Raw genomic sequence first — 42,992 nt, 5'->3', positions numbered from 1 at the left:
CCGGGCAGGAGGACGGCACCGGGGAGTGAGCCCCCGGGGCCCCGGCCTCGCGGGCCCCGGCTCCCCGGGGCCCCGGCGTTCAGGGCCCCGGGACGCGGGGCCCCGTCTCCGCCGGCCTCAGACGGGCTCGGAGGCGGCCGAGCCGACCCGCACCCAGACCTGCTTGCCGTCCTCGGTCAGGGCGTAGCCGAGGTCGTCGGCCATCTCCCGCAGCAGCCACAGGCCCCTGCCCTCCTCGGCGGTCCAGTCCGGCAGGGTGATCTTCGGCAGCGCGGAGGACCGGTCGTGCACCGTGACCAGCACGGCCTCGCCGAGATGGCACAACTCCAGCGTGCAGCGCGGGTCCGCCACGTGCCGCGCCACGTTGGACAGCAGCTCGGTGACGCCGTGCAGCACCACCTCGGTGACGTGCGGCGGCTGACGCCACTCGCGCATGCTGAGCGAGGCCAGGCGCCGGAAATGCGCCAGATCCTCCCGCCTGGCCGTCAGCAGCCAGCTGCGGCAGAGGCGTTGCGTCCCGGCGTCCGGGCTGGTGAGCGTCATGGTCCCTCCGGTGTCTCCACGGCGTGTCATGGAGTGGGTGCACTGGGTTACTTCACGCACCCTGCCCCTAACTCCCGGCAGTCCGCAAGGAATTCAGCTGCACGTGTGGAGTTCATATCACCCGGAGGAGTGGCCGAGTTGACATCGGCTCACCTTCGTCACCCGAAGCGCGCAGGCCGCGCCCGCCCGGGTCGGCGTTCCTGGCCGAAAGTGCGCGCGAACCCGCCCCGCGCCGGGCCCCGCACGGGCCGCGGGCCGCCCGCGGGCCGCGGCGCCCGCCGGGCCGACCAGCGGATTTCCGGCCATCCTGATCATCGCCGCGCGCCCGGGCCGCCCGGACGCGCGCCCCCGGCTCCCCGCCCCCCCCAGTCGGCCGGGGCGGGGCCGCGCCGACTCGGTGCGGGGCAACCGCCCGTCGCGGCGTGCTTTGTCGGCCCCTCCTGCCAGAATGCACAGCGCGGCGCAGAGCGCGCCGGGAAAGCGGAGCAGTGACAGTGACACAGTCCGTCGCGGGGCGGTCCATCGAGGGCGTGATCGCCGAGGAGCTCGGGGTAAGGGAAGGGCAGATCCAGGCGGCCGTGAGTCTGCTCGACGGCGGTTCCACGGTGCCCTTCATCGCCCGCTATCGCAAAGAGGCCACCGGCATGCTCGACGACGCGCAGTTGCGCGCCGTCGAGGAGCGGCTGCGCTACCTGCGGGAGCTGGCCGAGAGGCGCGAGGCGATCCTGGAGTCGATCCGCGCCCAGGGGAAGCTGACCGACGAGCTGACGGCCGCCATCCTCGCCGCCGACACCAAGGCGCGCCTGGAGGACATCTACCTGCCCTACAAGCCCAAGCGGCGCACCAAGGCGCAGATCGCCCGCGAGGCCGGCCTCGAGCCGCTGGCCGACGGGCTGCTCGCCGACCCGGAGGTGGCGCCGCAGGCCGCCGCCGCGGCCTTCGTCGACGAGGCCAGGGGCGTGCCCGACGCGGAGGCCGCCCTCCAGGGCGCCCGCGCCATCCTCACCGAGCGCTTCGGCGAGGACGCCGACCTGCTGGGCGAGTTGCGCGAGCGGATGTGGACCAGGGGGCGGCTGAGCGCCAGGGTGCGGGAGGGCAAGGAGACCGAGGGCGCCAAGTTCGCGGACTACTTCGACTTCGCCGAGCCCTTCACCGAGCTGCCCTCGCACCGGGTGCTCGCCATGTTCCGCGGCGAGAAGGAGGAGGTCCTCGACCTCCAGCTGGAGCCGGAGGACCCGGCGGAGGCCGAGGGGCGGCAGGCCGCGGGCGAGCCCTCCCCCTACGAGCGGGCCATCGCCCACCGCTTCGGCATCGCCGACCGCGGGCGCCCCGCCGACCCCTGGCTGGCGGAGACCGTCCGCTGGGCCTGGCGCACCCGCATCCTGGTGCACCTGGGCATCGACCTGCGCGCCAGGCTGCGCACCCGGGCCGAGGACGAGGCGGTCGCCGTCTTCGCCGCCAACCTGCGCGACCTCCTGCTCGCCGCCCCGGCCGGCACCCGCCCCACCATGGGCCTCGACCCCGGCCTGCGCACCGGGGTCAAGGTGGCCGTCGTGGACGCCACGGGCAAGGTGGCCGCCACCGACACGATCTACCCGCACGCCCCGCACCGGCGCTGGGACGAGGCCCTGAAGCGGCTCGCCTCGCTGGCCGTCGAGCACGGCGTCGAGCTGATCGCCATCGGCAACGGCACGGCCTCCAGGGAGACCGACAAGCTGGCGGGCGAGCTGGTCGCCCTGCTGCCGGAGCAGCGGCTGACCAGGATGGTGGTCTCCGAGGCCGGCGCCTCCGTCTACTCGGCCTCCGCCTACGCCGCCAGGGAGCTGCCCGGCATGGACGTGTCGCTGCGCGGCGCCGTGTCCATCGCCCGCCGCCTGCAGGACCCGCTCGCCGAATTGGTCAAGATCGACCCCAGGTCCATCGGCGTGGGCCAGTACCAGCACGACCTGTCCGAGGTGAAGCTCTCCCGCTCGCTCGACGCGGTCGTCGAGGACTGCGTGAACGGCGTGGGCGTCGACGTGAACACCGCCTCCGTGCCCCTGCTCGCCAGGGTCTCGGGCATCGGCACCACCCTCGCGGAGAACATCGTCTCCCACCGCGACGCCAACGGCCCCTTCCGCAGCCGCGGTTCCCTCAAGGACGTGGCCAGGCTCGGGCCCAAGGCCTTCGAGCAGTGCGCGGGCTTCCTGCGCATCCGCGAGGGCGACGACCCCCTCGACGCCTCCGCCGTGCACCCCGAGGCGTACCCGGTGGTGCGGCGCATGGCCGGCGCCACCGGCGGCGACGTGCGCGCCCTGATCGGCAACGGCCAGGCGCTGCGCGCGCTGCGGCCGGCCGACTTCGTGGACGAGACCTTCGGCCTGCCCACGGTCACCGACATCCTGCGCGAGCTGGAGAAGCCGGGCCGCGACCCGCGCCCGGCCTTCAGGACCGCCCGCTTCAAGGAGGGCGTGGAGAAGATCGGCGACCTGAGCCCGGGCATGGTGCTTGAGGGCGTGGTCTCCAACGTGGCGGCATTCGGGGCGTTCGTGGACGTCGGCGTGCACCAGGACGGCCTGGTCCACGTCTCCGCGATGTCGCGCCGGTTCGTCTCCGACCCCAGGGAGGTCGTCAAGCCCGGCGACATCGTCACGGTGAAGGTGCTCGACGTGGACGTGCCGCGCAAGCGCATCTCGCTCACCCTGCGCCTCGACGAGGAGCCGGGCGCCGGCCGCGGGCGCGAGGACCGGCCCCGGGGCGAGCGCGGGGACCGGGGCGAGCGGCGGGACCGCCGGGAGCGCGGCGGCGCCGCGAGCGGCGGGAACGGCGGCTCCCCGCGCCAGCGCGACCGGCGGGGCGGCGCCCGGCGAGAGGCGCCGGCGCCGGCGAACAGCGCGATGGCGGACGCCCTGCGCCGCGCGGGGCTGCTCGGCCCGGAGCGGGGCCGCTGAGCGCGGCCGGCCGGGGAAGTCCACCCGGCAGCGCGTGAAAAACGTCATAACGGCGGGCGTTTGAGGGCCCGGGCCACCAGGTGTGGCCCGGGCCCGAGCCGTGTCCTGGGGCCGGTTCTCGTCCACCGCCTTGCCAGACCGGGGGGTAACAACTTACGGTGCCGTAACCTACGGTCTCGTAGGTACTTCCTCTCACCGTCCGATCGTCTCGTCTTCTCTTCCGCCGTCTCTCCCGTCGTCTTCCCGTCGTTCTCCGTCGTTCTCCGTCGTTCGTCCCTCGCTTCCCGTCCGTCGTCCGCCCCGCCCGCCCCGTGCGTCCGCGGCGCCGACCCCGCGCCGCCCACCGGGCAGGCGGACGAATTGTCAGCGCCCCCAGGAGTGTTCGTGACCGCTAGCCCCGCCCGTCTCACCTCGTCTCGCGAGTGGACGGACACCCGTCTGCTCTTCGCCCTGGAGGAGGTGGTCGAACGCGAGCTGAACCGGCACCTGAAGGTGGCCAAGGACTGGATGCCCCACGAGTACGTGCCCTGGAGCCTGGGGCGGGACTTCGACGGTCCGCTCGGCGGCGAGGCATGGGCCCCCGACCAGTCGAAGGTGACCGACGTCGGGCGCACCGCCCTGGTGGTCAACCTCCTCACCGAGGACAACCTGCCGAGCTACCACCACGAGATCGCCACGATCTTCGGCCGCGACGGGGCCTGGGGCACCTGGGTGCACCGCTGGACGGCCGAGGAGGGCCGCCACGGCATCGTGATGCGGGACTACCTGCTCACCTCGCGGGCCGTCGACCCCGTGCAGCTGGAGAACTTCCGGATGGCGCACATGTCGGAGGGCTTCGAATCGGACAACAGCCACTCCCTGCTGCACTCGGTGGCCTACGTCGCCTTCCAGGAACTGGCCACCCGCATCTCGCACCGCAACACCGGCCGCGAGTCGGGGGACCCGGTGTGCGACCGGATGCTGGCCCGGATAGCCACCGACGAGAACCTGCACATGGTCTTCTACCGCAACCTGCTGGCCGCCGCCTTCGAGCTGGCCCCCGACCAGACGATGCAGGCCGTGCGGGACGTCGTCGTCGGCTTCCGGATGCCGGGCCACGGCATCCCCGGATTCGAGCGCGCCGCCGCGAAGATGGCCATCGGCGGCATATACAACCTGCGCATCCACCACGACGAGGTGCTGCTGCCCGTCCTGCGCTTCCTGAAGACCATGAACCTCAGCGGCCTCGGCCCCGAGGGCCGCAAGGCCCAGGAGGAACTCGGCCTCTTCCTCGGCGGCCTCGACGACGAGGCCAGGAGCTTCGACGAACGCCTCGCCGCGCGCCGCGCCCGCGCCGAGGCCCGCGCCGGGGCCCGCGCCGCCGGGAACGCCTGAGGCCCGGCCGGCGCACCGCCGCCGGCCGGCCGCCGCGGCGCGGCCCCCGCCGCCGGGCGGGGCCCGGCGCCCCCGCGAGGCGGGGCTCCCGGCCAGGGGGCCCCCTTGCGCTTGCCCGCGCCCGCGCCCGCCGCCTAAAGTCGTGACGGCCCTGTTGCCGTCGAGAGGAGAGGCCGTGGCCGGCTGAGGTCGAAGACACCGCGTGCCCGCAGGCCGCGCGTGCCCGAGAGCACGCGTGCCGGCCGCGCCGCGCGATCGGCCTCTGACGTGAAGCCACCCCGGCCTCCGCCTTCCCACGATCACCCAGTGCCCCGGTCTGCCCCGGGCCCGGTGTCCTTCCCGCAATCCCGCCACGGCGGGCCGGTCACGGCCGGCCCGAGCCGGCCCGTGCCCGGCCGCCGCCGTGGAACCGCAGGAATCCACCACCCCGAGCAGACCGGAGGCCACCGTGCCCGTATCCGCCACCCAGATCGCCTGCACCCGGCTGTCCTTCGCCTGGCCCGACGGCAGCGTGGTCTTCGACGGCCTCGACCTCGCCCTCGGCCCCGGGCGCACCGGCCTGATCGGGCTCAACGGCTCCGGGAAGTCGACCCTGCTGAGGCTGCTGGCAGGCGAGTTGCGCCCCACCGCAGGCTCGGTGCGGGTGGCGGGCGAGGTCGGCTACCTGCCGCAGAACCTCACCCTCGACACCACCCAGCGGGTCGACCGCATGCTCGGCATCGACGCCGTGCGCGCCGCGCTGCACGCCATCGAGGCCGGCGATCCGGCCGAGGAGCACTTCGCCACGGTCGGCGAGGACTGGGACGTGGAGGAGCGCACCCACGCCCTCCTCGACCAGCTCGGCCTCGGGCACATCGACCTCGACCGGACCGTCGGCCGGCTCTCCGGCGGCGAGACCGTGCTGCTCAGCCTGGCGGCCCTGCTGCTGCGGCGGCCCGGGGTGCTGCTGCTGGACGAGCCGACGAACAACCTCGACCTGCGGGCCCGCGAACGGCTCCACGCCGCCGTCGCCGCCTTCGGGGGCGTCCTCCTCGTGGTCAGCCACGACCGCGAACTGCTCGAACGCGTCGACCACATCGCCGACCTGAGGGACGGCCGGGTCACCTGGTACGGCGGCACCCTCTCCCGGTACGAGGAGGCGCTCGCGGTCGAACAGGAGGCCGCGGAGCGCCTGGTGCGGGCCGCGGAGGCGGAGGTGCGGCGGCAGAAGCGGGAGTTGATCGAGGCTCACGACAAGCTCGCGGGCCGCAGCCGCAACGCGCGGAAGGCGTTCGAGAACAAGCGCGACTCGCGGGCCGCGATGCGGATGAAGAAGCGGACCTCGCAGGAGTCCGCGGGCAAGCTCCTCGGCCTGCACCAGGAGCGCCTCGCCGAGGCCAGGGAGCGGCTGGAGACGGCGGAGAGCGCGGTCCGCGACGACGACGAGATCCGGGTGGACCTGCCGCACACCGCCGTGCCCGCGCGCCGCCGGGTGCTCAGCCTGGACGGGGTGCGGATGAGGCAGGGCTCCAGGGCCACCCTGGAGGTGCTCGGCCCCGAGCGGATCGCCCTGGTCGGCCGCAACGGGGCGGGAAAGTCCACGCTGCTCGACACCATCGCCGGCGAACTGGCCCCGGCGGCGGGCACGGTGGCGGTCCACGTGCCGCTGCGCTACCTCCCCCAGCGGCTGGACCTGCTGGACGCGGAGCTGAGCGTCGCGGAGAACGTCAGGCGGCTGGCGCCCGGCGCCGACCCCCAGCACATCCGCGCCCAGCTCGCGCGCTTCCTGTTCCGCAAGAACCGGCCGGACCAGCGGGTCGGCACCCTCTCCGGCGGCGAGCGCTTCCGCGCCTCGCTGGCCGCCCTGCTGCTGGCCGAGCCTGCCCCGCAGCTGCTGATGCTGGACGAGCCGACCAACAACCTGGACCTCGCCAGCGTCCGCCGGCTGACCTCCGCGCTCGGCGCCTACCGCGGGGCGCTGCTCGTCGCCAGCCACGACCTGCCCTTCCTGCACGGCATCGGCGTGACCCGCTGGCTGCACCTGGCGGAGGAGCTGACCGAGATCGACCCGCTGTGAGCCGCGGCCGGGCGCGGCCGGGCGCGGCCGGCGGGAGCGGGCCGCCGCGGGCCCTCGCCGCGCGGCGGGGGAGCGGGGGCGGGGAGCGGGGCCCGGGGGCCGGGCGTCCGGCCCCCGTGGCCGCTCAGGTCACCTGGGTCGACTGCAGCCTGGCGTACGCCCCGCCGCGGCTGAGGAGTTCGGCGTGGCTGCCGATCTCCGAGATCCGGCCCTGATCGAGGACCACGATGCGGTCGGCGTTGCGGACCGTGGAGAGCCGGTGGGCGACCACGAAGACCGTGCGGCCGCACATCAGCCGGTCCATCGCCTCCTGCACCAGGGCCTCCGACCTGGTGTCAAGCGCGGAGGTGGCCTCGTCGAGCACCAGGATGCGCGGGTCGCGGATCAGCGCCCGCGCGATGGCGATGCGCTGCCGCTGCCCGCCGGAGAGCCGCGCGCCGCGCTCGCCGACCACCGTGTCCAGGCCGCCGGGCAGCCGGTCGACGAACTCCAGCGCGTTGGCGTCCCGCAGGGCGGCGCGCACGGTCTGCTCGTCCACGTCGGGCAGGCCGTAGCCGACGTTCTCCCTGATGCTGCCCTCGAAGAGCACCGAGTCCTGCGGCACCACGGACAGGAAGCGCCGGTAGCTGCGCAGGTCGAGGGTGGCCATGTCGGCGCCGTCCAGCAGGATCCGCCCGGAGACCGGGCGGATGAAGCCGATGAGCAGGTTCAGGATGGTGGACTTGCCCGCCCCCGAGGCGCCGACCAGCGCCACCGTCTCGCCCGGCCGTACCGAGAGGCTGAAGTCGGTGACCGCGGCGGCCCCCTCGGCGTCGTAGCGGTAGGTGACCGACTCGAAGTCGATCCGGCCCATGACGGCCGGGACCTCCGCCTTCCCCGCGTTGACCTCCAGGTCGGGGGCCTGGAGCACCTCGCCGGCGGAGCGGACCGACTCCAGGCCCTTGGCCACGATGGGCGCCAGGCCCATGAGCATCGTCATGGAGCCGGTGAGGGTGGTGAAGAACGTGCTGAGCATGACGACGTCGCCCGGGCTGATCGGCAGCCAGGCGTAGTACGAGATCAGGGCCGCGCCCGCGAGGAAGGCCGTGCCGATGGTCTGGAGGAGAATCCAGGCGATCGCGCCGAAGTGGCCGTTGAGCAGGTCAAGACGTATGCCGGCGCTGAGCACCTGCCGCAGGGTGCCGTCCACCCGGCCGAGGGCGGCGCGCTCCAGGCCGTGGGCGCGGGTCACCGGCATGAGACTGGTCATCTCGCCGATGCGCGAGGACAGTTGCTCCACCTGTCTGCGGAAGTGCTCGTTGTGGCTGCGCAGTCTCTCGCGCAGCCGCCGGACGAGCAGGCTGGCGGCCGGCACGACCAGCACGAAGGCGGGCAGCGCGGCGGGGACCCGCAGGCCGATCACCACCAGGCCGCCGATGAGCGAGATGACGGCGGCAAGGCCGGTGTCGGCGCTCTGCTGTACCGACTGCTCGATGTTTTCCACATCCCTGATCACCTTGGTCTGCAGGGCGCTCGCACTCGTTCGCGAGTGATAACCGATGGAGAGTTCCTGCATCCGGTGGCACAGCGCCGAGCGAAGTCCGGTTCCGGTGCGGCGGACGCTGCAGTGCATGCAGCGCACATAGAGCATGTGGGTGGGGTAGTTGAGCAGCAGGACCACGACGAGCACGAGCGTGTTGCCGCCGAGTTCGGAGATGGGCCGCTTCTCCACGACGATGTCGATGATGTTCGCCGTGACGAGCGGAAGCAGCCAGACCGGGCTGTGTTTCACGACGAATGCCAGCACCGCGACGAGCAGCCGCAGCCGGTCTTTCCTGAAGAGGTAGGCGAGGGTCCGCACCGGGTGTTCCCCCTGGTAGCGGTGCTCCAGAGGACCTTGCGGAAGAGCCATGACAGCTGTGCTCCAACGTGCGGGGATCGAGTTGGGATGACCTTGCCCCTGATGCGCGTCGAACACTCTCCGAAATGATGAGGGCGAATGCCCTCTGCCCTTTTCCTTATGGTTAGGGGTAATTCATATACATGGTGATAGTAGCCATGTATGGTGCTGCGTCGCGTGAAACGGACGTGGTCCCGACACGCGCCGATCGGGCGGCGATCCGATTTCGCCACGTGTGCGGAATCGCGAGGGCGGCCCGGGGATGCGCCCGGGCGCCAGGAGGCCGTGCATTCACAACGGTGCGCCCCGCCAGGACGTGCGCGGGCCCCGCGTGCGCCCTCCCGGCGGGGTTTAAAAAAGCGGTCGCCGAATTGTCTTAAGCGGAAATCGGCGACCAAAAAACGAGCGATATCTGACGAGTTCCGGTCTGTTGGTCATGTTGCCCTGGCACATGCCAAGACTCGGACCATGGACAGGAGAACCGGCGCCCTGCCGCGTCCCAGGGGGACGAGCAGCCACGCGCCCACCGGCACCTGGCGGTTCACCGTTGCCCCGAGGGACGGCTCCGTGCCGCAGGTCCGCCACGCGGTCCGCGACCTCCTTTGCCGCCAGTACCCGCCGCTGCGGGCCGACCTGCTGCACGGTGCGCTGCTGATCCTCTCCGAGCTGGTCACCAACGCCGTACGGCACGCGGCCCTGCTCACCCCCGAGATCGGCGTCGAGGTGACCCTCCAGGCCGGCCTGCTCCGGCTTGCGGTCGAGGACGGCCACCCCTACCGGCCCAGGGCGCTGCAGCTCTCCCCCGAGCGGCAGCTCACCAGCGGGCGGGGGCTGCTGCTGGTGAAGGCCACCGCCGCGGAGGCGGGCGGCGCCTGCGGGGTGGAGCCGACCGCCGCGGGAGGCAAGGTGGTCTGGGCCGCGCTGCCGCTGCACGGCGGCTGACCGGCGCCGCCGCGCCCGGGGCGGCTCGCCTCTCGAAACCGCGGACCGCGCGCCGGGGCCGGGCGTGCGGCCCCGGGCGCGGGCCCTCACCAGCCCGCGGCGGCGCCCGTCAGCTCGCGGATCGCGGGCCGCGCGGCGTCGAGCACCGTGCGGAACCACACCGAGAAGGGCCGCCCGGCGTGCAGCCGGCGCAGCTCCTCCGGGGTGACGAAGGCGGTCTCCGTCACCTCGGCCGGATCGGGCCGCGGGTCCTGGTCGACCACGCCCGCGAACAGGTGGTTGAACTCGCGCTCCACCAGGCCGGATTCCGGGTCGCGGTGGTGGTAGCTGACGGTGCCGGCCTCGCGCAGCAGCGCCGGCGCCGTGCCCAGCTCCTCCGCGGTGCGGCGGGTGGCGGCCAGGAACGGCGGCTCCCCCGGGTAGGGATGCCCGCAGCAGGTGTTGGACCACACGCCGGGGGAGTGGTACTTCCCGTGGGCGCGCCGCTGGAGCAGCAGGCGGCCCGAGCGGTCGAAGAGGAAGACGGAGAAGGCCCGGTGCAGCCGCCCCGGGGACTGGTGCGCGGAGAGCTTCTCCGCGGTGCCGATCGTCCGGCCCGCCTCGTCGACGAGTTCGAGCATGACGGGTTCCGAGACGACGGCCGGGGCGGTGGCTGTGCTGTGGGGCATGTCTACCTTTTCTGTGCTGCTGCTGTTCCGGGACCGGCCGCCGCCGCGCGCGCCGCGCGACGGCCCGTGCGCCGCACTGACCGGCAGGTCCTGCCCGCCTGCCCGGCAGGTCCTGGCCTCCTGCCCGGCCTCCTGCTTCCTCGCGGACCTCGCGCGGTGGCCCCGTGCCCAGTCTGCCCCACCGGTCAGTGGCACAGGCCGGGCTCGTGCTCGGCGTGCCCCGAAGGCTCCAGCTGGAAGGTGCAGTGCGCCACCTCGAAATGCTCGCCGAGGCAGCCCTGGAGGTCGTGCAGCATCCGCTCCTGGCCCACCGCGTCCAGGGCCTCCTGGTCCACCACGACGTGCGCCGACAGCACCGGCATCCCCGAGGTGATCGTCCACACGTGCAGGTCGTGCAGGTCCCGGACGCCGGGCAGCCCGAGGATGTGCTCCCTGACCCGGGCCACCTCCACCTCCGGCGGCGCGGTCTCCAGCAGGACGTCCAGCGCCTCGCGCGCCAGCCGCACCGTCCTGGGCACGATCAGCACGGCGATGGCCAGCGAGGCGATCGGGTCCGCGCGCTGCCAGCCGGTGGCGAGGATCACCAGCGCGGCGGCCACCACGGCGAGCGAGCCCAGCGCGTCGGCGGCCACCTCGAGAAACGCGCCGCGCACGTTCAGGCTCTCCCGGCTGCCGCGCAGCAGCACGGCGAGGGAGGCGCAGTTCAGCGCCAGGCCGAGGGCGCCGAAGGCCACGGTGGGGCCGCCGGGCACCTCGGCGGGCGCGCCCAGCCTGGCCACCGACTCGACCAGCAGGTAGCCGCCGACGCCGAGCAGCAGCAGGCAGTTGAGCAGGGCCGCCAGGATCTCCATCCTGGCGAAGCCGAAGGTGCGCCGCTCGCTGGCCGGCCTGGCGGCCACGTGGACGGCGAAGAGCGCCATGGCCAGGCCGACCGCGTCGGTGGCCACGTGCCCGGCGTCGGCGAGCAGCGCCAGCGAGCCGGTGACCGCCGCCCCGGCGAGCTCGGCCACCAGCAGCGCGCACGCGAGGGCCAGCGCGATCCGCAGCCGCCCGCGGTGGGCGGCGCCCGCCGTGTGCGGGCCGCTCCGCGGCGCGCCGCCGTGGTGATGTCCTGCGCCCATGCGCCCCTGACACCTCCCTCTGCCGTCCTGCTGCCGTCCTGCTGCCGTCCTGCGCCCCGCCGCCCGGGCCCGCACCGTCCTGCCCGGCCCGCACCGTCCCCGGCCCGGCGTGCGCCGTCCGCGCCGGGCCGGGCCGGCCGGCGTTCCGGGAGGGGCCGAGCCGCCCCTCGCCCCCAGTGAACTATCCGGGCAGGGCCGGGGGCAACGCGGCACTGAACACCGTTGTCATCGGCCCGGCCGACCCGGCCGGCCCGATCCTGAGGCTTTCCCGGCGCCGGCGGCGAGCGCGGCCGAGGGGGCGGTGTCGCCCGCCGCCTGCCTGCCCGCCCAGGCCGAGGCGACCATGTCGGTCAGGTCCCGGCGCGCCGTGAAGCCGAGGCGCTCGCGGGCCAGGTCGGCGGAGGCGACCACCCGGGCGGGGTCGCCCGGGCGCCGCGGGGCGACCTCGGGGGCCGGCTCGCGCAGCCCGGTGACCTCCGCCACCAGGGTGGCCAGCTCCCGCACCGAGGCGCCGCGGCCCGTGCCCACGTTCACCGTCAGGTCGCCGGGCTCGGCCGTCGCCTCGGGGCGCTCCAGCAGGCGGGCGGCGGCCAGGTGCGCCTCGGCCAGGTCCGCGACGTGCACGTAGTCGCGCACGCAGGTGCCGTCGGGGGTGGGGTAGTCGTCGCCGAAGATCTGCGGGGGCAGGCCCTCGGCGAGCCGGTCGAAGAACATCGGGATGACGTTCGCGGCCCCGGCGTCCGCCAGCTCGGGGCGCGAGGCCCCCGCCACGTTGAAGTAGCGCAGGCACACGGTCGCGATGCCGTGCGCGCGCCCGGCCGCCCGCACCAGCCACTCGCCGGCCAGCTTGGTCTCGCCGTAGGGGTTCACCGGCGCGCAGGGCGTCTGTTCCGTGACCAGGCCGGAGGCGGGGGCCTGGCCGTAGACCGCGGCCGAGGAGGAGAAGACGAAGCGCCGCACCCCCGCCGCCGCGACGGCCTCGAGCAGCACGGTCAGCCCGTGCACGTTCTCCCGGTAGTAGCGCAGCGGCTCGGCCACCGACTCGGCGACCTGCTTGCGGGCCGCCAGGTGCACCACGCCGGTGATCCGGTTCTCCTCGCGCCCCTCGTGCCCGGCCAGCGTGCGGTCGAGGAGCGCCCGGTCCGCGACCGAGCCGCGGACGACGGGCAGCCCCGCGGGAAGGCGGCCGGGCAGGCCGGTGGAGAAGTCGTCCAGCACCACCACCCGCTCGCCCGCGGCTCGCATGACGTCGACTACGTGCGCTCCGATGTAACCGGCACCGCCGGTGATCAGCCAGGTCATGACGGCAGCCTACGGCGACCGCGCCCCGTGTCCGTGCGATCACGTAAGGTCGCATCTGCCCGCTCGGCGGCGAACGACGTGAACTCCGGGTTTCCTGATCCCAACGCCGTTATTGCCGCAGGGTGGTCATCAGATAATCTCTGCCGACGTGCAGGCCGCAGAGGGCGGTTCTGCCTCAAGGAGTGAGTTCAGCTGTCGACCGCGATCCTCACCGGTCCGCCCGTCTCGGGGGCGCCACTCGAAGACGACCTGCGGGCGCTCGGGTTCACCGTGCGGGCGGCGGAGAACGCCGCCGAGCTGAGCGGCGCGCTCGCCTCCGTGCCGGCGGGCGAGCGGGTGGCGGTGGTCGACCCGCGGTTCGTCGGGCACCGGCACAGCCTCAGGCTCGGCCTCACCGACCCGCGCTTCGCCGCCGCCGCCATCCCGGGGGCCGTCACCGTCACCGCCCCCGAGCGCGGCGCGCTCGCCGCCGCGCTGACGCAGGACGCCCGTGCGCACGGCGCCCAGGCCGCCGCCGAGGAGCCCGGGGCCTCCCGCTCCGTCGCCGCCCCGCCCGCCGCCTGCCTGGCGGACCGCCTCGCCGGCCGGATGGCCGCCGCAGGCGTCCGTGTGCACCGGCCCGAGCTCGGCACGCTGGTGGCCGGCGTGCCCACCAGCGAGGGCGCCCGCGCGCAGGCGGTGCGGGCCGTGGCCGCCGTGGACGAGGAAGCGGTCCGGCTGCGCAGCGCCGTGAAGTCCCGCGACGGCTTCTTCACCACCCACTTCGTCAGCCCCTACTCGCGCTACCTGGCCCGCTGGTGCGCCCGCCGCGGCCTCACCCCCAACCAGGTCACCACCGCCTCGCTGCTCACCGCGCTGATCGCCGCGGGCTGCGCGGCCACCGGCACCCGCGGCGGCTTCGTCGCGGCCGGGGTGCTGCTGCTGTGCTCCTTCGTCCTCGACTGCACCGACGGGCAGCTCGCCCGGTACTCCCTGCAGTACTCGACCCTCGGCGCCTGGCTCGACGCCACCTTCGACCGGGCCAAGGAGTACGCCTACTACGCCGGGCTCGCCCTCGGCGCCGCCCGCGCCGAGGACGACGTGTGGGCGCTCGCGCTCGGCGCGATGGTCCTGCAGACCGTCCGGCACATCGTGGACTTCTCCTTCAACGAGGCGCACCGGCCCGTCCTCACGGCCGCCGCCTCGGGCGGCGCCGACCCGGGCGCCGCCGCCCCCGCGGTCTCCCTCTCCGGGCGGCTGGACGCGATCGGCTGGACGGTGTGGGCCCGCCGGATAATCGTGCTCCCCATCGGGGAGCGCTGGGCCCTCATCGCCGTGCTCACCGCGCTCACCACCCCGCGCGTGACGTTCACCGTGCTGCTGATCGCCTCCGCGCTCGCCGCCTGCTACACGACCGCGGGCCGGCTGCTGCGCTCCCGCCGGCTCCCGGCCACCACCCCCGAGGCGGCGGGCGCCCTCACCGCGCTCGCCGACAGCGGGCCGCTCGCCGGCCTGCTGGGCCGGGTGCCCGCCCGCGCCGCCAGCGGCGGCGCGCTCACCAGCACCCTGTGGGCGCTCGCGGGCACGGTCCTGCTGGGGGGCGTGGTGCTCCTGCCGGAGGCGGCGGGCAGCTGGTACGCCGTGCTCGCCGCGCTCGGCTACGCCTTCTGCGCCGGCCAGGCCCTGGTCGCCCCGCTGCGCAAGCCCTTCGACTGGCTGCTGCCGCCGCTGTTCCGGATCGGGGAGTACGTCACGATCCTGGTCCTCGCCGCACGCCTTCAATCCGAAGGTCAGGTAAATGGAGCCTTGCCAGGGGCTTTCGGACTGGTGGCCGCTTGCGCCTACCATCACTACGACACGGTGTACCGCCTCCGCGGCGGCGCCGGGGCGCCTCCCCGCTGGCTGGTCCTGGCCTCCGGCGGACACGAGGGGCGCGCCCTCGTGGTCACCGCGGCCGCCGCCCTCTGGGCGACCGGCCGGGGATTCACCGTCGCGCTCGCGCTCCTCGGCGGTGCGCTCGCGCTCCTGGTGCTCGGGGAGAGCATCCGCTTCTGGATCTCCTCCCAGGCACCCGCCGTACACGACGAAACAGGAGAACCCGCATGATCGGCCTCGTGCTGGCCGCAGGCGCAGGACGGCGCCTCCGCCCCTACACGGACACCCTGCCCAAGGCCCTCGTGCCGGTCGTCGAGTCCCCCGTGGAGGAGGAGCGCAGGACGGTCCTCGACCTGGCCCTGGCGAACTTCGCCGAGGTCGGCATCGAGGAGGCGGCCATCGTCGTCGGCTACCGCAAGGAGGCCGTGTACGCGCGCAAGGACGCGCTGGAGCGCCGCCACGGGGTCCGGCTCACCCTGGTGGAGAACGACAAGGCCGAGGAGTGGAACAACGCCTACTCCCTGTGGTGCGCCCGCGACGTCCTCAAGGAGGGCGTCATCCTCGCCAACGGCGACACCGTGCATCCCGCCTCCGTCGAACGCACCCTCCTGGCCGCCCGGGAGCGGCAGCCGGGCGCAGGCGGCCGGATCATCCTCGCCCTGGACACCGTCAAGAAGCTCGCCGACGAGGAGATGAAGGTCGTCGCCGACCCGGAGAAGGGCGTGCGCCGCATCACCAAGCTGATGGACCCGGCCGAGGCCACCGGCGAGTACATCGGCGTCACGCTGATCGAGCCGGAGGCGGCGGCCGAGCTGGCCGACGCCCTGCAGGCCACGTTCGAGCGCGACCCGCAGCTCTACTACGAGGACGGGTACCAGGAGCTCGTCCACCGCGGATTCCGGGTCGACACCGAGCCGATCGGCGAGGTCAGCTGGGTCGAGATCGACAACCACGAGGATCTCGCCAGGGGACGGGAGATCGCGTGCCGGTACTGACCCGCCTCATCCCGTCCCCCGTCTCGGTCGACATCGCCGCCGGGGCCCTGGACAACCTGGCGGGGCTCCTGGCCGACCAGCGGATCTCCTCCTCGGGGCGGCTGGCCGTCGCCATCAGCAACGGCTCGGGCGCCGCCCTGCGCGAGCGGCTGGCCCCCGCCCTGCCCGGCGCCGACTGGTACGAGGTGTGCGACGGCACCATCGACGACGCCGTCCAGCTGGCCGACCGCATGCGCTCCGAGCACTACGACGCCCTGGTCGGGCTGGGCGGCGGCAAGATCATCGACGTCGCCAAGTACGCCTCGGCCCGGGTCGGCCTGCCGATGGTGGCCGTGGCCACCAACCTCGCCCACGACGGGATCTGCTCCCCGGTGTCCACCCTGGACAACGACGCGGGCCGCGGCTCCTACGGCGTGCCGGCCCCCATCGCCCTGGTCGTGGACCTGGACGTGATCAGGAAGGCGCCGGTCCGCTACGTGCGCTCGGGCATCGGCGACGCCGTCTCCAACATCTCGGCCATCGCCGACTGGGAGCTGTCCCACCGGGAGACCGGCGAGCAGATCGACGGGCTGGCCGCCGCCCTCGCCAGGCAGGCGGGCGAGGCGGTGCTGCGCCACCCGGGCGACTGCGCGGACGACTCGTTCCTCACCGTGCTCGCGGACGCCCTGGTGCTCACCGGGATCGCCATGTCGATCGCCGGCAACAGCCTGCCCTCCTCCGGCGCCTGCCACGAGATCAGCCACGCCCTGGACATCCTGTACCCCCGGCGTTCCGCCCCGCACGGCGAGCAGGTCGGCCTCGGCGCCGCCTTCGCGATGCACCTGCGCGGGGCGCGGGACCAGTGCCTGCTGATCAGCGAGACCCTGCGCCGGCACGGGCTTCCGGTACGGCCGGACGACATCGGCTTCACCCTCGACGAATTCGTGACCGCGGTCGCCTTCGCACCACAGACCCGACCCGGCCGTTACACGATTCTCGAGCACCTCGACCTCACCAACGACGAGATCAGGGACGCGTACGCGGACTATGTCAAAACCATCGGTAGCTGAGCTCCGCCCGGTCGTGCACCCGCCGGGGGTCAAGGACCGGCGCAGCGGGGAGCACTGGGCGGGACGCCTGTACATGCGGGAGATCTCGCTGCGCTGGACCAGGCACCTGGTCGGCGCCCGCGTCACGCCCAACCAGCTGACGTACCTGATGGTCCTCGCCGGCCTCGCGGCCGGGGCCTCGCTGCTGATCCCCGGCCTGGCGGGCGGCGTGCTCGGCGCCCTGCTCATCCAGGTCTACCTGCTGCTGGACTGCGTGGACGGCGAGGTGGCCCGCTGGCGCGCCCAGACCTCCATCACCGGCGTCTACCTGGACCGCGTGGGCCACTACCTGGCCGAGGCCGGGCTGCTCACCGGCTTCGGCCTGCGGGCGGCCGACGTCTTCGCCCGGGAGGGGCAGGCGCCGAACTGGCTGTGGGCCTTCCTCGGCACCGTGGCCGCGCTGGGCGCCATCCTGATCAAGGCGGAGACCGACCTGGTCGACGTCGCCCGCATCCGCGGCGGCCTGCCCGCGGTGCGTGACGAGGCCGCGGCGCCGCGTTCCTCCGGGCTCGCCCTGGCCAGGCGCGCCGCCTCGGCCCTCAAGTTCCACCGGCTGGTCGGCGGGGTGGAGGCCTCGCTGCTGATCCTGCTCCTCGCGGTGCTCGACGCGATACGGGGCGACCTGTTCTTCACCCGCCTCGGCGTGGTGCTGCTGGCCGCGATCGCCCTGGTGCAGACCCTGCTGCACCTGGTGTCCATCCTCGCGTCGAGCAGGCTGCGGTGAATGCGGTGGGGACGGCACAGCTGAAGCTCGGCGCGGTCATCCTCACCATGGGCGACCGCCCCGGCGAGCTCAGGGCGCTGCTGGACTCGGTGGCCGCCCAGGACGGCGCGCCCATCGACGTCGTGGTCGTCGGCAACGGCTCCTCGCTCGGGGACCTCCCCGAGGGGGTGCGCAGCCTGGAGCTTCCGGAGAACCTGGGCATCCCCGGTGGCCGGAATGCGGGCATCGAGACCTTCGGCCCGGGCGGCGGAGACGTCGATGTCCTGCTGTTTTTGGACGACGACGGACTGCTTCCGGACAAAGGTACGGCCGAGCTGGTCCGGGCCGCCTTCGAGGCCGACCCCCGCCTCGGGATCATCAGCTTCCGCATCGCCGACCCGCTGACCGGCACCACCCAGCGCCGCCACGTGCCGCGGCTGCGGGCCTCCGACCCCCTGCGCTCCTCCAGGGTGACCACCTTCCTCGGCGGCGCCAACGCCGTGCGCACCCAGGTCTTCCAGCAGGTCGGCGGGCTGCCCGACCACTTCTTCTACGCGCACGAGGAGACCGACCTGGCCTGGCGGGCGCTGGACGCAGGCTGGAGCATCGACTACCGCGCCGACATGGTGCTGCACCACCCCGCGACCGCCCCCTCCCGGCACGCGGTGTATCACCGTATGGTGGCCAGAAACCGCGTGTGGCTGGCCCGCCGCAACCTTCCACTGCCGCTCGTTCCCGTGTACCTCCTGGTGTGGCTGCTGCTGACGCTGCTGCGCAGGCCCTCCCGCGCCGCCCTCAAGGCGTGGTTCGGGGGCTTCGCGGAGGGCTGGCGGACCCCCTGTGGTCCCCGCAAGCCGATGCGTTGGCGTACGGTATGGCGCCTGACGCGTCTCGGCCGACCTCCTGTCATCTGACGGGGCCGGATCTGAGACGATCCAGAAGCCGCCGCTGCGCGGCGCCCATCCGCCTGCTGCCCTGCGAGGACGAGAGTTTTCAAGGTGAGTGAGACCACGCGCGCGAGTGCGCCACCACGCGATGTGTCTTTGGCCGAGCTAGCGGCCCGACATGGTCTTTCCGTCAGTGGGGCCAGGCCCTCGCTGGGGGAGTACGCGCGGCAGCTGTGGAGCCGCCGCCACTTCATCCTCGCCTTCTCCCAGGCGAAGCTGATGGCCCAGTACGGCCAGGCCAGGCTCGGCCAGCTGTGGCAGGTCGTCACCCCGCTGCTCAACGCCTGCGTCTACTTCTTCATCTTCGGCCTGGTGCTCAAGGGGCGCGGCGGGATGGGGAACAGCGAGTACATCCCCTTCCTGGTCACCGGCGTCTTCGTCTTCACCTTCACGCAGAACTCGGTGATGTCGGGCGTCAAGGCGATCTCCGGCAACCTCGGCCTGGTGCGGGCCCTGCACTTCCCCCGGGCCTCGCTCCCCATCTCCTTCTCCCTGCAGCAGCTCCAGCAGCTGCTCTTCTCGATGTCCGTCCTGGTCATCGTCATGCTCGGCTTCCAGCACTGGCCGACGTGGACCTGGTTCGCGGTCGTCCCCGCCCTGCTCCTCCAGCTCCTCTTCAACACCGGGCTCGCCCTGGTCATGGCGCGCCTCGGCAGCAACACCCCGGACCTGGCCCAGCTGATGCCCTTCATCCTGCGCACCTGGATGTACGCCTCAGGGGTCATGTTCCCGCTGCGTGAGAAGCTGGACGGCTCGGACGTCCCCGGCTGGGTGGGCGACATCATGCAGGCCAATCCCGCCGCCGTCTACATGGACCTGATGCGCTACGCGCTGATGCACGGCAGCTATCACGATACTGTCCCCACCAGCACCTGGCTGTGGGCCCTCGGCTGGGCCGTGGTCTTCGGAACCGGTGGGTTCGTGTACTTCTGGAAGGCGGAGGAGCAGTACGGCCGTGGCTGAAAGCGACATCCCTTCCGAGACGGGCCTGCGGCCCGGGGCAGGCATCCCCTCCGAGGCCGACGGCCGCATCCCCACCGTCGTGGCCGACGACCTGCACATCGTCTACCGGGTCTACGGCGCATCCGCCAGGGGCAATGCCACCTCCGCGCTGCGCCGCATCCTGCGCCGCGAGTCCCCGGCCTCCCGGGTCCGCGAGGTGCACGCGGTGCGGGGCGTCACCTTCGTCGCCTACCGGGGCGAGGCGATCGGCCTGATCGGCAGCAACGGCTCGGGCAAGTCCACGCTGCTGCGCGCCATCGCCGGGCTGCTGCCGGCCGAGCGGGGCCGGGTCTACACCGACGGGCAGCCCTCGCTGCTCGGCGTCAACGCGGCCCTGATGAACGACCTCACCGGCGAGCGCAACGTCATACTCGGTGGACTTGCCATGGGCATGACGCGCGAGCAGATCCGCAGCCGGTACCAGCAGATCGTCGACTTCTCCGGCATCAACGAGAAGGGCGACTTCATAAGCCTCCCGATGCGGACCTACTCCTCCGGCATGCAGGCCAGGCTGCGCTTCTCCATCGCCGCGGCCAAGGACCACGACGTGCTGATGATCGACGAGGCCCTGGCCACCGGCGACAAGTCCTTCCGCCGCCGCTCCGAGCAGCGCATTCGCGAGCTGCGCTCGGAGGCGGGCACGGTCTTCCTGGTCAGCCACAACAACAAGACGATCCGGGACACCTGCGACCGGGTGCTGTGGCTGGAGAAGGGCGAGCTCTTGATGGACGGCCCGGCCGACCAGGTGCTGAAGGCGTACGAGGAAGAGACCGGAAAGTAGCCGCCGGGCCGCGGGCGGGGCCACGGCCAGGCAGCGGCACCGCCCGCCGCCGGGCGGTGGCCCGGCCGCACCGGCCGTGCCCGGCGGCGGCCCGGCGGCGGCCCGGCAGCGGTCCGGTGGTGCCGGCGGCACGGGCCTGGCGCGGGTGCGGCGCGTGCCGCGGGTACGGCGGTGGCGAGGCGGACGTGAGGGAGAAGGGCAGCATGACCAGCAGCCTGCCCGGGCCCGACCGGGGCCGGACCGGCGGGAGGGCGAGAGCACAGCGGCCGGGGAAGACCGGGAGGGCCGACGCGGCGGGGGCGGCCGGGCGGCGCCCGGGGACGAGCGCGGCGGCGGGGCCGGCCGAGGGCGTCCTGGCCAAGGCGGCGCACGAGAACTTCCCGGTGGCGCCGCGCTTCCTGCCGCGCGCCTGGCGGGCCGACCTGATGAGCCTGTACGGCTACGCCAGGCTCGTCGACGACATCGGCGACGGGGACCTCGCCCCAGGCGGCGCCGACGCCGTCCTGCTCGGGCTCGACGCGGACCGCGCCGGGGACAGGCCCGCCATGCTGGACGCGGTGGAGGCCGACCTGCGGCGCGTCTTCGCCGCCGCGGAGGGCGGCCCCCCGCCCGGGCACCCGCTGCTGCGGGAGCTGATCCCCACCGTGCGGCGCGCCGGCCTTCGCCCCGAGCCCTTCCTCGCGCTCATCGAGGCCAACCGCCTCGACCAGCGCGTCCACCGCTACGCGAGCCTGGAGGACCTGCTCGGCTACTGCGAGCTGTCCGCCAATCCCGTCGGCCGCCTCGTGCTCGCCGTCACCGGCACCAGCACCCCGGAGCGGGTGCGGCACTCCGACGCGGTGTGCACCGCCCTCCAGCTGATCGAGCACCTCCAGGACGTCCCGGAGGACCTCGCCAAGGGCCGGATCTACCTGCCGGCCGACCTCATGGCGCGGTTTCGCGTCGCCGAGGAGGACCTCGCCACCCCCACCGCCGGCGCCTCCGTGCGCACCCTGATCGCATACCTGACCGACCAGGCACGTAGGCTGCTCGACGAGGGCGCCCCCCTGGTGGGGAGCCTCACCGGGCGGCTGCGGTTGCTGCTCGCCGGCTTCGTCGGCGGCGGCAGGGCAGCGGCCAAGGCCATCGCCGACGCCGGGTACGACGTGCTGGCCGGACCGCCGAAACCGAGCAGGGCGGGACTGCTGTACGCGGCGGTGACGACACTGCGAAGAGGAACATGAGCGCCAACCCGTGACCGAGAGACCGCCCCTTTCCCCCGCCGTCGTCGCCGCCTACCGCTACTGCGAGGCCGTCTCCACCCAGCACGCGAGGAACTTCAGCTACGGCGTGCGCCTCATGCCCCCGGCCAAGCGGCAGCCGCTGTACGCCCTGTACGCCTTCGCCCGGCGCGTGGACGACATCGGCGACGGCGACCTGGGCACCGAGGCCAAGGAGGCCAGGCTGGCCGAGGCCCGCGCCCTGCTCGGGCGGGTCCGCGCGGGCGAGGTGCCCGAGGACGCCACCGACCCCGTGGCGGTGGCCCTCGGCGACGCCACCCGCCGCTTCCCCATCCCGGTCGACGGCCTCGACGAGCTGATCGACGGCGTGCTGATGGACGTGCGCGGCCACACCTACGAGACCTGGGAGGACCTGCGGCTGTACTGCCGCCGGGTGGCCGGGGTGGTGGGCAGGCTCTCGCTCGGGGTCTTCGGCACGCTCCCCGGCGTGCCGGACGCGGAACGCGCCCCCGAGTTCGCGGACACCCTCGGCCTCGCCCTCCAGCTCACGAACATCCTGCGCGACGTCCGGGAGGACGCCGCCCGCGGCCGTACCTACCTCCCGGCGGGGGAGCTGCGGACGTTCGGCTGCGAGGCCGTCGCCACCCGCGGCGCGCCGCCGCCTGGCGCCGACTTCGCCGGCCTCGTCAGGTTCCAGGCGGCCCGCGCCCGCCGGCTCTTCGCCGAGGGCTTCCGGCTGCTGCCCCAGCTCGACCGCCGCTCCGCCGCCTGCGTCGCGGCCATGGCCGGGATCTACCGCAGGCTGCTGGAACGCATCGCCGCCGACCCGCGGGCCGTGCTGCGCGGGCGGGTCTCGCTGCCTGCCCCGCAGAAGGTGCTGGTCGCCGTGCGCGGGCTCAGCGGCGTGGACGCCAGGCGGGTCGCCAGGCGGCAGCACCGGTGAGCGCCGCCCGCGGCCCCCGGCAGGCCGTGGTGATCGGCGGCGGCCTCGCCGGCATCACCGCGGCCCTCGCGCTGGCCGACCGCGGGCGCCGGGTCACCCTCGTCGAGACGCGCCCAAGGCTCGGCGGGCTCGCCTTCTCCTTCCGCCGCGACTCCCCGGCCGGGCCGCTCACCGTGGACAACGGGCAGCACGTCTACCTGCGCTGCTGCACCGCCTACCGGGGCCTGCTGCGGCGGATCGGCGGCAGCGCCCTCGCCCCGGTGCAGCCCAGGCTCGACGTGCCGGTGCTCGACGCCGCGGCCGGGCGGCTCGGCCGCATCCGCAGATCGGCGCTGCCGCCCGCCCCGCTGCACCTCGCGGCCAGCCTGGCCCGCTACCCGCACCTCACGCCGGGCGAACGGGCCGCCGCCGCCCGGGCCGTGCTCGGCCTGCGCCGCCTCGACCCGGCCGACCCCGCGCTGGACGAGCGGGACTTCGGCAGCTGGCTGCGCCGCCACGGGCAGAGCCCGGGGGCCGTGCACGCCCTGTGGGACCTGATCGGCGTGGCGACCCTGAACGCGCGCGCCGGGGACGTCTCCCTCGCCCTGGCGGCGATGGTCTTCCGCACCGGCCTGCTCACCAGCCCCGGCGCGGCGGACATCGGGCTGCCGCTGGTCCCGCTCGGCCGCCTGCACGACACCCTGGCGGGGGCCGCCCTGGAGCGGGCGGGCGTCCGGGTCCTGCGCGCCACCAGGGCGGCGCGGCTGCGCCCCGCGCCCGGCGGCGGCTGGCGGGTGGCGGTGCGCTCCCGGCACGGCACGCCGGGCGGCGCCCCCGGCGCGGGCGAGGCGGAGCTGAGCGCGCGGGACGTCGTGCTCGCCGTGCCGCAGCGCGCCGCGCACGCCCTGCTGCCGCCGGGCGCGCTGCCGGAACCGGACCGGCTGCTGCGCCTTGGCACCGCGCCGATCCTCAACGTGCACGTCGTCTACGACCGGCGGGTGCTGCCCGTGCCCTTCCTCGCGGCGATCCGCGGGCGGGTGCAGTGGGTCTTCGACCGCACCGGCCCCTCCGGGCTCCGCGCGGGCCAGTACCTGGCGCTGTCCCAGTCGGCGGCGGCCGAGGAGATCCACCTGCCCGCCGACGTGCTGCGCAAGCGCTACCTGGCCGAGCTGGCCGGGCTGCTGCCCGCCGCGGCCGGGGCCCGGGTGCGCGACTTCTTCGTCACCAGGGAGCGGGAGGCGACCTTCGCGCCCGCGCCCGGCACGGGCAGGCTGCGGCCGGGCCCGGTGACCCGGGCCGAGGGCCTCTACCTCGCCGGGGCGTGGACGGCCACCGGCTGGCCCGCCACGATGGAGGGCGCCGTGCGCAGCGGACTCGCCGCCGCCGGGGCGGCCACCCGATGAGCCCCCGCCACGCGCCGCCCCCGGGCCACCGGGCGAGCCCGGGCCGTCCGCCGCGCGCAGGCCGTCCGCCGCGCGCAGGCCGTCCGCCGCGCGCCGGCCGTCCGCCGCGTGCGGGACGTCCGGCGGCTCGCGCCGCCGCGCGCCCGGGTTCCGGCGTTCGCGTGCCGGGGCGCGTCGCGCACCGCCCCGTTCGGCGGCGCCGGGCGTGCGGCGGGCCGGGCCGTGCGGCAGGGTGGGGGCGGGCGCGCCGCCGGGCCCACCGCGCCGGTACCACCCCCGGGGGAGGGCGGGCGGACGGCCTGCCGCAGACTCGGAACAGCAGCCCACGGGCCAGGCCCGCGGGACCCCGGGGCAGGCACGCCGCGGCGCGCCGCCCCGGGCCGCGCCGGCCCCGCCGGCCGGAGAACATCGCATGAAGGAGAGCCCGTGAGCCCCGCAGACGCACAGCCAGAGCCCAGGACATGGGAGGCCGCCACGGCGCTCCTGGATCGGGCCAGGGCCCTCTCCGCGCCCGCGCTGCGCACCGCCGTGGGGCGGCTCGCCCCGCCGATGGACACCGTCGCCGCCTACCACTTCGGCTGGATCGACGCCGAGGGCCGCCCCACGGACGCCGACAGCGGCAAGGCGGTCCGCCCGGCGCTCGCGCTGCTGTCCGCCGAGGCCGCGGGGGCCGACCCCGAGGTCGGCGTGCCCGGCGCCGTCGCCGTGGAACTGGTGCACAACTTCTCGCTGCTGCACGACGATCTGATGGACGGGGACGAGCAGCGCAGGCACCGCGACACCGTCTGGAAGGTGCACGGCCCCGCCCAGGCCATCCTGGTCGGCGACGCGCTCTTCGCGCTCGCCGTGGAGACCATCCTCAGGGGCGGCACCACCCACGCGGCCCGCGCGGCCGGGCGGCTGGCCGCCGCGAGCCGCAAGCTCGTCGACGGGCAGGCCCAGGACATCGTCTTCGAGCACCGCGAGCGGGTCAGCGTCGCCGAGTGCCTGGAGATGGAGGGCAACAAGACCGGGGCGCTGCTCGCCTGCGCCGCCTCGATCGGCGCGGTGCTCGGCGGCGCCGACGAGCGGCTGGCCGACGCCCTCGACACCTTCGGCCACCACCTGGGCCTCGCCTTCCAGGCGGTCGACGACCTGCTGGGCATCTGGGGCGACCCCGGCACCACGGGCAAGCAGACCTGGAGCGACCTGCGGCAGCGCAAGAAGTCGCTTCCGGTCGTCGCCGCCCTGGCCGCCGGGGGAGCCGCGGCCGAGCGCCTCACCGCCCTGCTGACGGCGGACGTGAAGAAGTCGCAGGAGGAGTTCGACGACTTCGGCGAGGACGAGTTCGCCGAGCGCGCCGCGCTCATCGAGGAGGCGGGCGGGCGCCGCTGGACGACCGAGGAGGCGGCGCGCAGGCACCGCAGGGCCCTGGACGCGCTCGACGGCCTCGGCCTGCCGGGCGGCGTGCGCGAACGGTTCACCGCCCTGGCCGACTTCGTGGTCCTCCGCCAGAAGTAACCCCCCGCCGGGCCCCGGCCCCGGCGGCTGCCCGGTCCGCTGCCCCGCCGGGGACGCCGAAGGCCCGCGCGGCTCAGCGCTCGTCGAGCAGGCGGGATTGCAGCCGCTCGCGGCCGGCCGGGCCGAGGCCGAGGGCCTCGGTGAGGTAGCGGTCGACGCCGCCCCAGGTCTCGTCGATCTGGTCGAACGCCGCCCGCAGGTACTCGGCCCGCGCGTCGAAGAGCGGCGCCAGCAACGCGGCGAGTTCAGCGGGCGGTTCGCCGCCGCCCTCGCCCGCCCCGCGGCGCAGCGGGTAACGCCGGTGCGGCGCGTTGGACTCCACGTAGTCGGCGCCGATCGCCTCCCGGTCCACGCCCACGGCGAGCAGTACCAGGGCCGTGGTGAGCCCGGCGCGGTCCTTCCCCGCCGCGCAGTGCAGCAGCGCCGGGAGGGCGCCCTCGCTCAGCTCGCGCAGCACCCGCCCCAGCTCGGCCGTGCGGTGCAGCACGATCTCGCGGTAGGTGCGCAGCATGCGGCCGACCGCCTGGCCGCCGTCGAGCGCCGCCCGCAGCTCGGCGAGGCTGCCCTCGCGCACCAGCGCCCAGAACTCGGCGCCGTCCTCGGCCGCGGTCAGCGGGAGGCTCACCATCCGCACCCCGGGCAGCGCGGCGTCCTGGCCTTCGAGCGCCCGGTCGGCGGCGTTGCGGAAGTCGAAGACGGTGTGCAGGCCGAGCGAGGTGAGGAAGGCGCGGTCGGCCGCGGTGGCCTGCGCGAGGTGGCCGCTGCGGAAGAGCACCCCGTGGCGGACCCGGCGCCCGCCGGCGGCGGGCAGGCCGCCCAGGTCGCGGAAGTTGCGCACGCCGGCCAGGACGGGCTCGGCGGACTGCTGCTGCGTCAAGGGGAACCTCCTGCGCTCGTGGCCGCACCGGTCCCTCGACTGTACGGCGCGCGCCCCGCCGTGCCACGGGTCCGCGACGGCCGCGGCGGCGGGGTCACACGGGGAGCGGCCAGGCGCCCCACGGCTCGGACCAGTCGGTCAGCAGGGTGTGTTCCCCGGCGCGCCAGCGGCGCGGCGCCGTGGTGGTGAGCCAGTCGAGCGGCTCGATCCCGCCCGGCAGGCCGCCGTCCAGGGCGAGCCCGACCGCGGCCGACAGGTCCGCGTCCGTGCGCGCGGTGCGGGCCGCGGGGTCCACCGAGACGAACAGGGCGGTGCCCGAGCGGGCGACCAGGTCGAGGAAGCGGCGGTTGAGCTCCCAGTCGGTGCCGGGCGTGCAGGGCACGCAGTCGGCGTCCACGGCGTACAGGCGCCCGTGCTGGGCCAGGCGGAACGCCAGGGTGTTGACGCCCATGCGCCGGGTCCGCTCCCAGGTCCGGCCCGAGGTGTCGTCCCCGGTGCGCTGGACGTGGACCAGCCCGGCGGCCAGGTGGCCCACGGTGTTGCAGCCGATGAGCAGGGCGCCGTCCGCCGCCCGGGCGAGCGCGCGGTAGAAGTCCACCAGGACCTCGGCGCTGGTGCGGCGCCGGTCGGCGAGCGCGAGGCCGGGCCGGGCGAGTTCGGGCGGACCGCCCGGGCGGGCGAAGCGGCCGAAGAAGTCGTGGCTGCTGAAGTCGTGCTTGATCAGCTCGAAGCCCCAGGAGCGGAAGCGGGCCACGTCCTCGGCCACCGCCGCCACCGCGGCCGGGAGGGAGGGGTCGAGCGGGTGGCCGCCGTCGAGGACGGCGGGCGAGGGCGTGGCCGCGGTGCGCACCCGGCTGAGCAGCGGCCGGAACCACAGCCCTGGGCGGGCCCCCGTCGCGGCGACGGCCGCGGCCAGCCCCGGCATGTCGTCGAAGACGCCGGGCAGGCCACGGTCCCACGGCCCGCCGGGGGCGCTGCCGCCGCCCTCGGTCCAGCCGTCGTCGATCACGCAGTACGGCCGCACCTGGTGCCCGCCGGCGAACTCCACGATCGTGCGGGCGTCCCGCAGCACCGCCTCGGGGCCGAAGCCCCGGCCGTAGGCGTAGTACCAGTTGTTGCAGCCGACGACGGGCCCGCCGGGCGGCAGCGGGTCGGGGGACATGGCCGCGCACAGCTCGCCGAGGGCGGCGAAGGGGCGCTCCCCGGTGTCGAGGGCGAGCACCGTGGCGGCCTCGATCGCGCGCTCGCCCGGCAGCACGGGCTGCCCGCCCGCCCGCAGGTCGAGCCACAGGCTGACGCCGTCCTCGTCCACCGTCCAGGAGCACAGGGCCCCGGGGCGGGTGCGCACGCCCATGCCCGTGGTGCGGCCGCCGCCGGGATCGTGCGCCAGCCAGTACCAGGGCAGCACCCGCTCCGGCTGGAGGTGGCGCCACTGCAGGTCGCCGTAGGAACGCTCCCAGGCGTCCCCCAGCACCAGCGCGGCGGGCGCGACGCCGCCGGGCCAGCGCAGGACGACCCGGGAGAGCCCGGCCCGGCCGGCCCGGGCCAGGACCCGCAGGCCGGGGGCGCCGCCGGAGGCCGCCTCGACGGTGACCAGCGCGCCCGCCGCCTCGAAGCGGCCCCCGGCGGGCGAGGTGGCCCGCCGCAACGGGCCGTCGTCCGCGGCCAGGTGGACCGAGGCGGGCGGTTCCGGAGTGGTGACGGGCATCGGCGCTCTCCTGGCGGTCGCGGCGCGGGGCGGGCTGCGGGCTCACGTTCTCACGGCCGCACGGCCGCACGGCCGCGGGACCGGGACCTCGGTCGCGGAACCCGCCCCGGGGCGGCGCCGTCCTGCCTGCCCCGCCCCCGGTGCGGGGGCGGGGCAGGCGGCGCGGGGTCAGGCGCGGGCGGGGCGGACCCGGGCGAGCAGGGCGCGTTTGTCCGGCTTGCCGCTGGGGGCGACGGGCACCTCGTCGAGCAGCGTGATCGTGGCCGGCACGCTCCCCTCGCCGAGCTCGGCGGCCACGTGCGCCCGCAGCGCCGCCACGTCGGGGGCGCGGCCCGCGGCCGGGACGACGAAGGCGTGCGCCGCCTCCCCGGTCCGCTCGTCCGGCGCCCCCACCACATAGGCGGCGTCCACGTCCCCGTGCCCGGCGAGGGCCCCCTCGATCGCCCCCGCGTAGTGGACGATCGCGTTGATGATGATCACGTCGCGGGCGCGGCCGGTCAGGTACAGGTAGCCGCGTTCGTCCAGCCGCCCGACGTCGCGGGTGCACACCCAGCCCTCCCGCAGCACCTCCGCGGTCTGCCCGGCGTCGCCCAGGTAGCCGGAGAACGCGCCCTCGGTCCGCGCCCAGACGATCCCGGTCTGCCCGGCGGGCAGCGGGTTTCCGGCGCGGTCGCGGACGCTCAGCTCCACCCCGACCCAGGGGCGGCCGACCGAGGAGCGCACCTCGCGCGGTCCCGCGGCCAGTTCTGCGGGGGTCAGCAGGGTCAGCATGCCGGTCTCGGTCTGCCCGTACCCCTGGTGGACGGCGCCGCCGAGCCGCTCCACCGCCTCGGCCATCCGGTGCGGCGTCAGGGGCGAGCCGGAGACGATCAGCACCCGCAGGCTGCCGGTGTCCACGGGCCGGCGGCGCAGCGTGTCCAGCACGTGGTGGAGCCTGGGCACGGTCAGCAGGCAGGCCGTGATCCTCTGGCGCGCGAAGACCTCGGGGAAGTCGAGCGGCTCCTCGGGGATGACGGCCGTGCCGCCGCCGAGCAGGCAGACGGCGAGGTGCTCGAACATCACGGCGCTGGTCAGGGTGCCGAAGAGCAGGAAACGGCCGTAGTTTGCGGCGAGTTCGGCGGTGCGCGCGGTCCAGCGGGCGGGCTGCCAGGACCAGTTCGCGTCAAGGGAACGGAAGGTCTGGGCGCAGCCCTTGGGGTTTCCGGTGCTGCCGCTGGTGAGGTTGACCAGGGCGATGTCCTCGGGCCTGCCCCGCGGCACCAGTTCCGCCTCAGGCAGGGGCGCGGCGGACAGCAGCCCGGTGTCCAGGCCGAGCAGCGGCCGCCCGGCCGCGGCCGCGCGCAGCCCCGGCCGTGCGTCCGCGTCGTCGGTGACCACCGCGTCCACCTCCCCGCCGAGCACGTGGGCGAGTTGCCCCGGGGTGAGCCCGGGGCGCAGCCCGATCACCCGGCAGCCGAGCAGCAGGGCCGCCATCTGGGCGGCGAAGCCGGCCGGGGTGACCCCGGTGGCCAGCGCCACCGTGCGGCCGGGGCCGAGGCCGGCGGCGCGCAGGCCGCCCGCGCAGCGCCGGATCAGTCCGAGCAGCTCGGCCCGGGTGACCTCGCGGCCGCGGAATTCGAACGCGGGCGCCCCGGGCCGGGCGAGGAGCTCGTCGATGAGGGGGCGGGGAAACGGCGCACCGCCCGGGTGCGCGCCGGCCGCGTCCCGGCCCCGGGGGCCGGTCGCCGTGCCGTCTGCCGTGTGGGTCACGGAAACTCCACTTCTGCCGGACTGCTGCCGGCTTCAGCCGATGCGGAAGGTGAACTCGCCTTTCCCGAGGCGCCGTTGAACCAGGAGCCCCACGAGTTCGTAGTACTGGCTGAAGTGGATTCGAACGTCACTGTTGTACCTCAGGAGAGGATGACTGTGCACTCTGAGCCCCACACCTACCTGGTCGTCGGCGCCGGCCCCGCCGGCCTGCAGCTCGGCCAGCATCTCCAGGCCGCCGGGCACGACTACCGCATCCTGGAGGGCGGCGCCGTCCCCGGCGCGTTCTTCGCCACCTTCCCCCGCCACCGCACGCTCATTTCGAACAACAAGGTCCACACGGGCCGCAGCGACCCCGAGTTCAACCTGCGCATGGACTGGAACTCGCTGCTGTCCGACGGCCCGGGCGAACAGGACCTGCGCTTCACCCGCTACAGCAGGGAGTACTTCCCGAAGGCCGACGACTTCTGCCGCTACCTCGCGGACTACGCCGCCGCGTTCGGCCTCGACATCGCCTACGACACGAGGGTGACCCGCATCCGCCGGGAGGGCGGGGCCGACGGCGAGTTCGTCGCCACCGACCAGCGCGGCACCGAGCACCGCGCCCGCCGCCTGGTGATGGCCACCGGCGTCAGCCGCCCCTACCTGCCGCCCGTGCCCGGCATCGAGGACTGCGAGCTGTACCCCACCGTCTCCGTGGACCCCGAGGACTTCATCGACCAGCGCGTCCTGATCCTCGGCCGGGGCAACTCCGCCTTCGAGACGGCCGACAACCTCATCCCCACCGCGGCGGTCATCCACGTGGCCGGCCCCGGCTCGCTGAAGCTGGCCTGGCGCACCCACTACGTGGGCCACCTGCGCGCGGTGAACAACAACTTCCTCGACACCTACCAGCTGAAGTCGCAGAACGCCCTGCTCGACGGGCACGTCAGGTCCATCGAGAAGCGGGACGGCGGCTACCTGGTGCGCTTCGCCTTCAGCCGGGCCGACGAGCTGGTCAAGGAGCTGCGCTACGACCGGGTGATCGTCTGCACCGGCTTCCGCTTCGACGCCTCCCTCTTCGACGAGGAGTGCCGCCCGGAACTCGTCATCAACGACCGCTTCCCGGCCATGACCGAGGCCTACGAGTCGGTCAACCAGCCCGGCCTCTACTTCGCCGGGACGCTGATGCAGCAGCGGGACTTCAAGAAGTCGACCAGCGGCTTCATCCACGGCTACCGGTACGGCGTCCGGGCGCTGTCGCGCATCCTCGGCCTCCGCCACCACGAACGCGCCTGGCCCCACCAGGAGCTGAAGACCGACCCGCAGGCGCTGACCGACGCCGTGATCGCGCGGGTCAACCGCAGCTCCGCGCTGTGGCAGCAGTTCGGCGTCATCGGCGACCTGATCACCCACGCGCCGGGCGGGCAGGTGCGCTACCACGAGGAGGTGCCCGTCGACTACGCCCACCGGGGGCCGCTCACCCGGGAGGGCACCTACTACACCATCACCCTGGAGTACGGGCCCGAGCACGACAAGGTGGACCCGTTCGACATCACCGTGCGCAGGATCGCGCAGAACTCCCCGGGCGAGGCCCACGACGCCAGCTACCTGCACCCGGTCGTCCGCCACTTCGCGCGGGGGGAGTTGCTCGGCGTGCACCACCTGGCCGAGAACCTGGAGAACGAGTGGGACGACCCGGACGTGCACGAGGCGCCGCTCACCGGGTTCTTCGCCGCCGCGGAGGAACGGACGGCGAGGGCCGGCGCGCGAGCCGACGGGTGAGGCGGCCATGCTGAACCTCAGGGAGTTCGAGGCCGCGGCGCGCGCCGTGCTCGACCCGGCCCACGCCGACTACTTCGCCGGCGGCGCGGGCGACGAGCTCACCCTGCGGGCGAACGAGGAGGCGTTCGCCCGGCTCAGGCTGCTGCCCCGGGTGCTCCGCGGCGGCGGGAAGCAGGATCTGGCGGTCACCCTCCTGGGCAGCCGGGCCGCCCTGCCGATCCTCATCTCGCCCACCGCGTTCCACAAACTCGCCCACCCCGAGGGCGAGTTGGCCACCGCCAGGGCGGCCGCCGCCGCGGGCGCCATCATGATCGCCAGCATGGCGGCCACCACGTCGGTCGGCGACATCGCCGCCGCCGCCAGGACCGGGGCGCCCGACGGGGCGCCGCTGTGGTTCCAGCTGTACATCCAGCCCGACCTGGAGTTCACCGAGATCCTGGTCCGCCGGGCCGAGGAGGCCGGCTGCGAGGCCCTGGTCGTCACCGTCGACTCGCCCGCGCGGGGGGCGCACGAACGCGACCGGCGCAACGGCTTCACGGATCTGCCGGACGGGCTGTGCTGCGAGAACCTCAGGGACCCCAGGACGGGCCGCGTCCTCCCGATTGTCATGTCCCCGGAGATCACCTGGTGGCACGTGGACTGGCTGCGCCGCACCACCTCGCTCCCGCTCGTGCTCAAGGGCGTCCTGCACCCCGAGGACGCCGGAATCGCCCTGCGGCACGGCGTGGACGGGCTGCTGCTCTCCAACCACGGCGGGCGCCAGCTGGACGGCGTCCCGGCCACCGTCGAGCTGCTGCCCGAGATCGTGGCGGCGGTCGAGGGCCGCATCCCGGTGATCCTGGACGGCGGCGTGCGGCGCGGCACGGACGTCGCCAAGGCCCTCGCGCTCGGCGCCGCCGCCGTGGGCGTGGGCCGGCCGGTGCTGTGGGGCCTGGCCGTGGACGGCGAGCGGGGCGTCGGGCAGGTCCTCGAACTGCTCAGGGAGGAGCTCGACCACACCCTCACCCTGCTGGGCGTGGGCGGCCTGCCGGGACTCACCCCGGGCCACGTCCGCCCGGCCCCCGCCGCGGGCGCCGTCCCTCCCGGGGCCGAGCGGTGAGCGGGCCGCAGTGGGCGGCCGGCGCGACGCTCGCCCTGCTCCTCCTCGCCACCCTGCCCTACTGGCTGCCGCCCGCGGTGGTCGCGCTCCGCGTGCGGATCTTCGCCTGGGTGGGCGGGGAGGAGGGCCTGCCGGTCCCGGGACGCCGCGTCCCCGCCGCGGAGTTCAAGCAGGTGTACGGGCATCCCGCGGCCAACGGCCGCAGCCGCGGGGCGGCCCTGTCCGACCTGTTCTGGTACTGGCTCTCGCCCGGGCCCGAGGTGCACCAGGAGCACCTGGAGCCGGGTCCTCGCTACGACGACGTCGCCCGCACCACCCGGCGCATCCTCGCCGGCCTCGACCGCGCCCAGTGGGCCGAGCTCGTCGCCAGGTGCACCCGGCGCGTGCTCGCCGAACTCGACGAGCCGCCCGGCGCGGCGGGCGCCCCGCGCCCGGGCCGCGCGGGGGTGCGGCGGGTCAGGCTGCGCGACCTGACCATGCCGGTGTGGGCCGAGGTCTACTACGAGCTGGTCTTCCGCGAGCCCTGCCCCCGGCACGTCAGGGACCTCATCGTGGGCAACGCCGACGACGTGGTCAGCGCCCTGAAGTGCACCAGCCTGCGGCACATGGACCGCCGCGCCCGGCTCACCCGCTACCTGCGGGAACGGCTGGACGCGGGCGGGCTCCCCGTGCCGCTGCCCACCACGCTCACCCGCGAGGAGCAGGCGTACTACCTGCAGGGCACCTTCTTCAACACGGCCGTCGTGCAGATGTCGGAGGGCATGGCCCACCTGCTGCTCGCCATCGCCACCCACCCCGAGGTGCGCGAGCGGCTGCTCGCCGACCCGGGCGACGAGGAGTACCTGGACCACGTCGTCAACGAAACCCTCAGGCTCTACCCGCTGTTCGGCGTCGCCCACCGGATCACCTCGGCGGAGATCCCGCGCGGGGACCGCGAACCCGTGCCCGCCGGGACCGTCCTGCTGTTCAACTACCCCGGCTACCAGGGGGCGGACCCGGCCACCGACGACCGCTTCGACCCGGAGCGCTGGCGGCGGCCCGAGGACAAGCCCACCCACTTCATCCCCTTCGGCGTCACCGCCAACCGGCCCTGCCCGGCCCGCGGTTTCGCGACCCTCACCATGCGCGTCGCCGCCCGCGAGATCCTGCTGCGCTACCGCCCCTACTCCTCGGCGAGCCACAGCAGGTCCCTGCCCAGCCGCGGCCCCTGCCTCCTGGTGGCCCGCGAGGGCGGCCCCGCCTTCGGCCCCTGGCGCAGGACCGCGCGGCTGGCCCTGATGCGGCTGGGGGACCGGTGGGCGGGCGTGCCCCGCAGCGTCACCCAGCTGGTGCTCGGCACCTACATGGTCAGGGACGCCAGGCGCCGGCAGCTGTGCCAACGCTACTTCGACGCATCACGCGGCCCGCACGGTCCCGGCGGCGACGCGGATGCCCTCGCAAAGGAGCAGGCCCGTTGACTCCCGACGAACTCGCCCCCCGCTTCTTCGCCGCCGCCGTGGTGATCCTGGTGGTCTGCCGCCTGGTCAGCATGGCCTTCGCCCGGCTCGGACAGCCCTACGTCGTCGGCGAGATGATCGCCGGCGTGCTGCTCGGCCCCTCCCTGCTCGGCACGGTCGCGCCGGACGTCTCCGACGCGATCTTCCCCTCCGAACTCGTCCCCGTCATCTACATCGGCGGGCAGATCGGCCTGGTGGCCCTCATGCTCCACGTGGGCTACGAGTTCCGCTCCCGCGCGAGCAGCAGCATGGTCGGCTCGGCGATGGCCATCTCCGTCGCCGGCATGCTCGTGCCGATCGCCGGCGGCGTCGGGCTGGCCATGGCCGCGCACGGGCACGTCGACATCTTCGTGGACGGGGTCTCCGCCTGGGTGACCGCCGCCTTCGTCGGCGTCGCCCTGGCCGTCACCGCCTTCCCGATGCTCGCCAGGATCATCACCGAACGCGGCCTGTCGGGAACCAGGTACGGCTCCCTCTCGCTGGCCTCGGGCGCAAGCGACGACGCCGCCGCCTGGCTGATGCTGGCCGGGGTGGTGAGCGTGGCCTCGGGCGAGGCGCGGCACGTGCTGATCGCCGTCGGCGGCACCCTGCTGTTCGCCCTCGCCCTGTTCTTCGTGGTCAGGCACTTCCTCGCCTGGGTCCTGGACCGCCCCGGCATCAGCGAGGACACCCGGGTGCTGGTCACCGTCGCCGTGCTGTTCTGCGCCGCCTGGTTCACCGACGAGATCCAGCTGTACTCGGTGTTCGGCGCCTTCTGCGTCGGCCTTTCCATGCCGCAGAACGCCGCCGCCGACCGGGTCGTCCACACCGTCCACTCGATGACGCGGGTGGTCTTCCTGCCGATGTTCTTCACCTACTCCGGCCTGCGCACCGAGTTCAACGTCTTCTCGGAGCCCACGGTGCTGCTGTTCGGGGCGGGCGCGGTCCTGGTCGCGGTGGGCGGGAAGTTCGGCGGCTGCTGGGCCGCGGCCAGGTGGCGCGGCGAGCCGCCCGCGGTCGCCGTCCGGGTGGGCACCCTGATGAACGCCCGCGGCCTGATGCAGCTCATCGCGCTGAACATCGGCCTGGACGCCGGCATCGTCAACCGCACGATGTTCGCCGCCCTCGTCCTGGTCGCGCTGGTGACCACGGTGATGACCTCGCCCGTCCTGGAGTGGCTCGACCGCCGCGACCCGGCAGGAAAGGCGGTGGGGGACCCGGCGGTTGAGGCCGGGGCCCGCCGATCGGGCCCCGCGGGCCCGCCGGGGCGCGCCCGGGAGGCGGCGGAGCCCGCCGCGGAGGCGGACGAGCAGGAGAGGCGCGACCCGACCCCGCTGCCCTGAGCCGGCCGCGGGCCGCCCCCCACCCGGTGGCGGCCCGCGCGCTCCTGCCGCCGCGCCCGCCCCGCCCGGGTCAGCCGCCCGACTCCTCGCAGGCCGGAAGGAAGGAGGGCAGGCCGGGCTCGGGCATGTTGCGCGGCGTGGGGTCGCCGGTCTGCTCGGCCATGACGGTGTACTCCTGGAGGATCTCGCCGGTCAGCTCCCCGAGCCCGTCCTCCGCTTCCCCAAGACGCGCCTCGGTCTCGTAGACGCCGTCGCCCGCGTAGACGAAGGCGGCCAGGTCCGGGTAGCGGTCGTGGTTGTAGTCGGCGACGGCGATGCCCCGGGTCTCGCCGAGGTCCAGCTCCCGGGAACGCTGCCCGCGGCCCTCCCGGGAAAAGGGCCCGAACCTCAGCTCGGCCACCCGCGGCTCGATCGGGTCGTCGCCCTGCCACTCGCCGGTCGCGACCGCCACCAGGTCGAACCAGCCGTCGCCGTCGAAGTCCGCCACGGCCGCCATGGTCTCGTCCTCGCCGGAACCGCCGACGAGCCGCCCGGCCCCGGCCTCCGGGCCCTCGCCCGACTCCGCGCCGAAGCGGATGCGCAGCCCCGTCCCGGCGCCCGAGGGATCCAGGACCCGGTCGGCCAGGCCGTCGGCGTCCAGGTCGGCGACGAGCTCCCCGGAGGCGGTCACGCACGGCTCCACCGCGGGCCCGCCCTCCGGCACCTCGGGCGGCGAGTCCTCCCCGCAGCCCGCCACCGCCCCCAGCGCGGCCAGGGCGGCGGCCCCCGCGACGGTCCGGCCCAGCCGCCGGCTCCACGGCGTGATGCGCCCGTTGCCTGTCATGCGAGGTGAGACGCCTGACAACGGCCCCCGGTTGCCCGCGGGCCGGCGCGGAGGCCGCCGCGGGCGCCGGGAGGGCGGCGCCGGGAAATGTGTCGACCCGCCGCGGCGGCGGGCCGTACCGTCGCCCCATGAAGCTGCTCTCCGTCAACATCGGCACGCCCCGCCCCAACCCCTGGCGGGAGGCCGGGACCACCGGCATCGACAAGCGGCCCGCCGCGGGCCCGGTGGCCGTCGCCGTCCCCGGCTCCGAGGGCACGGGCGAGGTCGGGCTCGCCGGCGACCGGGCCCACGACGTGAAGCACCACGGCGGCGCCGACCAGGCCGTCTACGCCTACGCCCGCGAGGATCTCGACGCCTGGCAGGCCGAGTTGGGCAGACCGCTGGCCAACGGCGTCTTCGGCGAGAACCTCACCACCGAGGGGGTGGACGTGAACGGCGCCCTCATCGGCGAGCGCTGGCGCGTCGGCCCCGACGTGATCCTTGAGGTCTCCCGCCCGCGCATCCCCTGCTCGACCTTCCAGGGCTGGATGGGCCGCGAGGACTGGATCAAGCGGTTCACGGCGGCCGCGCAGCCCGGGGCGTACCTGCGGGTGATCGCCACGGGCACAATCCGCGCGGCGGACCCGGTCGACATCGTGTACCGGCCGGACCACGAGGTGACCGTGGCGCTCGCCTTCCGCGCGATGACGCGGGAGCCGGAGCTGCTGCCCCGGCTGCTGGCCGCCGACGCGCTGCCGGAGCGGGACAGGCAGCGGATCGCCAAGCGCCTGGCGGCTTAGCAGCCCGGCGCGCCCGCACCCCGGATCGGACGCCCGTTCGAGTGAGGCGGGCATGATGGGGGAGTGAGCGAGGAACTGTTTGCCCGCGAGCGGGCCGAGATCGCCCCCGGGGCCGTGCACCTGCCGGACTGGCTGACGCCGGCACGGCAGCGGGAGCTGCTGGCGGCCTGCCGGGAGTGGGCCAGGCCGCCCGCGGGGCTGCGGACGGTGCGCACCAGGACGGGCGAGATGTCGGTGCGGCAGGTCTGCCTGGGCTGGCACTGGTATCCCTACGGCTACGCGCGGACCGTGGTCGACGGGGACGGGGCGCCCGTGAAGCCCTTCCCGCGCTGGCTGGGGCGCTGGGCCGGGGAGGCTCTCGCCGCCGCGGAGATCCCCGCGGAAGCGGAAGCCGGCGGGGAGGGCGGCGCGGAGTACGGCGCGGACTACGGCGCGGACTACGACATAGCGCTGGTCAACTTCTACGGCCCGGGCGCCCGGATGGGCATGCACCGGGACGCCGACGAGCGCTCGGCCGCGCCCGTGGTCTCGTTCAGCCTCGGCGACGGCTGCGTCTTCCGCTTCGGCAACGCGGCCGGGCGGTCCGGGCCCTGGCGGGACGTCGAACTGCGCAGCGGCGACGCCTTCGTCTTCGGCGGCCCCGCCAGGTCGGCCTACCACGGCGTTCCGCGCACCCGTCCCGGCAGCGCGCCGGGCTGGCTCGGGCTCGCCGGGCGCCTCAACATCACCGTGCGCGTCTCGGGTCTCTCCTGACCCGGCCCAGGTCAAAGGCCCGGGAGGGATTTCACCCCATGGAAGGTGGCGAAGGGTGGCGATTGGCGGAACTGTGGCTCTCCGCAGTGGTGTTGAGTCATAGCGTTACCTCGGCACACCCTGACCACGCCGAGAAGGACTCCGATGCCAGAACAGCAAAGCCACAGGGCGCGTCCCGCCCGCCTCAGCCTGGCGCTCCTGCTGCCGGGCGAAGGTGAGCCCGGCGCCAGGAGCAGGCTGCTGCGCCTGGCCGTGCTCCCCGCCGCCCTGGTCACCGCGATCGCCGTCGTCGTCGTCGCCTACGGGCTCACCGCCCCGCAGCAGGACCCCGGTGGCCTCGCGGCCCGGTGGGGGGTGCCGCTCGGCGGCGCCGTGCTGGCCGGCTTCGTGCTGGCCAGGGCGGCTGCCGCCGCCGTCGCCGAGGCCGCGGAGCAGGCCACCAGGCTCGCCGCCCTGCGCCGCCACGCCACCCGGGTCAGGGTCGAACTCCAGGCGCTGCTGCGGAAGGTGGAGCGCGGCGAGCGGATCAGGCCCCCCGCCGAGCCGGCCTCGGCCGAGCCCGGCGAGCCGGGGGAGCTGCCCTACGAGCAGCTCAGGCACGAGATCGAGAGCGCGGGCTACGCCGCGGAGTCCGCGGTGGCCAGGGCCGCCACCCTGGCCGGCGCGGCGGGCGGCACCGACGAGCGCGTCGAGGTGTTCGTCAACCTCGCCCGGCGCCTCCAGTCCTTCGTCCACCGGCAGCTGGAGTACCTGGACGAGCTGGAGAACGACGTGGAGGACCCCGAGCTGCTGAAGGGGCTCTTCCACCTCGACCACCTGGCCACCAGGATCAGGCGGCACGCGGAGAACCTGGCGGTGCTCGGCGGGGCCGTCTCCCGCCGCCAGTGGAGCCGCCCGGTGGGCATGACGGAGGTGCTGCGCTCCTGCATCGCGGAGGTGGAGCACTACCGGAGGGTCAGGCTGGTGCCGCCCATCGAGGGCACCCTGCGCGGCCACGCGGTCGCCGACGTGGTGCACCTGCTCGCCGAACTCGTGGAGAACGCCACCGAGTTCTCCGCCCCGCAGACGCAGGTGCTGCTGCGGGTGCAGCGGGTGACCGCGGGCCTGGCCATCGAGGTGGAGGACCGGGGCCTCGGCATGACGGCGGCGGAGCAGCGGCGAATGAACGCGATCCTGTCCGGCGCCGAGCGGATGGACGTCGCCCAGCTGCTCGAGGACGGCCGGGTGGGGCTCTTCGTGGTGTCCACCCTCGCCAAGCGGCACGACATCCAGGTCCAGTTGCAGAGCAACATCTACGGCGGCGTGCAGGCCGTGCTCGTGCTGCCGCGCGAGCTGCTCGGCGACGAGGCCGAGGGGTACTCCGCGGCGTACTTCGTGCCGGGACGTGCGATCGGCCCGGCCGCCGAGCTGGCGCCGCCTGAGGCGCCGGCCACCCGCGCCGTCGTCGACGCCCTCGCCCCGCCGCCGCCCCCCTCCGCCGGGCAGCCCCCCGCCACCCCCCCCGCCACCCCGCCCGCCGCCCCGCTGGGCGCCGCGCCACAGGCCCCCGCGGCCCAGGAGCGGCAGCCGGGCGCGCAGCCCGGGCCGGGCGCCGAGGCCAAGCCGCCGCTGCCCCGGCGGCGGCGCAGCCGGCACCTGGTGCCCCGGCGGCGCGAATCCGGGCCGAGCGTCGCGGACTTCGCCGACGAGCCCCCCGTCCAGCTCGACCGCGGCCTGATGGCCGCCTTCCGCCGCGGCGCCAGCCTCGCCGAAAAGGCGGAGGAGCGTTAGGCGGCACCACGCAACGAGCCGGGCGGGCACCGGGCGAGAGTCGCGCGGGCACCGGGCGGGCGCCGGCGCGGGAGCGCCCGGGGAACGCGCGAGCCCCTCCGCCCGCCAGGGGGGAGGGGCTCGCCAGGGGCAGGGGCCGCGGCTCAGGCCCCGGCGTCGCCGAAGCGCTCCCGGTAGCCCTCCAGGTCCTCCTCGGTGATCTTCGCGAAGAGCACGGGGGGCACGGTGAAGCCGGTCCCCGCGGGCACCAGGTCCAGGGCCGTGGCCTCCTCGGCCGTCACCCAGGTCGCCGCGTCCTCCCGCGCGAACACCCCCCGCAGGGCCCGCGCGGTGAAGGGCACGAAGGGCTCGGAGACCACCGCGTACAGGCGGATCAGGTTCATCGCCGTGCGCAGGGTCAGCGCGGCGCCCTCCGGGTCGGTCTTGATCTCCAGCCAGGGCGCCTTCTCCTCCAGGTAGGCGTTCCCCGCGCTCCACAGCGCCCGCAGCGCGAAGGCCGCCTTGCGGAACTGCAGCGCCTCCAGGTGCTCCTCGTACTCGCCGAGCAGCCGCGCGATCTCCTCGCCGAGCCGCCGCTCGGCCTCGCCCGCCTCGTGCCCGGCGGGCACCTGCTCGCCGAAGCGCTTGCGGGAGAAGGAGAGCACCCGGTTCACGAAGTTCCCCAGGGTGTCGGCCAGGTCCTTGTTGACCACGGAGGAGAACAGCTCCCAGGAGAAGGAGGCGTCGTCCGACTCCGGGGCGCCCGCCATCAGGAAGTACCGCCAGTAGTCGGCGGGGAGCAGCTCCAGGGCGGCGTCGGCGAAGATGCCGCGGTTCTGCGAGGTGGAGAACTTGCCGCCGTAGTACGTCAGCCAGTTGAACGCCTTGACGTAGTCGACCTTCTTCCAGGGCTCGCGGGTGCCCAGCTGGGTGGCGGGGAACATCACCGTGTGGAAGGGCACGTTGTCCTTGGCCATGAACTCCGTGTACCTGACGGCCTCGTCGGCGTCGAACCACCAGGCGCGCCAGTCGCGCGCCTCGCCCTCACCCGCGGCGTCGGCCCACTCCTTCGTCGCCCCGATGTAGCCGATCGGCGCGTCGAACCACACGTAGAACACCTTGCCCTCGGCGGCCAGCTCCGGCCAGACGTCCGCGGGGACCGGCACCCCCCACTCCAGGTCGCGGGTGATGGCCCGGTCCAGCAGGCCCTCGGTCAGCCACTTGCGGGCGATGGAGGAGGCGAGCGTCGGCCACTCCTTGCCGTTCTCCTCGACGAAGGCGGCCACCTGGCCCTCCAGCTTCGACTGGAGCAGGAACAGGTGCTTGGTCTCCCTGACCTCCAGGTCCGTGCTGCCGCTGACCGCCGAGCGGGCGTCGAGCAGGTCGGTGGGGTCCAGCACCCGGGTGCAGTTCTCGCACTGGTCGCCGCGCGCCGCCTCGTAGCCGCAGTAGGGGCAGGTGCCGACGATGTAGCGGTCGGGCAGGAAGCGGCCGTCGGCCGGCGAGTACACCTGGCGGGTGGTGCGCTCCTCGATGAAGCCGTTCTCCTTCAGGCGGCGGGCGAAGTGCTGGGTGATCTCGATGTTCTGCGCCGAGGAGGTGCGGCCGAAGTGGTCGAACTTCAGGCCGAAGCCGTCGTAGACCGCCTTCTGCGCCTCGTGCTGCCTGGCGCAGAACTCGGCCACGGGCAGCCCGGCCGCCTTGGCCGCGAGCTCCGCGGGCGTGCCGTGCTCGTCGGTGGCGCAGATGTAGAGCACGTCGTGGCCGCGCTGCCGCAGGTAGCGGGCGTAGACGTCGGCGGGGAGCATCGAGCCGACCATGTTCCCCAGGTGCTTGATCCCGTTGATGTAGGGCAGCGCGCTGGTGATGAGGTGTCGGGCCATCCTCGGATGCTCCAATGGTGAGAAGAACGCTCGCAGTAGACGGTCACGGAGGGTGACGAATCACTGTTATGGACATCACTCATCCTACCGAGCCCGTGGCAGGCACCCCGACCGTTTTCCGCCCGGATGCCCCGGGGCCGCGGCCCCGGCGCGTGATCGGGATGCTCAGCGGGACCTCGTACGACGCGGTGGACGCGGCCGTGGCCGAGCTCTCCTTCGAGACGCTCGGCGCGGAGGCGCACGAGGGGACGGGCGACCGGGCGAGCGAGGGGGCCGCGGCGGGCGTGGGGATCGTGCTGCGCCCCCTCGGGCTGCACAGCGAGCCGTACCCGAGGGAGCTGCGCGACCGGCTGGCCGCGGCCCTGCCCCCGGCGGGCACCACGCTGGAGCAGGTGTGCCGTCTCGACACCGCCCTGGGACAGTTCTTCGGCGAGGTCGCCGCGCGGGCGGACGCGGCGCTCGCGGGCGGCCGGGCCGACCTGGTGGTCTCCCACGGGCAGACCGTCTACCACTGGGTGGCCGGGGCGGAGGCCCTGGGCACCCTGCAACTGGGCGGCCCGGCCTGGATCGCCGAGGCCACGGGACTGCCCGTGCTCTCCGACCTGCGCACCCGCGACATCGCCCGCGGCGGGCAGGGCGCGCCGCTGATGGCCATGCTGGACGCCCTGCTGCTGCTCGGCGCGGACGGCGGCGCGGGCCGCGGCGCGCTGAACCTGGGCGGCATCGCCAACATCACCGTCCGCGGCCCCGGCGGCGCGGTGACCGCCTACGACCTGGGCCCGGCCAACGCCCTCCTGGACGCCGTGGTCACCGAGGCGAGCGGCGGGGCCGAGCGGATGGACACCGACGGGGCCTGGGCCAGGCGCGGCCGGGTGGACCGGGAGCTGCTTGCCGTGCTGCTCGACGAGCCGTACTACCGGCTGTCCCCGCCCAAGTCCACGGGCAAGGAGCTCTTCCACGCCGGCTACCTGCGCGACCGCCTGGGGGCGTCCGGCCGCGGCGCGGGAGGTGAGGCGGCGGACCTGGCCGCCACCGTCACCGAGCTCACCGCGGAACTGGTCGCCGCGGCCTGCCGGGAGCACGGCCTGCGCGAGCTCGTGGTCTCGGGCGGCGGCGTGCGCAACCCGGTGCTGATGGGCCGGATCAGGGCGCTGGCCGATCCGGTGAGGATCAGGCGGCCGGAGGACTTCGGCCTGCCGGCCCAGGCCAAGGAGGGGTACCTGTTCGCGCTGCTCGGCTTCCTCAGCGTGCACGGGCTGCCCGGCGTCTTCCCCTCCGCGACCGGCGCCCGCGGCGCCGAGGGCGCGGTGCTCGGCTCCCTCACGCCGGGCGCGCGCCCGCTGCGCCTGCCCGAGCCGCAGTCCACCCGCCCGGGCCGGCTGCGCGTCGTGCCCTGAACGCGCCAGGCAGGCCGGCGGCGCGGCACCGACCGCGGCGCGCGGCGGCGCGGCACCGGGCCGGGAGGCGGCACCGACCGCGGCGCGGCACCGGGCCGAGGCGGCACCGGGCGGCGGCGTGCCGAAGTGGCCGCCGCTCAGACCGCCTCGGGGAGCCGCTCGGGCGGGCCGGGCCTGGCGTAGTACCAGCCCTGCGCCGAGTCGCAGCCGAGCTCCCTGAGCTGCTCGGCCTGCGTCGAGGTCTCCACGCCCTCCACGGTCACCGAGAGCTGGAGGGTGTGCGCGAGCGAGACGATCCCCTCGACGATCTTCAGGTCCACCGGGTCGGCGGGCGCCCGCTGGAGGCCGAGGGTGAAGGAGCGGTCC

Annotated in this window: 34 protein-coding genes (1 of these 34 cut by a window edge); 23 read left to right on the top strand and 11 right to left on the bottom strand. The window is 74.8% G+C overall.

Features of this window, described 5'->3' with window-relative positions:
* Window positions 1-117: 117 nt before the first annotated feature.
* Window positions 118-543, bottom strand: a complete 426-nt coding sequence (locus D7294_RS16615; protein WP_120680396.1) for an ATP-binding protein — start codon at window positions 541-543, stop codon at window positions 118-120.
* 494 nt (window positions 544-1,037) lie between these two features.
* Between D7294_RS16615 and D7294_RS16610 the strand changes: the two genes are divergently transcribed.
* From D7294_RS16610 to D7294_RS16600, 3 genes are all read left to right on the top strand, one after another.
* On the top strand, window positions 1,038-3,473 hold the full coding sequence (locus D7294_RS16610; RefSeq protein ID WP_120680394.1) for a Tex family protein: 2,436 nt from the start codon (window positions 1,038-1,040) through the stop codon (window positions 3,471-3,473).
* 384 nt (window positions 3,474-3,857) lie between these two features.
* Complete coding sequence (locus D7294_RS16605; protein WP_120680392.1) at window positions 3,858-4,847, top strand: acyl-ACP desaturase; 990 nt, start codon at window positions 3,858-3,860, stop codon at window positions 4,845-4,847.
* A gap of 448 nt (window positions 4,848-5,295) precedes the next feature.
* Window positions 5,296-6,903: an ABC-F family ATP-binding cassette domain-containing protein gene (locus D7294_RS16600; protein WP_120680390.1), complete on the top strand. Its 1,608-nt coding sequence runs from the start codon at window positions 5,296-5,298 to the stop codon at window positions 6,901-6,903.
* A gap of 124 nt (window positions 6,904-7,027) precedes the next feature.
* Here D7294_RS16600 and D7294_RS16595 read toward each other — a convergent pair whose 3' ends face one another.
* Window positions 7,028-8,794 carry an ABC transporter ATP-binding protein gene (locus D7294_RS16595; protein ID WP_120680388.1) on the bottom strand — a complete coding sequence of 589 codons (1,767 nt, stop codon included), beginning with the start codon at window positions 8,792-8,794 and terminating at the stop codon, window positions 7,028-7,030.
* A gap of 456 nt (window positions 8,795-9,250) precedes the next feature.
* Here D7294_RS16595 and D7294_RS16590 point away from each other — a divergent pair, with 456 nt between their 5' ends.
* Window positions 9,251-9,724 (top strand): ATP-binding protein, encoded by a 474-nt coding sequence (locus D7294_RS16590; protein ID WP_120680386.1) that lies wholly within the window; start codon window positions 9,251-9,253, stop codon window positions 9,722-9,724.
* Window positions 9,725-9,810: 86 nt separating this feature from the next.
* On the opposite strand, the gene idi is transcribed toward D7294_RS16590, so the two are convergent.
* The 3 genes from idi to galE all read right to left on the bottom strand — a co-directional run bounded on the left by idi (window position 9,811) and on the right by galE (window position 12,815).
* Window positions 9,811-10,392 (bottom strand): isopentenyl-diphosphate Delta-isomerase, encoded by a 582-nt coding sequence (gene idi / locus D7294_RS16585; RefSeq protein WP_120680384.1) that lies wholly within the window; start codon window positions 10,390-10,392, stop codon window positions 9,811-9,813.
* A 185-nt stretch (window positions 10,393-10,577) separates the two neighbouring features.
* Window positions 10,578-11,513, bottom strand: coding sequence for a cation diffusion facilitator family transporter (locus D7294_RS16580; RefSeq protein WP_120680382.1), 936 nt, complete (start codon window positions 11,511-11,513; stop codon window positions 10,578-10,580).
* A 225-nt stretch (window positions 11,514-11,738) separates the two neighbouring features.
* Window positions 11,739-12,815, bottom strand: coding sequence for a UDP-glucose 4-epimerase GalE (gene galE / locus D7294_RS16575; protein WP_120680380.1), 1,077 nt, complete (start codon window positions 12,813-12,815; stop codon window positions 11,739-11,741).
* A 192-nt stretch (window positions 12,816-13,007) separates the two neighbouring features.
* Here galE and D7294_RS16570 point away from each other — a divergent pair, with 192 nt between their 5' ends.
* The 11 genes from D7294_RS16570 (at window position 13,008) to D7294_RS16520 (ending at window position 25,230) form a co-directional block, all read left to right on the top strand.
* Window positions 13,008-14,900, top strand: coding sequence for a DUF5941 domain-containing protein (locus D7294_RS16570; protein ID WP_120680378.1), 1,893 nt, complete (start codon window positions 13,008-13,010; stop codon window positions 14,898-14,900).
* Window positions 14,897-15,664 (top strand): phosphocholine cytidylyltransferase family protein, encoded by a 768-nt coding sequence (locus D7294_RS16565; protein ID WP_120680376.1) that lies wholly within the window; start codon window positions 14,897-14,899, stop codon window positions 15,662-15,664. Before D7294_RS16570 ends, D7294_RS16565 begins: the two co-directional genes overlap by 4 nt.
* Complete coding sequence (locus tag D7294_RS16560; protein ID WP_120680374.1) at window positions 15,652-16,713, top strand: iron-containing alcohol dehydrogenase family protein; 1,062 nt, start codon at window positions 15,652-15,654, stop codon at window positions 16,711-16,713. The genes D7294_RS16565 and D7294_RS16560 overlap by 13 nt, the downstream gene beginning before the upstream one ends.
* The gene (locus D7294_RS16555) at window positions 16,691-17,476 is read left to right on the top strand and encodes a CDP-alcohol phosphatidyltransferase family protein (RefSeq protein ID WP_120680372.1); all 786 of its coding nucleotides are present in this window, start codon (window positions 16,691-16,693) and stop codon (window positions 17,474-17,476) included. The genes D7294_RS16560 and D7294_RS16555 overlap by 23 nt, the downstream gene beginning before the upstream one ends.
* 47 nt (window positions 17,477-17,523) lie before the next feature.
* Entirely contained in the window at window positions 17,524-18,369 is an 846-nt protein-coding gene (locus D7294_RS16550) for a glycosyltransferase family 2 protein (protein ID WP_174248365.1), read from the top strand.
* A gap of 84 nt (window positions 18,370-18,453) precedes the next feature.
* Entirely contained in the window at window positions 18,454-19,365 is a 912-nt protein-coding gene (locus D7294_RS16545) for an ABC transporter permease (protein WP_120680370.1), read from the top strand.
* A 25-nt stretch (window positions 19,366-19,390) separates the two neighbouring features.
* The gene (locus D7294_RS16540) at window positions 19,391-20,185 is read left to right on the top strand and encodes an ABC transporter ATP-binding protein (protein ID WP_120680439.1); all 795 of its coding nucleotides are present in this window, start codon (window positions 19,391-19,393) and stop codon (window positions 20,183-20,185) included.
* Between the two features lie 203 nt (window positions 20,186-20,388).
* Window positions 20,389-21,408 carry a squalene synthase HpnC gene (gene hpnC / locus D7294_RS16535; RefSeq protein ID WP_120680368.1) on the top strand — a complete coding sequence of 340 codons (1,020 nt, stop codon included), beginning with the start codon at window positions 20,389-20,391 and terminating at the stop codon, window positions 21,406-21,408.
* Between the two features lie 10 nt (window positions 21,409-21,418).
* Complete coding sequence (gene hpnD / locus D7294_RS16530) at window positions 21,419-22,348, top strand: presqualene diphosphate synthase HpnD (protein WP_241562409.1); 930 nt, start codon at window positions 21,419-21,421, stop codon at window positions 22,346-22,348.
* The gene (gene hpnE, locus D7294_RS16525) at window positions 22,345-23,730 is read left to right on the top strand and encodes a hydroxysqualene dehydroxylase HpnE (RefSeq protein ID WP_120680366.1); all 1,386 of its coding nucleotides are present in this window, start codon (window positions 22,345-22,347) and stop codon (window positions 23,728-23,730) included. Before hpnD ends, hpnE begins: the two co-directional genes overlap by 4 nt.
* Before the next feature lie 426 nt (window positions 23,731-24,156).
* Window positions 24,157-25,230 carry a polyprenyl synthetase family protein gene (locus D7294_RS16520; RefSeq protein WP_241562408.1) on the top strand — a complete coding sequence of 358 codons (1,074 nt, stop codon included), beginning with the start codon at window positions 24,157-24,159 and terminating at the stop codon, window positions 25,228-25,230.
* A gap of 73 nt (window positions 25,231-25,303) precedes the next feature.
* Here the strand turns inward: D7294_RS16520 and D7294_RS16515 are convergent, their stop codons facing one another.
* From D7294_RS16515 to D7294_RS16505, 3 genes are all read right to left on the bottom strand, one after another.
* On the bottom strand, window positions 25,304-26,107 hold the full coding sequence (locus D7294_RS16515; protein ID WP_120680364.1) for a tyrosine-protein phosphatase: 804 nt from the start codon (window positions 26,105-26,107) through the stop codon (window positions 25,304-25,306).
* A 94-nt stretch (window positions 26,108-26,201) separates the two neighbouring features.
* Window positions 26,202-27,815 carry an alpha-amylase family protein gene (locus tag D7294_RS16510; RefSeq protein WP_206619513.1) on the bottom strand — a complete coding sequence of 538 codons (1,614 nt, stop codon included), beginning with the start codon at window positions 27,813-27,815 and terminating at the stop codon, window positions 26,202-26,204.
* A 168-nt stretch (window positions 27,816-27,983) separates the two neighbouring features.
* Entirely contained in the window at window positions 27,984-29,564 is a 1,581-nt protein-coding gene (locus tag D7294_RS16505; protein WP_120680356.1) for a class I adenylate-forming enzyme family protein, read from the bottom strand.
* A 150-nt stretch (window positions 29,565-29,714) separates the two neighbouring features.
* Between D7294_RS16505 and D7294_RS16500 the strand changes: the two genes are divergently transcribed.
* From D7294_RS16500 to D7294_RS16485, 4 genes are read left to right on the top strand one after another with little or no spacing between them, the layout of a single operon-like run.
* A complete protein-coding gene (locus D7294_RS16500) occupies window positions 29,715-31,325 on the top strand; it encodes an NAD(P)-binding domain-containing protein (protein ID WP_120680354.1) in 1,611 nt (536 codons plus the stop codon).
* Window positions 31,326-31,332: 7 nt separating this feature from the next.
* Window positions 31,333-32,424, top strand: a complete 1,092-nt coding sequence (locus D7294_RS16495) for an alpha-hydroxy acid oxidase (protein ID WP_120680352.1) — start codon at window positions 31,333-31,335, stop codon at window positions 32,422-32,424.
* On the top strand, window positions 32,421-33,881 hold the full coding sequence (locus D7294_RS16490) for a cytochrome P450 (protein ID WP_120680350.1): 1,461 nt from the start codon (window positions 32,421-32,423) through the stop codon (window positions 33,879-33,881). Before D7294_RS16495 ends, D7294_RS16490 begins: the two co-directional genes overlap by 4 nt.
* Complete coding sequence (locus D7294_RS16485; protein ID WP_120680348.1) at window positions 33,878-35,242, top strand: cation:proton antiporter; 1,365 nt, start codon at window positions 33,878-33,880, stop codon at window positions 35,240-35,242. Before D7294_RS16490 ends, D7294_RS16485 begins: the two co-directional genes overlap by 4 nt.
* Before the next feature lie 70 nt (window positions 35,243-35,312).
* Here the strand turns inward: D7294_RS16485 and D7294_RS16480 are convergent, their stop codons facing one another.
* Window positions 35,313-36,065, bottom strand: a complete 753-nt coding sequence (locus D7294_RS16480) for an FG-GAP repeat domain-containing protein (RefSeq protein WP_120680346.1) — start codon at window positions 36,063-36,065, stop codon at window positions 35,313-35,315.
* Between the two features lie 128 nt (window positions 36,066-36,193).
* Between D7294_RS16480 and D7294_RS16475 the strand changes: the two genes are divergently transcribed.
* The 3 genes from D7294_RS16475 (at window position 36,194) to D7294_RS16465 (ending at window position 39,367) form a co-directional block, all read left to right on the top strand.
* Window positions 36,194-36,844, top strand: a complete 651-nt coding sequence (locus D7294_RS16475; protein ID WP_120680344.1) for an MOSC domain-containing protein — start codon at window positions 36,194-36,196, stop codon at window positions 36,842-36,844.
* Between the two features lie 63 nt (window positions 36,845-36,907).
* Entirely contained in the window at window positions 36,908-37,597 is a 690-nt protein-coding gene (locus D7294_RS16470) for an alpha-ketoglutarate-dependent dioxygenase AlkB family protein (RefSeq protein WP_120680342.1), read from the top strand.
* Between the two features lie 144 nt (window positions 37,598-37,741).
* Window positions 37,742-39,367, top strand: a complete 1,626-nt coding sequence (locus D7294_RS16465) for a sensor histidine kinase (protein ID WP_120680340.1) — start codon at window positions 37,742-37,744, stop codon at window positions 39,365-39,367.
* A 143-nt stretch (window positions 39,368-39,510) separates the two neighbouring features.
* On the opposite strand, the gene metG is transcribed toward D7294_RS16465, so the two are convergent.
* The gene (metG, locus tag D7294_RS16460; protein ID WP_120680338.1) at window positions 39,511-41,229 is read right to left on the bottom strand and encodes a methionine--tRNA ligase; all 1,719 of its coding nucleotides are present in this window, start codon (window positions 41,227-41,229) and stop codon (window positions 39,511-39,513) included.
* A 161-nt stretch (window positions 41,230-41,390) separates the two neighbouring features.
* Between metG and D7294_RS16455 the strand changes: the two genes are divergently transcribed.
* Window positions 41,391-42,626 carry an anhydro-N-acetylmuramic acid kinase gene (locus D7294_RS16455; RefSeq protein ID WP_241562407.1) on the top strand — a complete coding sequence of 412 codons (1,236 nt, stop codon included), beginning with the start codon at window positions 41,391-41,393 and terminating at the stop codon, window positions 42,624-42,626.
* Between the two features lie 137 nt (window positions 42,627-42,763).
* Here the strand turns inward: D7294_RS16455 and D7294_RS16450 are convergent, their stop codons facing one another.
* A protein-coding gene (locus D7294_RS16450) for a putative bifunctional diguanylate cyclase/phosphodiesterase (protein ID WP_422070710.1) crosses the window boundary here: on the bottom strand, window positions 42,764-42,992 show its end. 1,937 nt of this gene lie beyond the right edge of the window; 229 of the gene's 2,166 nt are visible here — the last part of the coding sequence; its start codon lies off the right edge, out of view; the stop codon is at window positions 42,764-42,766.

The organism is Streptomyces hoynatensis (assembly GCF_003626535.1).
GTDB classification, from domain to species: Bacteria; Actinomycetota; Actinomycetes; order Streptomycetales; family Streptomycetaceae; genus Streptomyces; species Streptomyces hoynatensis.
Note: the sequence above shows the minus strand (reverse complement) of the source record. Positions and strands in the feature narration are given on the sequence as shown.

Bases quoted from the DNA above. Each gene is read 5' to 3' on its own strand.
- D7294_RS16565 (WP_120680376.1), top strand. From the start codon at position 14,897: ATGATCGGCCTCGTGCTGGCCGCAGGCGCAGGACGGCGCCTCCGCCCC.
- D7294_RS16475 (WP_120680344.1), top strand. From the start codon at position 36,194: ATGAAGCTGCTCTCCGTCAACATCGGCACGCCCCGCCCCAACCCCTGG.
- D7294_RS16480 (WP_120680346.1), bottom strand. From the start codon at position 36,065: ATGACAGGCAACGGGCGCATCACGCCGTGGAGCCGGCGGCTGGGCCGG.
- D7294_RS16615 (WP_120680396.1), bottom strand. From the start codon at position 543: ATGACGCTCACCAGCCCGGACGCCGGGACGCAACGCCTCTGCCGCAGC.
- D7294_RS16595 (WP_120680388.1), bottom strand. From the start codon at position 8,794: ATGGCTCTTCCGCAAGGTCCTCTGGAGCACCGCTACCAGGGGGAACAC.
- metG (WP_120680338.1), bottom strand. From the start codon at position 41,229: ATGGCCCGACACCTCATCACCAGCGCGCTGCCCTACATCAACGGGATC.
- D7294_RS16580 (WP_120680382.1), bottom strand. From the start codon at position 11,513: ATGGGCGCAGGACATCACCACGGCGGCGCGCCGCGGAGCGGCCCGCAC.
- D7294_RS16500 (WP_120680354.1), top strand. From the start codon at position 29,715: ATGACTGTGCACTCTGAGCCCCACACCTACCTGGTCGTCGGCGCCGGC.
- D7294_RS16550 (WP_174248365.1), top strand. From the start codon at position 17,524: ATGGGCGACCGCCCCGGCGAGCTCAGGGCGCTGCTGGACTCGGTGGCC.
- D7294_RS16455 (WP_241562407.1), top strand. From the start codon at position 41,391: ATGCTCAGCGGGACCTCGTACGACGCGGTGGACGCGGCCGTGGCCGAG.
- D7294_RS16465 (WP_120680340.1), top strand. From the start codon at position 37,742: ATGCCAGAACAGCAAAGCCACAGGGCGCGTCCCGCCCGCCTCAGCCTG.
- D7294_RS16510 (WP_206619513.1), bottom strand. From the start codon at position 27,815: ATGCCCGTCACCACTCCGGAACCGCCCGCCTCGGTCCACCTGGCCGCG.
- galE (WP_120680380.1), bottom strand. From the start codon at position 12,815: ATGACCTGGCTGATCACCGGCGGTGCCGGTTACATCGGAGCGCACGTA.
- D7294_RS16590 (WP_120680386.1), top strand. From the start codon at position 9,251: ATGGACAGGAGAACCGGCGCCCTGCCGCGTCCCAGGGGGACGAGCAGC.
- D7294_RS16495 (WP_120680352.1), top strand. From the start codon at position 31,333: ATGCTGAACCTCAGGGAGTTCGAGGCCGCGGCGCGCGCCGTGCTCGAC.
- D7294_RS16555 (WP_120680372.1), top strand. From the start codon at position 16,691: ATGTCAAAACCATCGGTAGCTGAGCTCCGCCCGGTCGTGCACCCGCCG.
- hpnC (WP_120680368.1), top strand. From the start codon at position 20,389: ATGACCAGCAGCCTGCCCGGGCCCGACCGGGGCCGGACCGGCGGGAGG.
- idi (WP_120680384.1), bottom strand. From the start codon at position 10,392: ATGCCCCACAGCACAGCCACCGCCCCGGCCGTCGTCTCGGAACCCGTC.